Below are 40498 nucleotides of genomic sequence, written 5' to 3'. Positions count from 1 at the left end.
GGGGGGGGGGGGGGGGGCGGGCGGGGGCGGCGCGGGGGGCGCGGGGGGGGCGGGGGGGGGGCGCGGGGGGGGGGGGGGGGGTGGTGGTGGGGGGGGGGGGGGGGGGGGGGGCGGGGCGGGGGGGCGGGCCCACCACGGTCGGCGTCAGCTGAGGCCGGCCTCGCTCTGGGCCCGCTTCCCGGCCTCCTCGATCGCGGCGTCGACGGCGGTCGAGCCGGACATCACGGCCGAGTGGAGGTCGTTGAGGATGTTCTGGACGATGGCCGTCTGGGCCGCCACCGGGTTCTCGGGGCGCGTGTCGTGCGTCGAGAACGCGAACTTCGACAGGTCGTCGCCGGGCACGCCCTCGAGCGCGAAGAACGTCTCGGTGACGGTGTCGTTGGTGAGCGCCGGGGTGATGCCGATCTCGGCGAGCGCGTTCGCGCCCTCCTCGCCGGCGGCGAACCGGAGGAAGTCCTTCGCAGCGCCGATCTTCGCCTCGTCGGTCTTGGGGTTGATGCCGAGGCCGGTCGGGTCGCCGAACGTCACCGGCGTGCTGTCGGTGCCGGTCGTCGAGGCGTCGGCCTGCGGGATCGGCGCGATGCCCCACTCGAAGTCGTTGGCCTCGCCCGACGCCTGCTGCGCGATGAGGGTCGCGGTGTACCACGTGCCCATGGGCAGCATGGCGGCCTTCTGGAGGCCGAACTCGCCCTGGTAGGTCAGGGTGTTCGTCGTGATCGTGCCGAAGTCGGCCTGCGCGCCGGCGTCCTGGAGCGCGAGCGCGCGCTCGTAGAAGGGCGCGAGGTACGCGTAGTCGCCCGAGAGGAGGTCCGCGTCCTCGCCCTGGGCCAGGGCGAAGCCCTGGACCGTCGACTGCCAGTTGTGCAGGTACGTGCCCTTGACGCCGTCCGCGGAGAGCGCCTCGGTGATGTCCTGCGCGGCCGTGCCGTAGTCCTCCCACGTCCACGAGCCGTCGGGTTCGGCGACGCCCGCCTGCGCGAAGAGGTCCTTGTCGTAGTACAGGACCCAGGAGTCCTGGCGGTACGGCACGGCGTACGACTTGCCGTCCTCGGCCTCGTACTGGTCGAGACCGCCGGTCGCCGGGTCGAGCTCGCCCACGACGTCGGAGACGTCGAGGAGCTGCTGGCCGTTCGAGTACGTCACGAAGTCCTTGAGGTTCTTCAGGACGTACACGTCAGGAGCGGTCCCCGCGGCGAGGTCGGCGGTCATCGCCGTGGCGTAGTCGTTGCCCGCGGGGTACTCGACGACCTCGACGGTCACCTCGGGGTTGGCCTCGTGGTAGGCGTCGGCCAGCGTCTGGAACTCGGGCGTGGAGTCGAGGCTCCACCCGGCGAGCGTGAGGGTGACGGGACCGTCGGCGGTGGTCTCCTCGCCGCCGCCGGTCCCCCCGCCGCAGGCCGTCAGGGTCAGGGCGATCGCGGCGGTGGCGCCGATCGCGATCGGGGTGGTGCGCTTCATCCCTTGCTCTCCTTCGAGTTCGGCGGCCCGACGTCGGGCCTGGTCCCGCCCGGCTCCTGTCGCCGGGTCGGGGTCGTTCGGGGTGGGTCAGGGCAGGTCGGTGAGGGTGCGTTCGCCGTCCGGCCAGTGCACGACGACAGCTCGGCCTGCCGCCGCGAGCTCGGGTGCCGGCATCGTGCGGCGCGGTACCGAGGGGTAGGTGTCGCGGGGCGGTCCCGCGAGGGTGAGGAGCACCGCGCGCCAGCGCCCGGGCTCGACGGGCAGGTCGACGACGTCGACCGCGGACTCCTCGCCGAGCGGCGAGGCGCCGGTGCGCCGCTCGCGCCCGGTCGCGGCGGTTCCCTCCCCGAGCACCGCGAGCTCGGCGACGAGGCCGTCGCCGGGGACGACGGGCCAGCCGCCGACGCGCAGGTGCAGGGCGGCGGCGTCGACGCCGTCCGCGAGCTCGTCGACGCGCACGAGCCGGACCTCCCAGGGGCCGCGCACGAGCGAGACGACCGTGAGGGTGCCCGCATCGGTCGCGGTGCCGGGCAGCCCGGAGCCGTGGTCGCGCCCGTCCGTGTCGGCGTCCAGCCAGTGCGCGCGCGCCACGGAGCCGGACACGCCGACGGGCTCCTGGTCCGCGCGGGACTCGACGCGCGTGCCGAGCACGCGCCAGCCGGTGCGGTGCGTGGCCCGGCCGCGGGCATCGACGAGCGTGACGCTCTGGTCGACGGGCGAGACCCGGCTCGCGGGGTCCGACCAGGGCGCGGTCGCGGTCGAGTAGGCGAGTCGTGCGTAGAGCGGGGAGTCGCCGACGCGGTCGCCCTCGCGGGCGTGGTCGGTGCCGTGGTTGACGACGCGCACGACGCCGTCGGCGCGCGTCCCGCTCACGAGCCAGCCCGGGGCTGCCACGGCGCGCAGCACGTCGCCGCGCTCGACCGGCAGCGGCTCCTCGGGTGCTGTCCAGACGGGGTGGTCGGCCGGCAGCGCGAGCCCGAGCAGGCCCTTGCTCGCCCAGTAGGGCGACCCGGGACCGGTGTACGACTGCGAGATCGGCGCCCACTCGTGGTGCCAGCCCTGGGTGAGCAGGCCGCGGTCGTCGGGGGCGCCGTGGCGCACGAAGTGGTCGACGACGCCCGACGCGGCCCGGCGCAGCAGCCCGAGGGAGTGCGAGGGCACGTCAGCGATCGCGCCGACCCAGAACGGGGCGGCGGCGGCGAACCGGTAGGTGAGGGAGCGGCCCTGCAGGAGCGGCGACCCGTCGGCGCCGACGAGCGCGAGCGCGTCGTCGAGGAAGCGGTCGAGGAGCTGCACGTCGCGCTCGCGGCGCGGGGCGGCGAGGTCCTGCGCGCCGCGCATGCGTGCCCACAGCGTGGGGTACAGGTGCAGGGCCCACCCGTTGTAGTGGTCGTAGGACCGCTCGTCGCCGTCCGCGAGCCAGGCGTCGGCCCGGACGAACGTGTCGTGCGTCGCGAGGTCCTCGGTCATCTCGTCGAGCGAGTGCGGGCCGCCCACGGAGCGCAGGAACGACTGCACGACGAGCCGGAACCACACCCAGTTGATGCGCGGGTAGGTGTCGTCGCCGACGGCCTCGGCGAGGTAGTCGACGAGCTGCTCCTGCACGAGCGGCGACAGGCCGTCCCAGACCCACTCGCGCGTGAGGTCGAGCACGAGGGCGAGCGAGGCGGCCTCGACCTTGGCCTGCGCGTGCTCGGACAGGCGCAGCCACCGGTCGGGGGCGTGCGGGTCGGAGCCGGCGGCGAGACCCTGGGCGTACCACTCGGCGTACCCGTGCGGGTCGGCGCCGCGCTCGCCGGCGAGGCGGAACCCCGCGAGCAGGAACGTGCGGGCGAAGCCCTCGAGGCCGTCGACCGCGCGCCCGTACCCGCCCTCGGGGCCGGGCAGCGTGATGCGGGCGTGGCCCGGTGAGGCGTAGGGGAGGACGGACGCGAGCAGGTGGTCGCCGAACGCCGCCCAGCGCGCACGGTCCCACCCGGTGAGGGGGCTCGTGGCGAGCGGCGCGGTCGGCTGCGACCGCGTGCTCTCGAACGTCATCGTGTCCTCCGTCGTGCTCCGCGCCTCCGTGCGCGGCGGCTGTGCAGGGTCGGTGACGCGACTCACGTTGTGCGATCACTCACCGAACATGTTCGGAGTCAATCGTTCACAAACGGACGCTGTCAAGCGCGTGTCGATTCTGTTATGATCGGTTCTGATCGTTATAGCGCTCGTGATGCGCAGGACACGCCACCTCGTCCGGCACTCACCTGCGAGGACGCCGGGAGTCCCGGGGTCCGGTGCCACCACCTCGACGGAGAGAGATGCCCACGCCCTTCACCGGCCCGCTCGCCGCGACCTTCGCCGCCCGGACGGGCGACCCCGTCGAGCGCGCCGCCTCGCTCGCGTCCCTGCTCGCCGACCCCGCGTGCGCCCTGCCCGTCCCGCCCGCGTCCGACCGCTCGGTGTGGTCCCCGGAGGAGGGGCGCGTCGACCGCGAGACGGTCGCGGCGGTGCTCGCGCGCGCACGGGTCGACCTCGGGACGCCGTGGCCGCTGCCGTCGGCGAGCACCGCCGCGCGCCTGCACCGCGACGGCGACCGGACCGCCCACGAGGAGCTCGTGCACTCCCGGCAGCAGCGGTTGTCGCGCGCCGTCGTCGCGGCGGCGGTCACGTGCGAGGACGCCTGGGTCGACGAGGTCGCCGACGGCGTCTGGGCCCTGTGCGAGCAGTCCTCCTGGTGCTGGCCCGCGCACGACGACGCGTGGGCGACGCGCGGCTGGGTCGTGCCCGACCTGGACCGTCCGTACCTGGACCTGGGGGCGGGCGAGGTCGTCGGCCAGCTCGCGTGGGCCGACCACGTGCTCGGAGACCTGCTCGACGCGCGCTACCCGGGCCTGCGCGCCCGCGTGCGCGCCGAGGCCCGCCGGCGCGTCGTCGAGCCGTTCCTCGAGCGGCGAGACTGGCACTGGATCGGGCTCGACGGCGACGTGCACAACTGGAACCCCTGGATCCACGGCAACGTGCTCGTCGCCGCGCTGCGCCTGCTCGACGACCCTTCCGACGCCGGGCTGCGCGCGCACGTCGTGGACCTCGCGATCGAAGGGCTGGACCGCTACGTCGCGGTCCTGCCGGACGACGGCGCGATCGACGAGGGCTACGAGTACTGGTGGAACGGGGCGTGCCGCGCGCTGGAGGCGCTGGACGTGCTCGCGCACGCGACGGGAGGTGCCCTCGACGCGCTCGACCCCGCCGCGCCCGTGCCGGCGCTGCGCGCGACGGTCGCGTTCCCCCACCGCATGCACCTCGGCGGCGACTGGTACCTCGACCTCGCCGACGGGCGTGCGCGCCCGCCGGCCGAGCAGCCGTGGCACGCGCTGCACCGGGCCGCGCGGAGGGTCGGCGACGAGGACGCGCGGCGCCACGCCGCGTCCTACCGCGTGCCGGGCGCGCCCGTCGCGGACGAGACCGCAGGCCTCGCGCGCCTCCTGCGTGCCCTGACCGACGACGAGTGGCTCGCCGCCGAGCCCGGCGCGGCACCCCTGCCGCGCGACGTGTGGCTCCCCTCGACGCAGGTGCTCCTCGCCCGCGAGGAGGTCGGCAGCGCCCGCGGTCTCACGCTCGCGGTCAAGGGCGGGCACAACGGTGAGCACCACAACCACAACGACGTCGGGTCGTTCGTCGTCGCGTCAGACGGTGTGCCCGTCCTCGTCGACGCGGGTCGGCCCACGTACACGGCCCAGACGTTCGGCCCCGACCGCTACGCGATCTGGACCATGCAGAGCTCGTGGCACAACGTGCCGGAGGTCGCGGGCACGCCGCAGGAGGCAGGTGCCGGGTTCGCCGCGCGCGACGTCGTCGCGGGCGACGGCGAGCTGTCGCTCGACCTCGCGGGCGCGTACCCGGTCGGAGGGCTCGGGTCGTGGCGCCGGGCCGCGCGGCTCGAGCGCTCCGGCGGCCCGGCCCGCGTCGTCGTCGACGACGCGTGGGACCTCGGCGCGGCCGCGCCCGCCGCCGCCGTCGTGCACCTCGTGCTCGCGGGTGACGTGACGACCTCGCCGGGCGCGGCGCGCGTCGTGCCGCTCGACGGCGCGACGCCGGTCGTCGTGCGCTGGCCGGCGGACGTCCCCGTCGAGGAGACCGTGCGGGTGCTCGACGACCCGATGCTCGGCGGCGTCTGGGGCGAGCGCCTGACGCGCCTCGCGCTCGACGTGACCGGGCGCGAGAGCCTGCGGCTCGTCGTCGCGCAGGACGACACGCCGGGGACCGCGGCGCGCAGGACTCCCGCGCAGGACGCGGCGAGCGGCATCATCGACCCGACCGACGGCACCGACGCCGCCGGGGACACCCAGGAGGGGGCACCGTGACCACCGAGGATGTGCAGCGGGCACCGCTCGCCGCGGAGCGACGGGCGCACCTGCTCGCGTCGCTCGAGCGCGACGGCGTCGTCCGTGTCGCGGACCTGACGGACGAGCTGGGCGTGACCGCCGTGACCGTCCGCCGCGACATCGCCCAGCTCGAGCGCGAAGGGCTGCTGGCCCGCGTGCACGGCGGCGCGGTGCCGGTCGACGGCAAGGAGGACGCGCCCGAGCGCAAGCCGACCGCGACGATCGGGGTGCTCGTGCCGTCGCTCGACTACTACTGGCCGGGCGTGGTGCGCGGCATGGAGGCCGAGGCGCGTCGGCACGGCCTGCGCGTCGTGCTGCGGGGGTCGTCCTACGAGGCGGCCGACGAACGTCCCGCGCTCGAGCGTCTCGTCGCGGCGGAGAACCTGCGCGGCCTCGTCCTCGCGCCCCGCACGGACAGCCCGCACGCGCAGGAGCTCGTGCAGTGGCTCGCGCGGACCGAGGTCCCCTCCGTGCTCGTCGAGCGCGAGGCTGCGCTCGCCCCGCACCGCGAGGCGCTCGAGTCCGTCGTCTCCGACCACGCGCTCGGGGCGCTCATGGCGGTGCACCACCTCGCCGACCTCGGGCACCGGCGCGTCGGGCTCGTCATCTCTCGGCAGTCCCCGACGTCGCGCAAGATCGCGGCCGGATGGCGCGCGGCGTGCGCGGACCTCGGCCTGTCGTCGGAGGAGCACTTCGAGCGGTTGGCCCCGGACCGCCACCGCCCCGAGTTCGCCCAGGCGATCGCGGAGGTCGTCGACACGGCCGTCGCGTCCGGCACGACGGCGCTGCTCGCGCACTCGGACCCCGAGGCGTTCGCGATCGTGCAGAACGCGCAGGACCGCGGCCTGGCGGTCCCGGGCGACCTGTCCGTCGTCGCGTACGACGACGAGGTCGCCGGGCTCTTCAGCCCGGCCCTCACGGCGGTGCGCCCACCGCGCGCCGCCGTCGGGCACGCCGCCGTCGACCTGCTCGCGAAGCGTCTCGCCGACCCGTCGCGTCCCGTCCACCGGATCGCGATCAGCCCGAAGCTCGTCGTGCGGGAGTCGACCGGACCGGTCACGCCGCGCGGCTGAAGGACGACCGCGACCGCCCGACCCGCTCCGGCCGCAGACCCGTGAGACGGCTCACCCCCCGCACCGCGGGGGTGCGAGGGGTGAGCCGCATCGGACGGGGTCCGTGCCGGGCCCCCGCGGGGGCCGGAGGCAGGTTCAGCAGGCGGGCGCCGGGTGGGCGACCTCCTCGACGCTCTCGCGGTCGTCGCCGCCTGCCGTGCGGGCGGTCACGGTCACGGTGCCCTCGGCGGGCGTCGTCCGCACGGCGAACGACTGGTACGCGCTCTTGCCGGGTGCGACGTCCGTGAACGACTTCGACCCGTAGGCGGTCTCGACGTCGACGTCCAGCGCGACGTCGTCGTCGTTCGTCACGCGCACCGCGAGGTACGGCTTGCCCGCGAGGCAGCGCGTCTCGACGACCGCGGTCGTGGCGACCCCGAGGTCGTCCTCCTCGCCCGCGACGGCGACCCAGGAGAGGACCGGTGCCTCGGTGCCGCCGTCGTTCGCCACGGAGTACGTGACGACGGTCTCCTCGGTGAGCGTGAACTCGCCCGAGAGCACCTGAGAGCGCCCGAGGCTGCCGTGGGGGAACGCGACCTTGCCCACGGGCACGGTGACGGCCTGGCCGTCGGTCTCGGTCCACGAGACCGAGGTCTGCATGTTCCGGGCCTTGCCGCTGCCGACGTTCCACCACTCGGTGTGGCCCGAGGACACGGTGTACGTGCCTGCGGGGAGCGTGAACCGGTACTGCAGGGGCGTGCTCGCACCCGAGGTGTACCAGCCGGTCTCGCGCGTCTTGTCGTACGGGGTCTGGTTGAGCAGGCCCTTCGCGGAGTAGCTCGCGACCCGGCCCCAGCCGCGGTCGGCCGACCACGCGGCGTCGGCCTCGGCGTTGCGCAACGTGGCGCCGCCGGCCTCGACGTGGCCTTGCACGGCACCGAACGCCGAGGACGCGGGGACCGCGGGGGCGTTGGCGTCGACGAAGTACTGGACGCCGTCCGGCACGACCTCGACCTGGGCGGAGACGGCGAGCGACTCGTTGTCGACGAAGGTCCCGGTGACGGTCGCCATCGCGTACGGCGTGTCGAACGCGCCCGCGGGGACGAACCACTCGACGGGGGCGTCGATCGTCGTGCCGGCCTGCGACGTCGCGCGGACGGTGGCCGGCAGCTCCGGCTTCTCGCCGACCGCGGTCGCGAGACGCGCGACGGGCGTCGCGACGGTGACCGGCGTGGTCTCCGGGTCGGTGACGACCGGGTCTCCGCCACCGACGAGCACGTCGACGCCGTCGAGCGTGAACGTGCCGCTGCGTACCGTGACGGTCACGGTGTGCGTCGTCGACCCGTCGAGCCCGCGCTGCCAGTACGACGTCTGGCGGTCGCCGGTCGATCCGACGTCCACCGTGCGCACCGGCTCCTCGTCGACCGCGACGTCGAGCGTCGCGGCGCCGGTCGCGCCGAAGAGGTTGAACCCGGTGCCCTCGACCTCGAAGACGGCCGAGCGTCCCGTGGACAGCACGTGCTGCGTGCGGTTGAGGTGCGCGTATCCGGCCTGCGTGAACGAGAAGCCGTCGGGGTAGGAGATGCGCGAGTCCGCGTCGTCGATCTTCGCCGACTCCCACGCCTGGCCCTCGATCGGGGTGATCGCCAGGTCGTCGTACTCGGTGTTGTAGTAGCCGCTGACGAGGGACACGCGGCCCGTGAGGACCGGGTTGGTGCTCGCGTCGACGTACCGCGCGAGCGGCTCGCCGTCGAGCGTCACGGTGATGACGGTGTCGCGGGCCTCGACGGACAGCGCGTGCCAGGCGTCGGGGTCGAACCCGGCGATGGTCCCGGACGCGACCGCGGTGCCGAGCTTGCGCAGCTGCCACGACCCGTCGGCGTGCACGCGCACGGCGTAGGTCGCGAGGTCCTCGCCCGTGGGCAGGAGCTGGCGCACGCCGAGGCCCGCGAAGTTCGCGAGCGACGCGTCGCGCACCTGGGTGTCGAGGCGGAAGTCGACCGACGCCGTGTAGTTCGCCCACGAGTGGTCGCCCAGCACGGTGGCCGGGGGAGCGGTGGACGGGCGGTCCTGCGCGTGGCTGCCCCAGACGTCCCACGTGAACCCGCGGTTCTCGGCGTGGATCTTCTGCACGAGCACGTTGCCGCGCTCGCCCTCGCGCTCCTCGACCTCGAACGCGCCGTTCTGGTCGGCCGTGTACCGTGGAGAGCCGCCGCGGCGCTCGACGTAGCCCATCGACGTGCCGTTGACGTCGGCTGCCGGGTAGTCGGCGTACTCGAAGTCGTCCGTGTACGGCAGCCCGAGCACCGTGTCCTGCGCCGGGGAGGCGTAGTCCGTGCGGTCGTAGGCCTGCGTCGTGCCGTCGACGCCGAGCGGCAGCGTCGAGAGCGTCTGGATCGAGTACGGCGCGATCTCGACCTGGTAGACCGCGTACTCGGTGCCGTCGACCGTCTCCGTGCGCACGGGCTCGACGTAGCCGGTCGGCCGCAGCCAGTTGGCGTCGTACTCCTCGCCCGCGTCGGGGCCGCGCGTCTCCCACACGGTGAGCGGACGCGGCTCGCCGAGGTTCGCGACCTTGACCTCGAAGTGGCGTGCGGTCTTGGTGTTGTTCGCGTGCACCTGCGTGTAGTCGGGCTCGCCGCCGTCCGCGGCGGGCGTGCGCAGCGTCATGTAGGTGCGGGTCGAGGTGTCGACGTTCGTGCCGCCGTCGCCCTTCGTCCCGTCGCCGTACGTGGCGCCCTCGACGTACTCCCAGCCCGTCTCGGCGAACTGGTGGAAGTGGCGCACGAGCGCGACGCCGACGCCGCCCTCGTAGTACCCGGACCACGGGTCGGACGCGCGGACCAGGTGCTTGGGCGAGTACTGCGTGCCCTCGTACATCGCGCTCACCGCGGGCTGGAAGAGGAACGACGTCATGTGCGCCGGGTCGTCGCCCGCGCCGCTCCAGCGGTACGCGTTGATGAACCGGTCGGCGATGTCGACGGCGCCCACGGTGCCGCCGAGACCGCCACGGGCCGGGTCGGCGTTGATGCGGTACTCGGGGTCGATCATCGGGGCGACACCCTCGGAGTACAGCACCTCCATGCCGTGCTCCTTGTTGAGCCGCGTGAGGTTCGGCCCGCCCGCGATGTCGTAGTGGTAGCCGATCGCGTCGACCTGTTCGAGCACGGCCGGGCTCGCGAGGATGGCCGCGGCGACGGGCTCGACGTTGCGGTACGTGTCGAGCGCCACGATCTTGATGTTGCCGTAGTCGTAGCGCGCGTCCTCGGCCTCGGCGTCCTCCTCGAGGCGCTCGGCGAAGTCGACCACCCAGGCGAGCTCGGGCGCGATCGACGCCTGGCGGAAGCTGCCGCCGACCTCGTTCTGCGACGGGGACAGGTAGTCGAGCTCGACGCCGTACGTGTCGTACGCGGCGTCGATCGTCTCCTTGTACCACTGGTAGCGCAGGTCGGGGTCGGTCTTCGTCCACGAGGGCTCGCCCCAGCGCAGGGCCTCGGTCTCGATGTCCGGGTTGATCGACAGCGCGTCGGCGATGAAGTGGAACCCGGCGCCGCGCAGCACGTTGGCGGGCTCGTCGGCGCTGCGCTTCGTCGCGGGCTCGGTGCCGGAGGACGTGTTGTTGTCCGCGCCGAGCTCGACCTTGATGTGCTTGAGGCCGGCGCCCGTCTCCGGGTCGAAGATGAGGCGCATGATGCGCCAGTACGCCTCGGGGTTCTCCTCCTTGTAGTCGAGCAGGAGGTTGCCCGTGTTGTTGCACGACACGGAGCCGAAGCCGCCGAACACGTTGTACGGCGTGCCGTCCGCGCGACGCTCGACGTCCTCGCCGTCGACGAGGATCTGCTTCCAGTCGATCGAGGGGTCGTCGAAGCGCAGCTCCGGCAGGTCTGCGGGGAGCGCGGCGGTGGCGGCGGGCGCGTCCGGCGCGGACGCCGCGGGGGCGGCGGCGGCGAGACCGGTGACGGCGAGCGCGAGCGCGGTCGTCACGGCCGTCGCCGTGCGCCCGCGCCCGCGGCCGGGCGGTGCGTGGAGTCTCATGGGTCTGCCTTCCTGCCGCCGTCGTCGGCGGCGCGTGGGGGACGGGCGCGGAGCCGGGCCGGCGCGGTGCGCCGGCCCGGGCCCGCGGTGAGGCTCAGCCGCAGCTCGCGGCAGAGGTCGTGAGGTCGTGCCGCGCGTCGACGCGCTCTCCGTCGACGACGGCGCTCGCGGTGACGCTCACCTCGTGCGCGCCCGTGCTCGGAGCGCGCGCGGCGAACGACTGGTACGCGTTCTTCCCGGGCGCGACGGCGGCGACCGTGCGGGAGCCGAACGGCGTCGTGAGGGTCACGTCGACCGGCACCGTGTCGTCGTTCGTCGCGCGCACCGCGACGTACGCCGAGCCGGCGAGGCAGCGCACCTCGGCGTCCGTGCTCACCGCGAGGGCGGGCGCCGTGGCGGGGGCGGTGCCCGGGATCGTCAGCTCGCTGATCTTCAGGTACGACCCGGGCGTGTCGAACGTCAGGCGCAGCGCGTCCGTCGTCACCGCGTCGAACGAGACCGTGGTGCGCGACCCGTTCGGTCCCGGCCCGACGGCGCTCGCGGTCGTGGGCAGCCACGTGCCGTCCGCGTCGCGGTGCTCGACCGTGACGCCCGTGATCGTGCCCTCGGTGTTGGTGAGGTGCACGGCGTCGACCGACCACGGCTGCGCGGCGGCCACGGTGAACGTCACGCGGTCCTTCTTCCCCGTGCCGCCGGCCCACGTGGACCACGCGGTCGCGAGGTTGCCGTCGCACGCGAGGGCGGCGGGCATCGTGCCCCACTCGGTCTGGTGGAACGATGCGCTCACCGTCGTGCCGGGCTCGCGGCACACGTCGACGGGGCCGTCCACCTCGACGGTCGCCGTGACGTAGCGGCCCGCGAGCGGGCCGTCGCCGGCGACGTGCCCGACGAGCGCGTGCGTGCCCTTCGCGGCGAACGCGGCGTCGAGGCTCGTCGTGCTCCAGCCGGCGGTGAGGCCGTCGTAGCGGGTGCCGTCGACCGTGACGTCGAACGTCGGGTCGAACGCGTCGCGCTCGTCGACGTGCGCGGTGAACTCCCAGGGCTCCACAGGCTCGAGCGGGTGGAACAGCGTCGTGTTCGCGGGGTCCCACGAGCCGACGTTCTCGACCGTGACCTGGCCGTCGCGCACCTGGATGGGCGCCCACACGTAGCGCGACCGCTCGCCCGCGGAACCGTTGGGCTCGGTGATCCAGCGGTCGCCCATGTAGGCGAACCGGCCGGCCTCCTGGTCGAGCGCGATGACGAACGTCGGCTGGGAGTCGAAGCACTCCACCGGGTCGGCGTTCCCGACGCCGGTGCGCGCCGGGTCGCCGACGCACGGGTTACCGAGCCGCTCCCACTGGCCCGTCGCCGGGTGGCGGTCGCCGTTCCCGACGACGGCCTCGGTCGGTGTGATCATCGACCGGGACCGGTAGGCGACGACGGGCGTGGACGCCCAACCGTCCGTGCCGGACGTGAGCATGTAGTACCAGCCGTCGTGCTTGAAGACGCTCGACGCCTCGCGCGAGAAGTCCGGCAGCACGCGGTTCGAGAAGTCCTGGCCGAGCACGGCGTCGCTGCCCGTCTCGAGCGGCCCCGTGTACTCGGCGTTGAGCCGCGAGACATACATCCACTTGTTCATCTCGGAGGAGTAGACCGCGTAGGCGTCGTCGGCGACCGCGTCGACCGCGTGCTCGCCCGCATCCTGGAAGATCGTCATGTCGCGCGAGTCGCCCTCGCGGCCCGCGTTCGGCACGCCCGGCGCCCAGTTCATCTTCGTGGTGTTGACGAGCTTGAACGGGCCCCACGGGGTGTCCGACGTCGCGAAGCCGATCTCGGCGCGCGAGTACCGCGATCCGACGTTCTGGTTCGTGGGGTCGCCGCCTCCGCGGACCCAGCGCACGAGGTCCGCGTTGTCCGCGAGCGGCCCGTCCGCGTGGTAGATGACGACGAACTTCTTCGTCCTCGCGTTCCAGAGCATCTTGGGACGCTCCATGATGTTGACGTTGCCGTTGAGGCGGTACGACGCGTTCGACAGCGCGGCCTCGTCGTACGTCGCGGCCACGCCCGCGGCCTCGTCGGCCCACGTCTCGACGTAGGGGGCGACGAAGTCCTTCGCGGCATCGATCTGCGTCTGCGTGGACGTGGCGTCGGGCGCGGTCTTGTTCGCGACCTCCTTGAGCGCGTCCAGCTTGGCCGGGTCCACCTCGACCGACGTCCCGGCGGCGTCCACGCGGAGCGTGAAGTGCTGGTGGCTGGGCAGGACGCGGCCCATGTCGTGCCACGTCACGAGGTCGGTGGACCAGTAGCCGCGCACGCCGTCGACGGGGCGCGTGGCGTTCGTCTTGTCCTCGCCGTACCAGAGGTGGACCTCCTGATCGGTCGTCCCGTCGCCGGTGATGTCGAGACCGACCTCGGCCTCGTCGACCGTGACGACCGAGCCGCCGTGGGCCTTGATCGTCTCGCCGTCCGCGTCGCGCCACGCCGAGCCGTCCGGTGCGGGGACCGTGCCGACGGCGGTCGTCGCTGACGGCGCCGCCGGGTCCGCCTCAGTCACGACGCCCAGGGCGGTCGCCGCGCGAGGACCTGTCACCGTGGGCGAGGCGGTCGCGGGCCCGGTGGCGACGCTGAGCGTGCCACCGAGGGCGAGGGCGAGGGCGATCGCGGTAGCGAGAGCGGGGGCGCGGCGCCGGCGGCGACGCGGTGGTCGGTCGTCGATCGGTCCGGCGGCAGCAACGGGCACGAGGATCTCCTTCGATCATTCGGTGCTCGCACGTGACGATCTCCGGTGATCGTTTCTGTTTGTTCACGTGCTACAACGTTCGTTCATGTCCGAAAGTAGAGGTCGTTCCGGGGAGAATCAACAGCGCCGGTAACGTGAACGGAAACGAACAACCGAGCCGTGGCCGCTCGACGCGCAGCGTCGTCGTCCGCGGACGAGGGCCTCCACCACCCCCTCCCCAGGGCGTGCCCGGCAGGTCCGAGCGGCGGGCGCGGTGCGCGCGCCCGCCGGGTCGTGGAGTCAGCGACCGATGGTGTCGAGCTCGGCGACGTCCTCCGTCGAGAGCGCCAGCGCCGCTCCGGCGAGGTTCTCGCGCAGGTGCGCCACCCGGGAGGTCCCGGGGATGAGGAGGATGTTCGACGAGCGTCGCACGAGCCAGGCGAGGGCGACGGACATCGGGGTGGCGTGCAGTCGCGCTGCCACGGCCGAGAGGGCGCCTGCCTGCAGGGGACTGAAGCCTCCCAGGGGAAAGAACGGGACGTAGGCGACGCCGTCCGCGGCGAGGTCGTCGATCAGCCGGTCGTCCCCGCGGTGGGCGAGGTTGTACAAGTTCTGGACGCACACGATCGGCGCGACCGCACGGGCTTCGGCGACCTGCTCGGCGGTGACGTTGCTGACGCCGAGCCGTCGGACGAGCCCCTGCTGCTGGAGCTCGACGAGCGTCTCCATCGCCTCGGTGATCGGACCGGGCTGCGGCCCGTGGGCATCGCCCATGCGCAGGTTCACCAGGTCGAGGTGCTCCACGCCGAGGGACTCGAGGTTCTCTCTCACCTGACGGCGCAGGTCAGCCGGCGTGCGGGCGGTGGGCCAGCCGCCCTCGGCGTCGCGGTCTGCCCCGACCTTGGTCGAGATCAGCACCGACTCCGGGTAGGGATGCAGCGCCTCGCGGATCAGCTCGTTGGTCACGCGCGGCCCGTAGGCGCCGCTGGTGTCGATGTGGGTGATCCCTTGGTCGACGACATCGCGCAGTACCGCGATCGCGCCGTCCCGATCCGTGGGCGGCCCCATCACCCCGGGTCCGGCGAGCTGCATCGCCCCGTACCCGAAGCGGGTGACGGTGCGTCCGCCGAGGTCCCAGGTCCCCCCGGGGAGCGTGGTCGTGTGCGTGGTCATCTCGTCATGCCTCTCGTGTGCGTGGTTCATGAGGCTGGTGCTCCACCTCGTCGTGCACGAGCATGAGAGAGCAGCTCTCCGCAAGGAAGTACGCACTCCGAAGTGCGTTACCTCCCCGACGAACGGCGACACCCATGGCGACGCAGACCGCAGCCGAACGGCGTGCCCGAGCCAGGAGCGCCTACGACGCGTTCCTGGCCGCCTGCCCGAGCCGTCAGCTCCTGGACAGGCTCTCCGACAAGTGGGTCGTCCTGGTTCTGTGCGCCCTGGGCGGCGACGGCCCCGGCGGCGACGGGGAGCCGATCTCGCTGCGCTACTCCGAGCTGTCGCGCCTGATCGCGGGAGTGAGCCAGAAGATGCTCACCCAGACCCTCCGCTCTCTCGAGCGCGACGGGATGCTCACGCGCACCGTGACCCCGACGGTCCCCGTCACGGTCGACTACAGGCTCACCGATCTCGGTCTCTCGCTCCACCGGACCACGCGCGAGCTCAGGGCCTGGGCGCAGGACAACATGGACGCGGTGCACGCCAGCCGTAGCCGGTACGACACGAACGGCTGACGAGATCCGCGGTGATGGCGCCGGCCCGTTGACCGTCCCTGCCGACCGGGCTACTCTCTCGGCCCCCATTCGGAAAGTTCGGCCGAAATTTCGGGGCCGCGACACGAAGGAGTGCCTGATGGATGGATCGACCGACCGCGCGTGCGAGGGAACGCGGCGCCGACGCGGGGCGACGGGACTCGTCGCGGGCGGGCTCGTCGGCGGGCTGGCGCTCGCGGCCGGCCTCGCCGTCCCCGCCGCGGCCGAGAGCGTCCCGGTCGCACCCGACGACGCCCCGCGCGCGGCGCAGAGCGTCCCCGGGGAGGGGGCGCCCGCCGTCGGGCAGCCTGCCCTGACGGGTGCGCAGCGCGCGACGCTGGAGGCGTACCTGGAGGACACGTATACCTCGTTGGAGGCCATGACCGACGAGGAGACCGGCCTGCCCGCGGACAACATCGAGGGTGACCTGGACCCGGCGTCGAGCAGTGCGTACACGTCGCCGACGAACATCGGCGGCTGGCTGTGGTCCACCGTCGTGGCGCGCGACCTGGGCCTGCTCGACGAGGCCGAGGCGCGCGACCGCCTCGCGACGACGATCGACACGGTCGCGTCGCTCGACCGGCACGACGCGAGCGGCATGTTCTACAACTGGTACGACCCCGCGACGGGCGACCGGGTGGAGACGTGGCCCGACGACGGCAACCCGGTGCACCAGTTCCTCAGCTCGGTGGACAACGGCTGGCTGGCCGCGGGCCTGCGCGTCGTCGCGGAGGCGGAGCCGAGCCTCGCGGACGAGGCGCTGGCCGTCTACGACGGCATGCACTTCGGCGCGTTCTACAACGCGGAGGCGCGGCCGGACCTCGGCGTCGGGCTGCTGCGCGGCGGGTTCTGGGACGAGGAGCCGCCCGGGTGCTCGGTCGCCGGCGACTACCTCGGCACGGGCACGGACGTGTACTACACGTGCCACCACTACGACACGACGGTCTCGGAGACGCGCATCGCGACCTACCTCGGCATCGCCGAGGGCGAGGTGCCGCCGGAGGCCTACTACGCGAGCCACCGCACGTTCCCGGACACGTGCGACTGGTCGTGGCAGGAGCAGAAGCCGATCGGCGAGACGCGCGAGCACCTGGGCGTCCCGGTCTTCGAGGGGGCGTACCGCTACCGCGACCTCGCGGTCGTGCCGGGCTGGGGCGGCTCGATGTTCGAGGCGCTCATGCCGGACATGCTCGTCCCCGAGGCCGAGTGGGGCCCGACGTCGTGGGGCGTCAACCACCCGCTCGTCGTCCGGGCGCACAAGGAGCACGGTCTCGACGAGGCCGGCTACGGGGCCTGGGGCTTCTCGCCCGCGAGCAACCCCTTCGGCGGCTACGCGGAGTACGGCGTCGACGCGATCGGCCTGCGCTCCGACGGCTACCTGTCCGACGGCGAGACCGACGTCGACCTCGGCTTCGAGGGCTGCCGCGAGGCCACGAACCCCGCGCCGGAGTTCGGTGACGGCGTCGTGACGCCGCACGCGTCGTTCCTCGGGCTCGCGTACGACACCGAGGGCGTGCTCGACAACCTGGCCCACCTTGCCGACGACCTCGGCGCGTACGGGCCGGGCGGGTTCTACGACTCCGTCGCGGTCCGCTCGGGCACGGTCGCCGAGCGCTACCTGTCGCTCGACCAGGCGATGATCGTCGCCGCGATCGGCAACGTCCTCGACGACTCGCGCCTCAAGGACTACTTCGTCGACGACCAGCTCGAGGACGCGCTGCGCCCGCTCATGGAGGCGGAGACGTTCTCGGCGGCGGCCGACCTCACGCCCGGCGTCGGCGCCGACGTCGAGGTCGAGGCGCGCTGCCTGGGGAACCGGGCGGCCGTGGCGGTGCGCGCCACCAGCACGTCCGACGGCCGCACGACCGTGGAGCTCGCCACCCCGTACGGGACGCGGTCGTACGACGACGTCGCCCCGCACCGCAGCACGTACCGGGCGTTCTCGGCGCGCACGGCGGAGATCCCGTCGGGCACCGCGACCGTGACGGTCACGTCCGACGACGGCGCGACCGTCCAGGAGCTGCCCTACCGCTACGCGGGGGTCTCCTGCGGCTGACCGCCCCGCACCGCGGCCGACCGCCGCGCCGCGCGCGTCAGGCGCGCGGCGCGGCGGTCGACGCGCGCACGACGAGGCTCGTCGCGAGCTCGGTGCGCAGCGTGCGGCCGCTCGCGGTGCGCGCCCGGTGCACGAGCGCGACGGCCGAGGCGCCCATCTCGACGAGCGGCTGGCGCACCGTGGTGAGCGGGGGGTCGGTCCAGGGCGCGACGGGCAGGTCGTCGAACCCGACGAGCGAGACGTCGTCCGGCACGGACCGCCCCGCCTCGCGGAGCGCCCGCAGCGCACCGAGCGCGGTGTCGTCGCTGCACGCGAAGACCGCCGTCGGGGGGTCGTCGAGGGCGAGCAGCCGCTGCGTCTCCTCGTAGCCGGCGGCGACCCCGTAGGTGCTGAGGCGCACGAGGTCGTCGTCGACGGGTACGTCCGCCTGGATGAGCGCGGCGCGGTAGCCCGCGAGGCGGGCGAGCGCGTTGTCCTGCTCGGGGACGCCCGTGATCGTCGCGATCCGCCGGTGCCCCAGGGCGAGCAGGTGCGCCGTCGCCTCCAGCGCGCCCTGGAAGTTGGCCGCGCCGACGCTGAGCACGTCCTCGGGCGGACGGCGGCGCGGGTCGACGACGACGAGCGGCACCCCGGCCGTGGCGAGGGCGGCGCGCGCCTCGGCGTCGGGCACGGCGACGACGCTCACGAGACCGTCCGTGCCCCGCGCGAGCGCGTGCCGGACCCACGCGCCGCAGTCGTCGGGGTCCAGCTCGACGGACAGCACGACGTCGAGCCCGAGGCGCCGCGCCTCGGCGACCGCGCCGCGCACGACCGCCTCGGACCACGGCCCCTCGAAGTCGACGATGCGGACGTCGACGAGCCCGGTCCGCCGGGACGTGGGGGGCCGGATCTCGTAGCCGTGCCGGCGCAGCACGCCCGCGACGCGTTCGCGCGTCGCCGCCGAGACGTCCGGGCGCGCGTTGAGCACCTTCGACACCGTGGGGACGGACACCCCGGCGTCGGCCGCGACCTGCGCCAGCGGGACGCTCCGGCGACCCGGGCGCGCGGCGGTCATCGGGACCCGTCGCGGCAGTCCTGACGGGCGGTCCCCGTCGCGCGTGCCGCCGACAGCCAGCCCCGCGGGTCCTCGCTCGCGACGAGGTCGGTGCCGGACACGAGCCAGGTGGCCCCGGCGTCGAGCGCGCGGGGAGCGATCTCGCGCGTGACGCCGCCGTCCAGGCCGACGTCGTGACCCGCGCCGACGACCTGCTGGACGGTGGTGAGCGCGTCGACCTGGAACGCCGAGCCGGCCTCGCCGGGCGTGATCGACATGACGAGGACGTCCGTCCCGGGCTCGACGGACGGCACGCCGGTACCGGGCGAGAGCGCGACCCCGGCGCGAGCGCCCCGGGCGCGGACCCGGTCGAGGGCGGCACGCCAGTCGCGCGTCCCGGCGTGCACGACGACGAGCTCGCAGAAGTCGGCCCAGCGGTCGACCTCGCGGAGCGGCTCCTCGACCATGAGGTGCGCCTCGGCGGCGAGCCCGCTGCCGGCCGTCACCTCCGCCGCCTCTGCCGCGGTGAAACCTCCCGCCGCGGCGAAGCGCCCGTCGGTGTGGTCCCAGTGGACGGCGCGGAGCCCGGCGCGGGCCAGCCGGTCGGCCTCGGCGGCGACGCGGTCACGCGGCGTCGACCAGAAGGACGCCGCGACGCGGGTGCGGGCCGCGCTCATCGCCCGGCACCGCGCGTGACGGGCGGGAGCTCGAGCAGGGCCTCGGCGCACCGCTGCTCGGTGACGAGCGCGGAGACGAGGCCGGACCGGGTCACCGCGTGCACGGCGGCAGCCTTCTCGTGCTCGGCGGCGACGGCGATCACCTGGGGCACCCGCGCGAGCTGGCGTGCGGAGATCGACAGGCACCGCTCGGCGAAGTCGGGCACGAGGTCGCCCTCGGCGGTGAGGAGGATGCCCGCGATCTCGGCGCGGACCCCGCGTGCCGTGAGGTCGTCCCGCTCGTCGCGCCCGAGGACCTCGCGGAGCTGGGAGATCGGCGGGTCCCACGAGCCGATCGCCACGACGGCGACGTCGACCCGGTCGAACAGCGAGAGCGCGCGGGCGATGTCGGGCTGGCGGCGCAGCGTGGCGGCGGTGGCGGCGTCCTCGACGACCAGGGGCGCGAAGATCGCGTGGGCGTCCCCGCCGGAGCGCAGCGAGACGCGACGGATCACCTCGACGGGGGAGTCGGACAGGTCGGAGCCGACCGCACCGGTGAGCTGCACGACGGTGACCGGGGGCAGCGCGGTGAGACGCTCTGTCATCGCCGTGAGCGTGCGCCCCCACGCGAAGCCGAGGGTGTTCCCGGGGCGCAGCGACCGGGTGAGGAGCTCCGCGGCGGCGGCGCCGACGTCCTCGCGGAGCTCGGCGATCGTCTCGCGCCCCTGGACGACGAGGCACTCGTCGAGGCCGAGGTGCGTGCGCAGGCGTGCCGAGAGGGTGGGGTCGACGACGCCGGCGTCGTCGACGGTGATCGTCACGATCCCGGTGGCGAGGGCCTGCTCCAGCATGCGGGCGACCTTGAAGCGGGAGATCGCGAGCTCCTCCGCGATCTCGACCTTGGAGGCCGAGTCCACGTAGTAGCGGCGTGCCACGTGCGCGAGCTCGTGGCGTGAGAAGTCCGTCATGTCCCTCATTCTTGCTCATCTGAGCGTCCAGTTGCACACATGTTATCGATCCGTGATCGGGGCGTGTTGCCCGCTCTGCCCGCTGCTCCATAGTATCGCCATACGAGCAATCGCGTGCTCATATGAGCACCCGCAAGGAGGCGAGAAGTACATGTCGCGACGACGCGTCCCCGACGAGGTCGGGATCGCGGGGATCTTGATCCTCGTGGTGGTGGTGATGAGCCTGCTGTCCCCGAACTTCCGCACCGCCGGGAACTTCGAGGTGCTGCTCCTGAACGGTGCGGTGGTCGCGCTGCTCGCCCTGGGCCAGACCTTCGTGCTCCTCACCGGGGGCATCGACCTCTCGACGGGGTCCAACCTGGCCCTCACGGGCATGGCGGCCGCCCTGGGGATGCAGGCCGGCCTCCCGTGGTGGGCCGCCACCCTCCTCGCGCTCGCCGTCGGCGTCGTCGTGGGCCTGGTCAACGGCGTCTTCGTGCACTACCTCCGGCTTCCCCCGTTCATCGCGACGTTCTCGATGTTCGGCATCGCCGGCAGCATCCCGATGATCCTCACGGGGGCGGCGTCGGTCACGGTGCGGGACCCGATGTTCGCGTTCCTCGGCCGCGGCAGCGTCTTCGGGATCCCGACGCCGATCCTCGTGGTGGCGTTCGTCGCCGTCGTCTTCAGCGTCCTCCTGGCGCGCACGAGCACCGGCGTCCACATCTACGCGCTCGGCGGCAACAAGGAGACGGCGCGCCTGGCGGGCATCCACACCGGGCGCACGACGCTCTTCGTCTACGCGGTCTCCGGCCTGTGCGCCGCGCTCGCGGGCGTCGTGACGACCTCGCGCCTCATGGTCGGCTACCCGTCCGCGGGATCGGGCAACGAGCTGTTCTACTCGATCGCCGCCGCCGTGGTCGGCGGGGTGAGCCTGTTCGGCGGGGTCGGCTCGATCGGGGGCGCCCTGCTCGGCGCGGTCCTCATCGCGACCGTCTCGAACGGCATGAACGTCGTCGGCGTGGACAGCTTCTGGCAGCCCCTCGTCATCGGCGTGATCATCCTCGCCGGCGTCAGCCTCGACACCTACCGCCGCTCGCTCTCGACCACCGGAGGCAGGGGCAGGCTCCTGCTCCAGCTCCTCTCACCACGCCGCGCCTCGCGCGCCACGTCCTGACCCACCGCTCGAAGGAGAGTTCCATGCGACGCACGACCATCCTCTCGGCCCTCGCCGTGACCGCCCTCGCCCTCACGGGCGCCTGCTCCGCCGTCGACACCGGCACGGGGACGGGGAGCACGGGCGGGAGCGGCTCGACCGACCAGGCCGAGACCACGCTGCCCGCGTCCTGCGACGGGGACGACCCATACGTCGCGGTCAGCCTGCCGAACCTCACCAACCCGTACTACGTGGCGATGAAGAAGGGCTTCGAGGACGGCGGTGCCGCCAACGGGTTCGACGTCGAGGTCCAGGTCGCGAACGACGACGACGCCCAGCAGCTCGCCCAGGTCGAGGCCATGCTGCAGAAGGACCCCTGCGCCCTCGCGCTCAACCCGGTGAAGTCGGAGCCCGCCGCCGGGATCGTCAAGGCGGCGAACGACGCGGGCGTCCCGGTGTTCACGGTGAACGTCATCGTCGACGAGGACGCCCTGGCCGCCCAGGGGGCGACGATCGTCCAGTACCTCGGCGCGGACAACGAGGCGGGCGGGCGGGCCATGGGCGAGCAGGTCCTCGCGGACCTCGGCGCGGACGCCGCGCTCAGCATCGGCTTCATCACCGAGCCCGACGAGCGCCCGGTCGTCATCCGCGACGAGGGCTTCACCGACGCGGTGTCGGCCAACCCGAACGCGGAGGTCGTCGCCAAGGTCGACGGCAACGTCAAGCCCGACGACTCGCTGCGCGTCACGGGCGAGATGCTCCAGGGCAACCAGGACGTCAACGTCATCTGGGCCTCGACCGGACCGGCCGTGTACGGGGCGCTGCAGGCCCTGGGCAACCGCACCGACGTCGCGCTCTACGGGTTCTGCGCGTCCGAGGAGCCGCTCACCGAGGTGTACCGCGGCTGCGTCGCGCAGGAGCCGGAGAGCTACGGCACGCAGGTGACCGAGCAGATCCGCGCGTACGTCGACGGCGAGGACGTCGAGCCGGAGATCCTCCTGCCGCTCAAGGCGTTCACCGTCGGCGAGACCCCTGCGCCGGGGGAGGTCGGCTGACATGACCGACGTCACGACGTCGGTCCCGCGGGGCGCCGCCGGGGGCGGCGCCCTGCGGGCCAGCGGGATCGTCAAGAGCTTCTCGCACGTGCGGGTGCTCCAGGGCATCGACCTGACGCTCGCGGCGGGCACCGTGACCGGGCTCGTGGGTCACAACGGCGCCGGGAAGTCGACCCTGCTCCGCGTCCTCGCGGGGGCGCACCCCGCCGACGAGGGCACGGTGACCGTCGACGGCCAGGCGCTGCCCCAGGGCTCCCCGACCGCCGCGCTCGACGCGGGGATCTCGACCGTCTACCAGGAGCTCTCGCTCCTGCCGAACCTCACCGTCACGCAGAACGTGTTCCTCGGCCGCGAGCTGACGCGCGGGGGAGCGCTCGACCGGCGCGTCATGCGCGAGCAGTCCCGCGCGCTCGCGGACCGGTTCGGCCTCGCGGTGGACGTCGACCGCAAGCTCGGCGCCTACCCCGTCGCGACCCGCCAGCTCCTCGAGGTCGCGGTGGCCGTGGCGCGCGACGCGCGCTACCTGCTGCTCGACGAGCCGACGACGAGCCTCGAGGGCGGGCAGGTCGAGCGGTTCCTCGAGACCGTGCGCGACCTGGCCCGCACCGAGGGCCTGGGGATCCTGCTCGTCGACCACAAGCTCGACGAGCTGTACGCCGTCGCCGACCACGTCGTCGCTCTCGTCGACGGGGAGGTCCGCATCTCCGGCCCGGCCGCCACCGTCGACCGGCAGGCGGTCGTGCACGCGATCGCGGGGGACGAGGCCGTCGCCTCGACGGGTGGCGTCACGGAGGCGGCGCAGCGCACCGACGTCGTCCCGCTGGACGCGGGCGCCCGGCCGTCGCTCGTCGTGCGGAACCTGCGCACGCCCGCGCTCGCCGACGTCAGCCTGGAGGCCTACCCGGGCCGCGTGCTCGGGGTCTACGGGCTCATCGGCGCCGGGCGCACCGAGCTGCTGCGCACGCTCGTCGGGCTGGACAAGGTCCTCGCGGGGAGCATCGAGCTCGACGGCGCGCCGTACCGTCCCGCCGCCCCCGCCGACGCCCAGCGCCGCGGCCTCGTCTACCTCACGGAGGAGCGCAAGGTCGACGGCATCGTCGGGGGGCTGGACGCGACGACCAACGTCGTGCTCCCCGTCCTCGACCGCTACCGCCGGCTCGGCCTGCTGGACAAGCGGCGCATGCGCCGCGAGGCGACGGCCCTCATGGACCGCATGCAGGTCCGCGGCGACCGCGAGGGCCCCGTCGAGCGCCTGTCCGGCGGCAACCAGCAGAAGGTGCTGCTCGCACGCGTCCTCGCGCAGGCTCCCCGCGTGCTGCTGCTCGACGAGCCCACGAAGGGCGTCGACATCGGCGTCAAGACCGAGATCCACCGGCTCCTGCGCTCGCTCGCGCACGACGACGGCCTCACGGTCGTCGTCGTGTCCAGCGAGGAGGAGGAGATCCTCGAGCTCGCCGACGACGTCGTCACCCTCACGGAGGGCCGGTGCGACGGCGACGTCGTCGCGGCCGGCGACCTGTCCTCCGTGGACCTGCGGCACGCGGCGTGGAGCGCCGCGTGACCGCACCGAACACCCCTGGACGAGGAGCACCCATGACCATCCCCGAGATCACGACGCGACGCCGGGCCGCCGTGCTGGAGACCGCCCGGGCCGTCGTCGCGCACGAGGCGCAGGGAGTCGCCGCGAGCGCGACGGACCTGGACGACGTGTTCCTGGACGTGGTCCAGCGGGTGTACGAGTGCACGGGCAAGGTCTTCGTGACCGGGGCGGGCACCTCCGGCGCGGTCGCGCGCCGCATGGCGCACCTGCTCTCGGTGTCCGGCACCCCGTCGGTGTTCATCTCGGGGGCGGACGCGCTCCACGGCACGATGGGCGCGATGGCGCCGGGCGACATCCTCGTCGCGATCTCGCGGGGCGGAGGGAGCGACGAGATCAACGACCTCGTCGTGCGGGCCAAGGAGCGCGGCGTCGACACCGTCGTGGCGGTCACGGCGGACGCCTCGTCGCGCCTCGCCCGGAACGCGGACGTCGTGGTCGAGCTGACGATGATCCCCGGGATCGACCCCGGCGAGGTCATCGCGATGGGCTCGACCCTCGTGACGGCGGCGTGGGGCGACGCGCTCGCCGTGGTCCTCATGCGGATGCGCGGGTACTCGTGGGCGAACGTCCTGCACTCGCACCCCTCCGGGGCGGTCGGCAAGATCGACGAGGCGCCCCAGGAGCTGCCTCCCCTCGAGCCCTACTGGAAGTAGACATGGACCTTGTCGCAGGGGTCGACTCGTCGACCCAGTCCTGCACCGTCGAGCTGCGTCGCCGGGACGACGGCGCGCTCGTGGGGACCGCCTCGGCCCCCCACCCGCGGACCGCGCCCCCGGTCAGCAGACAGGACCCGCGCACGTGGTGGGCGGCGTTCCGCGCGGCGTTCTCCGGTGCCCTGCGCGACGCCGACGCCGACGCGCGGCAGGTGGTCGCGCTCGCCGTCGGCGCCCAGTGCCACGGTCTCGTGCTCCTGGGCCGGGACGGCGAGCCCTTGGCGACCGCCCCCCTGTGGAACGACACGACGGCGGGCCCGGAGGCGGCGCGGATCGCCCACGAGTACGGCCTCGAGCGGTGGATGCAGGACGTCGGCATGGCGCCGTCGTCGGCGCTCACGATCATGAAGCTCGCCCACGTGGCGACGACCGAACCCGCGCTCCTCGACCGCGTCGCGCACGTGCTCGTGCCTCACGACTACCTCACGTACCGGCTCACCGGGGAGGCGGTCACCGACCGGTCCGACGCCGCCGGGACGGGCTACCTCGACGTCCACCGGGGCGAGTGGCGACCCGAGCTCCTGGAGCGCTTCGTCTCGTCCGAGGTCGGCTGGGCCGACGTGCTGCCGACCGTCCTCGGGCCGGACACCCCGGCCGGGACGGTGCGCCCGCACGTCGCGGCGGAGCTCGGGCTCGGGCCGGGCGTCGTGGTGGGGCCGGGCGGAGGGGACCAGCACCTCGCCGCCGTCGGGCTCGGGCTCGCCGAGGGCGACCTCGGCGTCTCGCTCGGGACCTCGGGCGTCGTCCTGAGCCCGCGCCGCACGTCCGTCGTCGACCCCCTCGGCACGGTCGACTCCGTGTGCGACGCGACCGGCGGGTACCTGCCCCTGGCCTGCACCCTCAACGCCGCCAAGGTCACCGACACGTTCGCGCGGCTCCTCGACGTCGACCACGCGACCCTCGAGCGCCTGGCCCTCGCGGCGCCCGTCCGGGCGCAGCGCCCGACGCTCGTCGCCTACCTCGACGGCGAGCGCACCCCGCGGCGACCGGGCGCGACCGGCGTGCTCGGCGGCATCACCGGCGAGACGACCCGGGAGGACGTGGCGCTCGCCGCGTACGAGGGCGTCGTGGCGGGGCTCGTCGGGGCCGCCCGGGCGCTGGAGCGCGCGGGCGTCGACACGAGCGGCGAGGTCGTCGTCAACGGCGGCGGCGCGCGCTCGCTCGCGTACCGGCAGGTCCTCGCCGACGCGCTCGGACGTCCCGTCGTCCGCCGTGCCGCCCCGGAGGCGACGGCGCGCGGGGCCTGCGTCCAGGCGGTGGCCGTGCTCGAGGGCGCGACCGTGGCCGGCACGGCCGAGCGGTGGCGCCCGTTCGCGCTCGACGCCGTCCCGCCGCGCACGGACCCCGCCACGATCGACGCCGCCCACTACGACCTGCTCGCCACGGTCGCGGACCGTCCGCGGCCGTCCGCGACCTGACCACACCCTCCAGGGAGAACGCATGCTGTACATCGACTCCGCCGACCGCGACCAGGTCGAGCGGCTGCTCGCGACCGGCCTGTTCGCCGGCGTCACCACGAACCCGACGATCCTGCGCCGCGCGGGCCTCACCGTCGACGACGTCCCCACCGTGCTCCGGTGGGCCCGCGCGGCGGGAGCCGGGACGGTGTTCCTGCAGGCCGTCGGGCCGGACGAGACGGCGCTCGAGACCCACGGGCGGCAGCTCGCCGACCTCGGCCCGGACGTCGTCGTGAAGCTGCCGGCGACGCGCGACGGGCTCGCCGTCTCCCGTCGGCTCACGCGCGAAGGGGTGCCCGTGCTCGCGACGGCGGTCTACCACGCGTCGCAGGCTCTCGTCGCGGACGCGGCGGGCGCGGGCTGGATCGCGCCCTACGTCGGGCGGATGAGCGACCTGGGGCTCGACGGGGTCGGGCAGACGGCCGACCTCCACGCCGCGCTGCGCGCGTCGGGCCAGGGCTGCCGCGTGCTCGCGGCGAGCCTGCGCGACACGGCCCAGGTCGCGGCGCTCGCGGCCCGCGGGATCGAGGACCTCACGCTGTCCACCGCGCTCTGCGCGGCGCTCCTGGAGAACCCGGACACCGTCGCCGCGGCGGCGCAGTTCGAGACGGACGCCCGCGCGGCGGGATGACGCGACCCGGGCGAACGCACGACGCGGGGCAGGGACGTCGTCCCTGCCCCGCGTCGTGACGTGCGAGGGGTGCGGCGCGGTCGTGACCGCGGCGCGTCAGCCGTCGAGCGAGACGGTCCCGCGGGCGACGCCGCCGAGCCAGCCGAGGCTGGGCTTGGGCGTGCGCTCGAAAGTCTCCGGGTCCCACGCGACGAGCCCGAACGTCGGCGCGAACGAGCCCCACTCGTAGTTGTCGAGCAGCGACCAGTGCAGGTAGCCGAGCAGCGGGAGGCCCGCCTCCATCTCGGCGTGCAGCGCGCGCAGGGCGTCGCGCGTGTAGTCGATGCGGCGCGCGTCGTCCGCCGTCGCGATGCCGTTCTCGGAGACGAGGACCGGCAGGCCGGTGATCTCGTGCCCGAGGCGCGCGGCCTCCGCGATGGCGGCCGGGTAGTACTCCCACCCGGTGAGCGTCTTCTCCGAGTCCTCCGGCGCGGGCAGCGGCCCGTCCACGGTGATGCGCGTGCGCGTGTAGGCCTGGACGGCGACGAAGTCGTCGCCGCGCGAGGCCTCGAGGAAGACGGTCTCGCGCGGGTAGGCGTACTCGCGCAGGACCTCCTCGGCGCCCGGGTCGGCGAAGAACTGCTGCGGCGCGACGGGCCACCCGACGGGCACCCCGACGGTCCGCACGAGCTCGACGGCCCGGCGGTGCGCGGCGACGAGGTGCTCGGTCGCGACCGGGTCGGGCGCGTGCATGGTGCCGGCCTGGAGCTGCTCGGCGCCCTTGGCGGCCGTGATCATCATCGCGAGGATGTTCGGCTCGTTGATGGTGAACACGTGCGACGCGCGGTCGAGCAGCGGCAGCACGTGCTCGACGTACCGCGCGAACCGGTCGACGGACCGCGGGTCGGTCCAGCCGCCGTCCTCCGCGAACCAGCGCGGCGACGTGAAGTGGTGCAGCGTGACGAGCGGCGTGACCCCGTGCTCGAGGCAGCAGTCGATCATGCGGCGGTAGTGGTCGAGCTCGGCCCGCGAGAAGCGGCCCTCGGCCGGCTCGATGCGCGCCCACTCGATCGAGAACCGGTACGAGGTGAGCCCGGACTCGGCCAGGAGCCGGATGTCCTCGGCGTACCGGTGGTAGGAGTCGGCGGCGTCGCCCGACGGCTCGGCGAGGGTCGAGGCCGGGTCGACCTCGCGCGCCCACCAGTCGCTGTTGACGTTGTTGCCCTCGATCTGGTGGGCCGCCGTGGAGGCGCCCCAGACGAAGGACTCGGGGAAGGTGATCGACACAGGCTCTCCTCGTCGGTCGCCGGTCACTTGATGCCGGTCATGGCGATGCCCTGCACGAAGTAGCGCTGCAGGAACAGGAACAGGATGAGGATCGGCGTCACGACGAGCACGGACCCGGCCATGAGCAGGCCGTAGTAGGTGCCGTTCGAGCCGACCGAGTACAGCGAGAGCGCGACGGGGAGGGTGTACATGTTCTCCGTCTGCGCGACGACCAGGGGCCACAGGAAGTTGTTCCACGACCCGAGGAACGTGAGGATGCTCAGCGTCGCGAGCGGCGGCCCGCACTGGGGGAGCACGATCCGGAAGAAGACCCGGAACTCGCCCGCGCCGTCGATCCGGGCGGCCTCGATGAGCGCGTCCGGGATGCCGAGCATGAACTGCCGCATGAGGAACACGCCGAGCGGGCCGGCGAGGAACGGCAGGATGAGCGCCGGGTAGGTGTTGACGAGCCCCATGTTGGACACGAGCACGAACATCGGCACGAGCGTGACGACGCCCGGGACCATGAGCGTGAGCATGACGAGCGCGAACAGCACCTTCTTGCCGGGGAACTGCATCTTCGCGAGGGCGTAGCCGACCATCGAGCAGAAGATGATGTTGCCGAGCACCACGGCGACGGCGACGACGATCGAGTTGGTGAAGTACTGCCCGTAGTTGAGCTGGGACAGCCACCGCTCGTAGTTGTCGAGCGTCGGGTTCTGGGGCCACCAGGTGATGGGCCGCTGCAGGAGCTCGCCCTGCGTCTTGAAGCTGCCGAGCGCCATCCAGATGAACGGCATGAGCGTCAGGAGCAGCCCGACGACGAGCGCGGTGTACGTGGCGCCGCGCGACCAGCGGATCGGGCGTCGTGCCCGACGGCGCGGCGCGCCCTCCGGAGCCGACGTCGCGGAGGGGGTCCGCGAGGACGTGACGGTCATGTCAATCCTCCTTCGACCGCAGCAGGCGGAACTGGACGGCGGCGAGGGCGGCGATCAGCGCGAAGAGCACGTACGCGGCTGCGGAGGCGAACGCGTAGTTGCCGTACCCGAACTGGTTGTAGACGTAGTAGCTGATGGTCAGCGTCGAGTTGACCGGGCCGCCCTTGGTCATGACGAAGGGCTCCTCGAACACCTGGAGGAAGCCGACCGACAGCAGCACCGCGCCGAGCAGCAGCGTCGGGCGCATCAGCGGGACCGTGATGGAGCGGAAGCGCCGCCACGAGCCGGCGCCGTCGACCTCGGCCGCCTCGTAGACGTCGCGGGGGATCGCCTGGAGGCCGGCCAGGAAGATGATCATGAGCGTGCCCATGTTGCGCCACGCGGCCATGAGGATGATCGACGGCATCGCCCACGTGCTGTCGTTGAGCCAGTCGGGACCGTCGATCCCGACCCAGCCGAGCACGGTGTTGACGAGGCCCGAGTCCTGGAGGATGAACCGCCAGACGACCGCCACGGCGACGATCGACGTCACGACGGGCGTGTAGAAGCCGACCCGGAAGACGCTCCGGAACTTCTCGATGCCCGAGTTGAGCGCGACGGCCAGGGCGAGGCCGAGCACCATCGTCAGCGGGATGCCGACGAGGACGAAGTAGAAGGTGTTGACCAGCGCCTTGCGGAACAGCTCGTCCTGGAAGACGCCGGTGAAGTTCTCGATCCCGACGAAGTTCACCGCGAACGGGGTCTTGATGTCACGGATCGTGAGGTCCGAGAACGACATTCCGAACGACGCGAGCAGCGGCCCCAGCATGAAGACCGTGAAGACCGCGACGAACGGGAGCGCGAACAGCCAGGCGACGAGCGCTTGCCGTCGCCGGTGGACGGCGCCGGCCGTACGCCGGCGCCGTCCCTCGGTGGTGGTGGTCATGACCGACGGGCCCTGTTACCAGCCGAGCCCGAGCGTGTCGGCCTTGGCCTGGATGGCCTTGGCCGCGTCCTCGGAGGTCACCTGACCGTTGGCGACCTTCTCGGCCTCGGTCTCGATGGTGGCCGAGAGCTCGTCCCAGCTCGGGACGGTCGGCGGGGCGATCGTGTTCTCGAGCTGCTCCTGGAGCACCTGCGTGCGGGGGTTCGAGGTGAGCGCCTCGTAGTCCCACGCGCTGTTCAGCGCGGGCAGGTCGCTCGTCGCGTCGAACCACGCCTGCTGCGTCTCGGGCTCGGAGAGCCAGCGGATGAGCTTCCAGGCGCCGTCGGCGTTCTTGGCCTCGGCGAAGACGCCGAGGTGCGCGCCGCCGATGTAGGAGTCGTTGTTGGCGGAGCCGGCAGGCACGGGCACGGTGGCCACGTTCTGCTCGACCCAGTCGTCGCCCTGGAGGTCGGCGAGCACGTTGACCATCCACGGCCCGGAGATGAACGCCGGGTCGGAGCCGTCGACGAACGCGCTGTTCTGCGAGTCGCCGTAGCCGGACAGCGGCGACAGGCCCTCGGTGAAGAAGGACGCGTAGTAGTCGAGCGCGTCGACCATGGCCTGGTTGTCGAGGTCGAACCCGTCGCCGGCCTCGTTGAGGACGGAGCCGCCGGCCTGCGAGTAGAACGGCAGGATGACCTGCGTCGAGTCCTCGGCGTCGCCCATCGGGAGCTGGAGGCCGTAGGTCGAGCCGTTGGCCTTCATGGCCTCCGCGAACGCGGTGAGCTCCTCCCAGCTGGTGGGAGCCTCGACGCCCGCGGCCTGGGCGAGGTCGGAGCGGTAGTACAGGACGCGCGTCTCGACGTACCACGGCACGCCGTACGCGACGCCGTCGGCGACGGTCGAGGCGGCGGCGCCCTCGACGAAGTCGGCGTTGTCGACGAGGCCCTCGGGGACGGGGGCGAGGCCGCCGGTCGCGACCATCGTCGGCATGAAGGACGAGCCGATCATGATCGCGTCGGGCACGGTGCCCGCGGCGACGGCGGTCTGGAACTTCGTCATGACGTCGGCCCACGGGATCGTGGTGACCTCGACGTTCGCGTCGGGGTTCTCCTCCGTGAAGCCCTGGACGAAGTCGGGCAGCTTCTCGCCCTCCTCACCCATCGCCCAGATCGTGATGTCACCCTCCGCGGGCGCGTCGTCCACCGTCGTGGTGGATCCGGCGCTGGTCTCACCACCCGTGGAGTCGTCGTCCGCGCGACCGCACGCGGTCAGGGCCAGGAGTCCGACGACGCCGATGGCGACCGCCTTGCGTCCGAGCTTCATGAGCAATCCTCCTCATCGAGCAGTCGGCTCGTCCGTGTGAGCCGCTGTGGAAACTACCTTAGCGTGCGCTCGGTTAGTATTTTCAACCGGGGCGTCCAGGCCGTACCGTTGGCGCCGACAGACCTGCCGAAGGAGACGGTGATGAACGAGAGCGACCCCGCAGGTGGCGGCGCCACGACGGGGACGGCCGGGGGCCCGGGGACGACGACCGCGACGGGCGCTCGCGGCACGACGGCGGCCGGCCTCCCGGACCGCCGCATCGTCCGCGGCGAGCAGCGCCGCCGCGAGATCCTCCGCACGGCGGTGGAGGTGTTCGGCGAGCAGGGCTTCCGCGGCAGCTCGCTGCGCGAGATCGCGGCCCGCGTCGGGATCTCCGAGGCCGGGCTGCTGCACCACTTCGGCAGCAAGGCCGGTCTCCTCACGGCGACCCTGGAGGAGCGCGACCGGCGCGACCGGGTGCGCCGCGGCGAGGACGAGGCCGCCGGCGCCGACCTGCTGACGACCATCCGCGACCAGGTGCGGCGGAACGCCGAGACGCCCGGCCTCGTGTCCCTCCACGTGGTGGTCGCGGCCGAGGCGACGGACGCGAGCCACCCCGCGCACGACGTCGTTCGCGACCGCTACCGCGCGCTGCGCCACCAGGACGACACCCGCTTCCAGGACGCCGTCGCCCGGGGCGAGCTGCGCCCCGAGGTCGACCCGGCGGCGATCGGCCAGCTCTTCTCCGCCGTCATGGACGGCCTGCAGCTCCAGTGGCTGCTCGACCCCGACAACGTCGACATGGTCGCCCTCTTCGACCAGTTCCTCGCGCTGCTGCGCCCCGACGGCACGTCGCCCGCAGCACCCGAGCCCCGCACCACCGAGCAGGAGACCGCGTGACCCTCACCGCGACCGAGACCCCCGCCCGCGCCACGCTCACCTCGGGCGGCCTGACCGTCGAGCTCACCGGCGGCGGCGACGTGCGCGCCGTCAGCACGGACGGCCTGCTCGTGAACCAGTACCTGCCGGGCGAGCACGACCGCATGCCCGGCGGGATCCTGCTGCGCGCCACGCGCCCGGACGGCACGGTCGAGGTCGCGCGCCTCACCGGCTCGGCCCCCGCCGTGACGGCGGTCGAGGTCGGCGCCGACCGCGTCGTGTGGTCGGGCGCGGCGCTCGAGCTCGCCACGCGCGTCGCGCTCACGCTCGACGGGCGCGCGCTCGTCTGGCGCGTCGACCTCACGGCCGGCCCCGCGACGGACGACGGCACGCGCTACGACGTCGTGCACGCGCAGGACCTGGCGCTCGCGCCGCCCGCCGCGGCGCTGTCGAGCGAGCCGTACGTGTGCCAGTACCTGCTGCACCGCGCGCTCGAGCACCCCGACGCCGGGACCGTGCTCGTCAGCCGGCAGACCATGTCCGCGCAGCCGCGCCTCCCGCTCGCGGTCGCGTTCCTCGTCGAGGGCGCCGTCGCGCACCTCACGGACTCGCTCCAGGTCTTCACCGCGCGCTCGCGCCGCGACGGGCTGCCGCACGGCCTCCTCGGTCCGGTGCAGCCGGGCGTGCTCCAGTACGAGTACGCGATGCCGACGCTCGTCTCGCGCCCGCTCGACCTCTCGGGCGGGACCGCGGTCGTGCACGCCGTGACCGTGGTCGACGCCGACGCCCCCGGGCCGCTCGCGGCGCACCTCGACGAGGTGTCCGGCTGGGCCGCCGCCGCGGTCGCCGCCGCGGCCGCCGACCGCCCGACCGCACCCTTCACGCCGACCGCCTCCGCGCTGCGCGACGCCCCGCTCCTCGCGGGCGACGAGCTCGACGAGGCCGGGCTGCTCGCCGCCGTGGGCCTGGGGTCCGACGACGTGCTCCTGCCCGAGCGAGACGCCGACGGCACGCTCCTGTCGTTCTTCACCGCGACGGGGACGCACGTCGTCGACGCGCGCAAGGACACCGTCACCGAGCGCTCGCACGGGCACGTGCTCAAGGCGGGCGACGACGTGCTGCCCACCGACGACGTCCTGTCCACGACCGCGTTCGCGCCCGGCGTCTTCGCGTCGCACGTCGTGCTCGGCAACACCACGGCGAACCGCCTCGCGACGGTGCACCGCCACCACCTCAACCTGCTGCGCAGCAGCGGCCTGCGCGTGCTCGTCGACGACGGGCGCGGGCCCCGGCTCCTCGGCCTGCCGTCCGCGCTCGTGCTCGACGTCGGCGGCGTCCGCTGGCTCTACGAGACGCCGCTCGGGCGGGTCGACGTGCGGACGGTCGCGCACGACCGCGAGAACCGCATCGACGTCTCCGTGCGCTGCGAGCGCCCGCTGCACGTCACCGCGACCCTCGAGCTCGAGGACGAGGCGGGCGGCTGGCTCGCCGAGCACGTCCCCGCGGCCCCGGGCGACGCCGTCGTGGTGCGGCCCGTGCCGGGCGGCGACGTCGACGCGCACTACCCGGACCTGCGGTACGCCCTGGCGTCGTCCGCGCGGCTCGCCGTGGAGGAGACCGCCACGCAGACCGGCTCGGAGACCGGCGCCGGGGGCGCTGCGACCCGCCGCCTCACGAGCACGACCGGCACCGGGTCGCTCACGCTCGCGCTCACCGGCTCGCTGCGCGGGACCGACGCCGCGCTCGGGCTCCTCGCGGGCGCGCACGACCCCCTGGCCGACGTCGACGCGACCCTCGCGCGCCACGTCGAGACCGTCCGCGGCGTGATGCGCGGGCTGCGGTTCGCGCCGCACGCGACGGTCGAGACGCAGGAGCTCGACCTCCTCGTGCCCTGGTACGTGCACGACGCGCTGATCCATCTCCTCGTGCCGCACGGCCTGGAGCAGTACTCGGGCGCGGCGTGGGGCACGCGCGACGTGTGCCAGGGCCCGTTCGAGCTCGCGCTCGCGGGCGGCCGCCACGACGTCGCACGCGAGATCGTGCTGCGCGTCCTGGCCCACCAGCACACGTGGGGCGAGTTCCCGCAGTGGTTCATGTTCGACGCCTACGCGGAGCGGTACAACGACTCCTCGCACGGTGACGTCGTCGTGTGGCCGCTGTTCGCGCTCGCCCAGTACCTGGAGGCGAGCGGCGACCTCGCCGTGCTCGACGAGGTCGTCCCGTTCTGGGACCACGAGCAGCGGCGCCCGGCCGCCTCGGGGCCCGACGCCGCGGCGACCGTCAGCGACCACGTGACCCGCCTGCTCGACCACCTCGACCGGGACCGCCTGCCCGGCACGGCGCTGCCCGCCTACGGCGAGGGCGACTGGGACGACACGCTCCAGCCCGCCGACCCGCGCATGCGCACCGACCTGGCGTCGACGTGGACCTCCGCGCTGCTCGTGCAGGCCGCGGAGCTGCTCGCCCGCACGACCGCCGGCCGCGACGACCTCGCCGCGCTCTCCGGGCGCGCGGGCACACTCGCGGCGGAGGTCCGCGCGGACCTGCGCGAGCGCGCCCTCGTGGACGGCGTCCTCGCCGGGTACGTGCGCCACGGCGCCGACGGCGACGAGCTCGTCATCCACCCGTCGGACACCGTCTCCGGGATGCGGTACCGCCTCATCCCCATGACGCAGTCGATCATCGCGGGCATCCTCACGCCCGAGGAGGCCGCGGAGCACGAGCGGCTCGTGCTGGAGCACCTGCACTTCCCCGACGGCGTGCGTCTCATGGACCACCCGGCCGCGTTCGACGAGGGCGTGCCGCACACGTTCCTGCGCGCCGAGCAGGCCGCGAACGTCGGCCGCGAGATCGGGCTCATGTACGTCCACGCGCACATCCGCTACGTCGAGGCGCTCGCGGCCCTGGGCCGCGGTCGCGCGCTCGACGAGCTGCTGCGCATCAGCCCGGTCGACCTCGGCCGGCGCCTCGCGCACGCCGCCCCGCGCCAGCGCAACGCCTACTTCTCGTCGAGCGACGCGGACTTCCCCGACCGCGAGAGCTTCGCGCGCGACTTCGACGGGCTCCGCGACGGCAGCGTCGGGGTGCGCGGCGGGTGGCGCGTGTACTCCAGCGGTCCGGGCATCTACCTGCGCCAGCTCGTCCAGGGCGTCCTCGGGCTGACCGAGCGCGGCGGGGAGGTCGTCGTCGACCCGGTGCTGCCCGCGGCGGCGGACGGGCTCGCCGTCGACCTGGACCTCGGCGGCCGCTCGCGCCGGGTGGTCTACCGCGTCGCGGCGACCGCGGACGGCGTGCAGGTGCGCGCCGGGAGCGGCCCGGACGCGCTCGCGCCCGTCCCGGCGACCCCGCGCGCCGGGGACTACCGGCAGCGCGGCGTCGTCGTCGCGACGCGCGACCTCGGGGACGCCCCGCACGTCGAGGTCACGGTGGGCGCGGGCTCGGAGATCTGACCCGGTTCGTGGGGCGGGCGCGGACCGCGCGCTGCGCGGGTCGCTCCCCGTGCGCTGCCGCACATTCCTCAGCAGACTGAGGAATGTGCGGGGTCCGTGGTGCGGCCGCCGCCGGGCACGGAGGAGGAGACCATGCCGGACGCCGCCATCGTCGCGCGAGGCCTGGAGCGCCGCTTCGGTCAGCACCAGGCCGTCGACGGCGTCGACCTCGCGATCGCGGCCGGGGAGGTGTACGGGTTCCTCGGCCCCAACGGGGCGGGGAAGTCCACCGTGACCCGGATCCTGTGCACGCTCCTCGCCCCGACCGCCGGGACGGCGGTCGTCGCCGGGCACGACGTCGCGCGCGACCCCACCGCCGTCCGGCTGCGGATCGGAGCCGCCCTCCAGGAGGCCGCGCTCGACGACAAGCAGACCGGCGTCGAGATGCTGCGCCTCCAAGGACGCTTCTACGGGCTGACCTCCCGGGAGGTGGACCAGCGGGTCGCGGCGCTGCGCGAGCTCATCGACATCGGGGACGCGCTGGACGAGCGTGTCGGCACGTACTCGGGCGGGATGAAGCGCCGCCTGGACCTCGCGCTCGCGCTCGTCCACAACCCCGAGGTCCTCTTCCTGGACGAGCCGACGACGGGCCTCGACCCCACGAGCCGCGCCGCCGTGTGGCAGGAGGTGCGCCGCCTCAACCGCGAGCTCGGCATGACGGTCTTCCTCACCACGCAGTACCTGGAGGAGGCCGACGCGCTCGCCGGCCGCGTCGGGATCATCAACCGGGGTCGGATCGTCGCGGAGGGGACGCCCACCGCGCTGAAGAGCTCCGTCGGCACGGACCTCGTCGTCGTGGAGACCTCCGCCGACGCGGACCGCGCCCGCGCCGCGCTCGACGGTCTCGACGGCATCGACTCCATCGACGTCGCCGAGCGGCGCCTCGTCGTCGCGGTCACCGACGGCGCCCAGGCCGTCAGCCCGGTCGCCCTCGCGCTCGACCGCGCAGGGGTCCCGGTCGACGGGCTCACGCTGCGCCGCCCCACCCTCGACGACGTCTTCTTCCGCGTCACCGGCCAGCGCATCCTCGACGGCGAGGAGGAGCCCTCATGACCGGGACGACGTCCCGCGCCGCGGCCGCCGCCCGGACCATCACGGGCCGGCCCGCCGGGTTCTGGCGCGACCTGACCTCGGTCGCGATCCGTGCGCTGCGGCAGATCCCGCGCGAGCCGGAGGCGATCGTCCCCGCGCTCGTCATCCCCCTGTTCTTCTTCGTCGTCAACGTCGGCGCGCTGTCCGACGTCGCGACCGCGACCGGGGTGAGCGACTTCCAGGCGTTCCAGATCCCGGTGGCCATCGTCTTCGCGGTGACCGGCGTGTCCCGTGCCAGCGCGCTGGTCACCGACATCACCGACGGGTACTTCGACCGGCTCCTGCTCACCCCGATGCACCGCACCGCGCTCCTGCTCGGCCTCATGGTCGCCGACCTCGTGCTCGTCGTGGCGCTGTCCGTCCCCGTGCTGGTGCTCGGCTTCGCGCTGGGGGTCGAGTTCGCGACCGGGGTGCCCGGCGTCCTGCTCTTCCTGCTGCTCGCCGGCCTCTGGGGCCTCGCCTTCACGGGCTTCCCGTACGCGATCGCGCTCCGCACCGGCAACCCGGCCGCCGTGAACTCGAGCTTCCTGCTGTTCTTCCCCTTCGCCTTCCTCACGACGACGTTCCTCCCGCTCGACGCGCTCACGGGATGGCTCGCGACGATCGCGCGGTACAACCCGGTGACCTACCTCCTCGCTGCGCTGCGCTCGCTGATCATGGACGGATGGGACGCGACGGCGCTGTGGCAGGGCGTCGCCGCGATCGCGCTCGTCGCGGTGGTCAGCTTCACGCTCGCGTTCCGCGCGCTCGTCGGGCGCACGTCCCGCAGCTAGCAGTCGACGCCCTCGTACGGCGTCTCGACGACCACGGGTCCGTCGGCGCCGGGGACCGTGAGCGTCGCGGTGCCCGCGTCGACGGCCGCCGCCCGGGCGCTGAACGACCGGTACGCGTTGCGCCCCGGCGGCACGGCGTCGAACGTGCGCTCGCCGGCCGGCGTGCCGAGCGTGAGGTCGATCGGGTCGCTCCCGACGTTCTCGGCGCGGACGGCGACGTGCGCCGTCCCGCCGAGGCACCGCGCGTCGGCCTCGACGTGGACGGGCGGCAGCTCGCGGACCCGTACCTCGCGGAACGACACGACGTCCGGCGCGGAGCCGTGCGCCTGGAGGCCGACGTACCCGACGAGCCCGCGCGAGCTCGAGTCCGGGTCGAGCGGGCGGTCGGGGAAGGGCACGCCCGGCAGGTTCTCGTACTCGTTGATCACGACGCCGTCGCGGATCACGGTGTAGTGCTGCCCGACGACGCGCACCTCCAGCTCGTTCCACGTGCCCTTCGCGGTGGGGCGGGCCTCGTCGAGGGCGAGGTCGGCGAAGCCGTAGACCGAGCCCGTCTTGCGGGGGTCGTTCGAGCCGCCCTCGGGGGAGTCGTTGACCTGGATCTCGTGGCCACAGTTCACCGCGATCCACGACAGGTTGCCCGTCTCGTTGCCGTTGAACGTCGTGGGGCAGCCCTCGACCGGCCCGGACAGGTCGGGGAACCGCACCTGGATCCCGCTGTTCGCGCGCGCGTCGCCGGGGGCGTCGTCGCGGTACTCGACCACCATCGAGAAGTCGCCGTACTGCCGCACCGGGTACCAGAGGGTCCCGAACCCACCGCCCGCACCGGCGCGGCTGCGCACCGTGCCGTCGTCGAGCCGGTCGAACCCGCCGTCGCCCGCGTACTCCCACGCGTCGAACGACTCCTGCGTGCCGTCGAGGATCACCTCGTAGCCGTCGTCGGCGGGTGCTGCCGCGGGCGCGACCGCCGCGGCGGGTGCCGCGAGCGCGATCGCCGCGGCGAGGGCGGTCGCCCCGGCGACGCGGGCGCGGCGCCCCCGGCTGCGGGCCGGGCGGGCGGGGGTACGGGTGGTGCTCGTCATCGGAACTCCCTCGTTCGACGCGGTCTCGTCCACCCTCGCACGGTCCGCGCGGGCTCTCAACGGCACCCGGGCCGGTGCGAGAATCGACGCGTGGCCGGAGCCGAGGAGCGAGTGCTGGAGTCCGCGCGGGTCGCGTCCCGGCTGCGGGACGAGATCCTCGACGGCGTGCGCGAGCCCGGCTCGCGCCTCGTCGAGCGCGACCTCGCCGCCGGGTTCGGCGTGAGCCGCATCCCTGTGCGCGACGCGCTCAAGGTCCTGGAGGGGGAGGGGCTCGTCGCGCTGCGGCCGCACACGTGGGCCGTCGTGCGGGCGTTCACCGACGCCGACCTCGCCGACCTGGACGAGGTCCGCACCGTGCTCGAGCCGCTCGCGTTCCGCCTCGCCGCCGAGCGCCACGAGGCCGCGGGCCTGGAGCGCCTGCGCGCGGCGCTCGACCGCGAGCAGGAGGGTGCGCGCGCGGCCGACCCGGTGGGGTCGCGCCGCTCGGCCGCCGACTTCCACGAGATCGTCACGGCGCTCGCGGGCAACCGTCTGCTCGACGACATGATGCAGGGCATCCGCAGCCGGATGCGGTGGGCGCTCTCGCAGCACGACGACCTCGCGGACGTCACCGAGGAGCACCTGGCGCTGTTCGAGGCGGTCCGCGCCCGGGACGGCGACCGGGCCGCGGAGCTCGCCACGGCGCACGTCGAGAGCAGCCGACGACGGCGGGCCGCCCTCGCGGCGCGGCGGGGCACGGTCTGAACCCGCTCGACCTCCCGGCGGCGTCCTGCCGCCGTCCCGACCGGTGCCGTCGCCCGACGCGTCAGGCCGGCCCGGGCGCCCCGTCGCCGACCGGCCGACCCGGGATCTGGACCGCCTTGTCCCACGAGCCGACCAGGCGGCCGTCGGTGGTCTCCAGGCGGAAGGGTGCGAGCGGCAGGTTGCCGGCCCGGCGCCGGGCCCGGAGCACGTCGAGCGCGTCCTCGTCCGTCTCGGCGCCGAACGGCTCGCCGCGCCGAGCGCCCGTGGCGGTCACGACGTGGTAGCTCGTCATCAGGTCGTCGTCGTGGTGCACCTCGTCGGCGAGCGCGGCGACCTCCTGGGCGATCTCGAGGTTCGGCAGCGCGGCCCACGTGCGGTCGGGGCCGTCGAGGGTCCAGGTGCCGGTGTCGTCGCGCCGGACGACGTACTCGCGCGAGGCGCTGCGGGCGCGCCAGGTCCGGTGGTCGACGGCGGTCCAGGTGAGCATGTCCATGTGCGGTGAGGTGGGTCGGACGACGGTCGGTCTCTCGTCGGTCGAGCAGTTCCCCCCTGCCGCGTCCGGCGACCCACGGGCAGCGTACGCGTACCGATCGCGCGCGCGTGTCCACCCTGAGGAGGAGATCGGGCGGCGGGTACGGCGCCCGGGGTAGGCCGCGCGAGGGACCCCCGTCACCCGACGCGCGACCGGACCGGGACGCTGCCATCATCGACCGGGTCAGCACGGCGCCGCCGAGCCGCTCGGCGCGGGCCGGCACGCGAGCGCGAGGGGCGTGGGGCATGGCCGCTGAGGACACGGCGCGGGGGACGGCGTCCGGCACCACGAAGGTCACCGTGCTCACGCTCACGGCCATGGTCGTGGGGTCCATGGTCGGGGCGGGCGTCTTCTCGCTCCCGCGCCGCTTCGCGCAGGAGACCGGGGTCGCGGGTGCGCTCGTGGCGTGGTTCGTCGCGGGCGCGGGCATGTTCACGCTCGCGCTCGTCTTCCAGCGGCTCGCGGTGCGCAAGCCGGGGCTCGACGCCGGGGTCTACGCGTACGCGAAGGCGGGCTTCGGGGAGTTCACGGGCTTCTACGCCGCCGCCGGGTACTGGGCGAGCGCGTGCGTGGGCAACGTGACGTACTGGGTGCTCATCATGTCGACGCTCGGGGCGTGGGTGCCCGCCCTGGGCACGGGCGACACGGTGCTCGCGCTCGTGCTCTCGTCGGTCGGGCTGTGGCTCTTCTTCGCGCTCGTACGGCAGGGGATCCGGGAGGCGACGGCGATCAACCGGATCGTCACGATCGCCAAGCTCGTGCCCATCCTCGTGTTCGTCCTGCTCGCCGCCCTCGCGTTCGACCCCGCGGTCTTCGCGGAGAACCTCCACGGCGCCTCGTACACCGGGTCG

30 protein-coding genes (1 of these 30 running past the window's edge) are annotated in these 40498 nt (G+C 73.9%); 16 read left to right on the top strand and 14 right to left on the bottom strand.

The features are described from left to right. Positions 1-144: 144 nt before the first annotated feature. Together ABIE39_RS15770 and ABIE39_RS15765 are read right to left on the bottom strand one after the other, a co-directional pair. Positions 145-1458, bottom strand: coding sequence for an ABC transporter substrate-binding protein (locus ABIE39_RS15770; protein ID WP_209829309.1), 1314 nt, complete (start codon positions 1456-1458; stop codon positions 145-147). Between the two features lie 87 nt (positions 1459-1545). Then, positions 1546-3495 carry a DUF2264 domain-containing protein gene (locus tag ABIE39_RS15765; protein ID WP_354052488.1) on the bottom strand — a complete coding sequence of 650 codons (1950 nt, stop codon included), beginning with the start codon at positions 3493-3495 and terminating at the stop codon, positions 1546-1548. 263 nt (positions 3496-3758) lie between these two features. Between ABIE39_RS15765 and ABIE39_RS15760 the strand changes: the two genes are divergently transcribed. Both ABIE39_RS15760 and ABIE39_RS15755 read left to right on the top strand, forming a co-directional pair. Continuing rightward, entirely contained in the window at positions 3759-5801 is a 2043-nt protein-coding gene (locus ABIE39_RS15760) for a heparinase II/III domain-containing protein (RefSeq protein WP_209829307.1), read from the top strand. Further along, the gene (locus ABIE39_RS15755; RefSeq protein ID WP_255437310.1) at positions 5798-6895 is read left to right on the top strand and encodes a substrate-binding domain-containing protein; all 1098 of its coding nucleotides are present in this window, start codon (positions 5798-5800) and stop codon (positions 6893-6895) included. Before ABIE39_RS15760 ends, ABIE39_RS15755 begins: the two co-directional genes overlap by 4 nt. A gap of 135 nt (positions 6896-7030) precedes the next feature. On the opposite strand, the gene ABIE39_RS15750 is transcribed toward ABIE39_RS15755, so the two are convergent. The 3 genes from ABIE39_RS15750 to ABIE39_RS15740 form a co-directional block, all read right to left on the bottom strand. Then, a complete protein-coding gene (locus tag ABIE39_RS15750) occupies positions 7031-10909 on the bottom strand; it encodes a hypothetical protein (RefSeq protein ID WP_354052485.1) in 3879 nt (1292 codons plus the stop codon). 94 nt (positions 10910-11003) lie between these two features. Beyond that, on the bottom strand, positions 11004-13445 hold the full coding sequence (locus tag ABIE39_RS15745; protein ID WP_354052483.1) for a glycoside hydrolase family 43 protein: 2442 nt from the start codon (positions 13443-13445) through the stop codon (positions 11004-11006). Positions 13446-13910: 465 nt separating this feature from the next. Further along, positions 13911-14783: an oxidoreductase gene (locus ABIE39_RS15740; RefSeq protein WP_175009452.1), complete on the bottom strand. Its 873-nt coding sequence runs from the start codon at positions 14781-14783 to the stop codon at positions 13911-13913. A gap of 134 nt (positions 14784-14917) precedes the next feature. On the opposite strand from ABIE39_RS15740, the gene ABIE39_RS15735 reads away from it, so the two are divergent. Together ABIE39_RS15735 and ABIE39_RS15730 are read left to right on the top strand one after the other, a co-directional pair. Continuing rightward, positions 14918-15343 (top strand): winged helix-turn-helix transcriptional regulator, encoded by a 426-nt coding sequence (locus tag ABIE39_RS15735; protein ID WP_354052481.1) that lies wholly within the window; start codon positions 14918-14920, stop codon positions 15341-15343. Between the two features lie 118 nt (positions 15344-15461). Continuing rightward, on the top strand, positions 15462-17417 hold the full coding sequence (locus ABIE39_RS15730) for a glucoamylase family protein (protein ID WP_354052479.1): 1956 nt from the start codon (positions 15462-15464) through the stop codon (positions 17415-17417). Positions 17418-17454: 37 nt separating this feature from the next. Here ABIE39_RS15730 and ABIE39_RS15725 read toward each other — a convergent pair whose 3' ends face one another. From ABIE39_RS15725 to ABIE39_RS15715, 3 genes are read right to left on the bottom strand one after another with little or no spacing between them, the layout of a single operon-like run. Beyond that, entirely contained in the window at positions 17455-18471 is a 1017-nt protein-coding gene (locus ABIE39_RS15725) for a LacI family DNA-binding transcriptional regulator (RefSeq protein ID WP_354052477.1), read from the bottom strand. After that, positions 18468-19127, bottom strand: a complete 660-nt coding sequence (locus ABIE39_RS15720) for a hypothetical protein (protein WP_175009456.1) — start codon at positions 19125-19127, stop codon at positions 18468-18470. Before ABIE39_RS15720 ends, ABIE39_RS15725 begins: the two co-directional genes overlap by 4 nt. Further along, complete coding sequence (locus ABIE39_RS15715) at positions 19124-20074, bottom strand: sugar-binding transcriptional regulator (protein ID WP_167405690.1); 951 nt, start codon at positions 20072-20074, stop codon at positions 19124-19126. Before ABIE39_RS15715 ends, ABIE39_RS15720 begins: the two co-directional genes overlap by 4 nt. Positions 20075-20225: 151 nt before the next feature. Here ABIE39_RS15715 and ABIE39_RS15710 point away from each other — a divergent pair, with 151 nt between their 5' ends. Genes ABIE39_RS15710 through ABIE39_RS15685 form a run of 6 tightly spaced genes read left to right on the top strand, consistent with a single transcriptional unit; the run spans position 20226 to position 26665 of the window. Continuing rightward, a complete protein-coding gene (locus ABIE39_RS15710) occupies positions 20226-21230 on the top strand; it encodes an ABC transporter permease (protein WP_354052474.1) in 1005 nt (334 codons plus the stop codon). Positions 21231-21253: 23 nt separating this feature from the next. Beyond that, a complete protein-coding gene (locus tag ABIE39_RS15705; RefSeq protein ID WP_074803940.1) occupies positions 21254-22264 on the top strand; it encodes a substrate-binding domain-containing protein in 1011 nt (336 codons plus the stop codon). A gap of 1 nt (position 22265) precedes the next feature. Further along, positions 22266-23825 (top strand): sugar ABC transporter ATP-binding protein, encoded by a 1560-nt coding sequence (locus ABIE39_RS15700; RefSeq protein WP_354052472.1) that lies wholly within the window; start codon positions 22266-22268, stop codon positions 23823-23825. Positions 23826-23857: 32 nt separating this feature from the next. After that, on the top strand, positions 23858-24517 hold the full coding sequence (locus ABIE39_RS15695; RefSeq protein ID WP_074803937.1) for a KpsF/GutQ family sugar-phosphate isomerase: 660 nt from the start codon (positions 23858-23860) through the stop codon (positions 24515-24517). 2 nt (positions 24518-24519) lie between these two features. Next, entirely contained in the window at positions 24520-25995 is a 1476-nt protein-coding gene (locus tag ABIE39_RS15690; RefSeq protein WP_354052470.1) for an FGGY family carbohydrate kinase, read from the top strand. A 22-nt stretch (positions 25996-26017) separates the two neighbouring features. Then, entirely contained in the window at positions 26018-26665 is a 648-nt protein-coding gene (locus ABIE39_RS15685; RefSeq protein ID WP_175009460.1) for a transaldolase family protein, read from the top strand. A 96-nt stretch (positions 26666-26761) separates the two neighbouring features. Here ABIE39_RS15685 and ABIE39_RS15680 read toward each other — a convergent pair whose 3' ends face one another. From ABIE39_RS15680 to ABIE39_RS15665, 4 genes are read right to left on the bottom strand one after another with little or no spacing between them, the layout of a single operon-like run. Continuing rightward, positions 26762-27931, bottom strand: a complete 1170-nt coding sequence (locus tag ABIE39_RS15680) for a glycoside hydrolase family 1 protein (protein WP_502914881.1) — start codon at positions 27929-27931, stop codon at positions 26762-26764. A gap of 23 nt (positions 27932-27954) precedes the next feature. Next, the gene (locus ABIE39_RS15675) at positions 27955-28848 is read right to left on the bottom strand and encodes a carbohydrate ABC transporter permease (protein ID WP_194227950.1); all 894 of its coding nucleotides are present in this window, start codon (positions 28846-28848) and stop codon (positions 27955-27957) included. Between the two features lies 1 nt (position 28849). Next, positions 28850-29773 (bottom strand): carbohydrate ABC transporter permease, encoded by a 924-nt coding sequence (locus tag ABIE39_RS15670; RefSeq protein WP_021481814.1) that lies wholly within the window; start codon positions 29771-29773, stop codon positions 28850-28852. A gap of 15 nt (positions 29774-29788) precedes the next feature. Beyond that, positions 29789-31078, bottom strand: coding sequence for an extracellular solute-binding protein (locus ABIE39_RS15665; protein ID WP_074803927.1), 1290 nt, complete (start codon positions 31076-31078; stop codon positions 29789-29791). Positions 31079-31219: 141 nt separating this feature from the next. Here ABIE39_RS15665 and ABIE39_RS15660 point away from each other — a divergent pair, with 141 nt between their 5' ends. From ABIE39_RS15660 to ABIE39_RS15645, 4 genes are all read left to right on the top strand, one after another. Then, on the top strand, positions 31220-31957 hold the full coding sequence (locus ABIE39_RS15660; RefSeq protein ID WP_175009462.1) for a TetR family transcriptional regulator: 738 nt from the start codon (positions 31220-31222) through the stop codon (positions 31955-31957). Then, complete coding sequence (locus ABIE39_RS15655) at positions 31954-35385, top strand: GH36-type glycosyl hydrolase domain-containing protein (protein ID WP_354052467.1); 3432 nt, start codon at positions 31954-31956, stop codon at positions 35383-35385. The genes ABIE39_RS15660 and ABIE39_RS15655 overlap by 4 nt, the downstream gene beginning before the upstream one ends. Positions 35386-35517: 132 nt before the next feature. After that, on the top strand, positions 35518-36477 hold the full coding sequence (locus ABIE39_RS15650) for an ATP-binding cassette domain-containing protein (RefSeq protein ID WP_175009464.1): 960 nt from the start codon (positions 35518-35520) through the stop codon (positions 36475-36477). Next, positions 36474-37289 carry an ABC transporter permease gene (locus tag ABIE39_RS15645; RefSeq protein ID WP_209829296.1) on the top strand — a complete coding sequence of 272 codons (816 nt, stop codon included), beginning with the start codon at positions 36474-36476 and terminating at the stop codon, positions 37287-37289. Before ABIE39_RS15650 ends, ABIE39_RS15645 begins: the two co-directional genes overlap by 4 nt. Here ABIE39_RS15645 and ABIE39_RS15640 read toward each other — a convergent pair. Next, entirely contained in the window at positions 37286-38371 is a 1086-nt protein-coding gene (locus tag ABIE39_RS15640) for a 3-keto-alpha-glucoside-1,2-lyase-like domain-containing protein (protein ID WP_175009466.1), read from the bottom strand. The genes ABIE39_RS15645 and ABIE39_RS15640 overlap by 4 nt on opposite strands. Positions 38372-38461: 90 nt before the next feature. Between ABIE39_RS15640 and ABIE39_RS15635 the strand changes: the two genes are divergently transcribed. Beyond that, complete coding sequence (locus tag ABIE39_RS15635) at positions 38462-39115, top strand: FCD domain-containing protein (protein WP_175009467.1); 654 nt, start codon at positions 38462-38464, stop codon at positions 39113-39115. A gap of 61 nt (positions 39116-39176) precedes the next feature. On the opposite strand, the gene ABIE39_RS15630 is transcribed toward ABIE39_RS15635, so the two are convergent. After that, positions 39177-39608: a hypothetical protein gene (locus tag ABIE39_RS15630; RefSeq protein WP_114553709.1), complete on the bottom strand. Its 432-nt coding sequence runs from the start codon at positions 39606-39608 to the stop codon at positions 39177-39179. Positions 39609-39892: 284 nt separating this feature from the next. Here ABIE39_RS15630 and ABIE39_RS15625 point away from each other — a divergent pair, with 284 nt between their 5' ends. Continuing rightward, positions 39893-40498, top strand: the 5' portion of a protein-coding gene (locus ABIE39_RS15625; RefSeq protein ID WP_209829294.1) for a basic amino acid/polyamine antiporter. 846 nt of this gene lie beyond the right edge of the window; only the first 606 of its 1452 coding nucleotides appear in the window; the start codon lies at positions 39893-39895; its stop codon lies beyond the right edge, outside the window.

Origin of the sequence: Cellulosimicrobium sp. 4261 (assembly GCF_040546915.1) — a bacterium.
In the GTDB taxonomy this organism is placed as follows: domain Bacteria; phylum Actinomycetota; class Actinomycetes; order Actinomycetales; family Cellulomonadaceae; genus Cellulosimicrobium; species Cellulosimicrobium cinnabarinum.
This window is presented reverse-complemented; position numbering and strand designations above follow the sequence as displayed.

Excerpts from the sequence above, each read along its gene's own strand:
- ABIE39_RS15695 (WP_074803937.1), top strand. The coding sequence starts at position 23,858 with ATGACCATCCCCGAGATCACGACGCGACGCCGGGCCGCCGTGCTGGAG.
- ABIE39_RS15700 (WP_354052472.1), top strand. The coding sequence starts at position 22,266 with ATGACCGACGTCACGACGTCGGTCCCGCGGGGCGCCGCCGGGGGCGGC.
- ABIE39_RS15760 (WP_209829307.1), top strand. The coding sequence starts at position 3,759 with ATGCCCACGCCCTTCACCGGCCCGCTCGCCGCGACCTTCGCCGCCCGG.
- ABIE39_RS15665 (WP_074803927.1), bottom strand. The coding sequence starts at position 31,078 with ATGAAGCTCGGACGCAAGGCGGTCGCCATCGGCGTCGTCGGACTCCTG.
- ABIE39_RS15660 (WP_175009462.1), top strand. The coding sequence starts at position 31,220 with ATGAACGAGAGCGACCCCGCAGGTGGCGGCGCCACGACGGGGACGGCC.
- ABIE39_RS15725 (WP_354052477.1), bottom strand. The coding sequence starts at position 18,471 with ATGACCGCCGCGCGCCCGGGTCGCCGGAGCGTCCCGCTGGCGCAGGTC.
- ABIE39_RS15640 (WP_175009466.1), bottom strand. The coding sequence starts at position 38,371 with ATGACGAGCACCACCCGTACCCCCGCCCGCCCGGCCCGCAGCCGGGGG.
- ABIE39_RS15705 (WP_074803940.1), top strand. The coding sequence starts at position 21,254 with ATGCGACGCACGACCATCCTCTCGGCCCTCGCCGTGACCGCCCTCGCC.
- ABIE39_RS15770 (WP_209829309.1), bottom strand. The coding sequence starts at position 1,458 with ATGAAGCGCACCACCCCGATCGCGATCGGCGCCACCGCCGCGATCGCC.
- ABIE39_RS15670 (WP_021481814.1), bottom strand. The coding sequence starts at position 29,773 with ATGACCACCACCACCGAGGGACGGCGCCGGCGTACGGCCGGCGCCGTC.
- ABIE39_RS15740 (WP_175009452.1), bottom strand. The coding sequence starts at position 14,783 with ATGACCACGCACACGACCACGCTCCCCGGGGGGACCTGGGACCTCGGC.
- ABIE39_RS15765 (WP_354052488.1), bottom strand. The coding sequence starts at position 3,495 with ATGACGTTCGAGAGCACGCGGTCGCAGCCGACCGCGCCGCTCGCCACG.
- ABIE39_RS15710 (WP_354052474.1), top strand. The coding sequence starts at position 20,226 with ATGTCGCGACGACGCGTCCCCGACGAGGTCGGGATCGCGGGGATCTTG.
- ABIE39_RS15685 (WP_175009460.1), top strand. The coding sequence starts at position 26,018 with ATGCTGTACATCGACTCCGCCGACCGCGACCAGGTCGAGCGGCTGCTC.
- ABIE39_RS15675 (WP_194227950.1), bottom strand. The coding sequence starts at position 28,848 with ATGACCGTCACGTCCTCGCGGACCCCCTCCGCGACGTCGGCTCCGGAG.
- ABIE39_RS15715 (WP_167405690.1), bottom strand. The coding sequence starts at position 20,074 with ATGACGGACTTCTCACGCCACGAGCTCGCGCACGTGGCACGCCGCTAC.
- ABIE39_RS15650 (WP_175009464.1), top strand. The coding sequence starts at position 35,518 with ATGCCGGACGCCGCCATCGTCGCGCGAGGCCTGGAGCGCCGCTTCGGT.
- ABIE39_RS15630 (WP_114553709.1), bottom strand. The coding sequence starts at position 39,608 with ATGGACATGCTCACCTGGACCGCCGTCGACCACCGGACCTGGCGCGCC.
- ABIE39_RS15750 (WP_354052485.1), bottom strand. The coding sequence starts at position 10,909 with ATGAGACTCCACGCACCGCCCGGCCGCGGGCGCGGGCGCACGGCGACG.
- ABIE39_RS15645 (WP_209829296.1), top strand. The coding sequence starts at position 36,474 with ATGACCGGGACGACGTCCCGCGCCGCGGCCGCCGCCCGGACCATCACG.
- ABIE39_RS15720 (WP_175009456.1), bottom strand. The coding sequence starts at position 19,127 with ATGAGCGCGGCCCGCACCCGCGTCGCGGCGTCCTTCTGGTCGACGCCG.
- ABIE39_RS15735 (WP_354052481.1), top strand. The coding sequence starts at position 14,918 with ATGGCGACGCAGACCGCAGCCGAACGGCGTGCCCGAGCCAGGAGCGCC.
- ABIE39_RS15690 (WP_354052470.1), top strand. The coding sequence starts at position 24,520 with ATGGACCTTGTCGCAGGGGTCGACTCGTCGACCCAGTCCTGCACCGTC.
- ABIE39_RS15730 (WP_354052479.1), top strand. The coding sequence starts at position 15,462 with ATGGATGGATCGACCGACCGCGCGTGCGAGGGAACGCGGCGCCGACGC.